The organism is Bacteroidota bacterium (assembly GCA_040388375.1).
Taxonomy (GTDB): Bacteria; Bacteroidota; Bacteroidia; order UKL13-3; family UKL13-3; genus JAAFJM01.
In genome coordinates this window covers 1-57671 of record JAZKBU010000003.1, presented here as the reverse complement: position 1 = coordinate 57671, position 57671 = coordinate 1, and the positions used below count along the sequence as shown (strand labels likewise).

Genomic DNA, 57671 nt, shown 5'->3' with positions numbered 1-57671 from the left:
CTTAAAGATGCCAACAAGCGCACATCGCCTTTTTGTAAATACTTAACTTTTAACAAAGCAGTTACCAACCCATCCAACAACTACAAAGTATTAACCGCTGCCAAGTTAAGGGAACAAAGAACTACTGCCTGCCTGGTTAACACTGCAGATACCAGCCTTTGGATAGCCTACGTAGATGGTTTGTACCGTTACCATAAAGGAAAGGTTAATTTGGTATTGGATAAAAACAAACAACCTATTAATGCCACCGACATTATTTTGGCACCTGATGGTAAGGTATGGATAAGCACTATGCAACAGGGTATTATTAGTTATTACAAAAATAAAGTGGTTGATCAGTTTACTACCGGCAATGGTTTGCTTTCTAATTTTAACCGCTGTATTGCAGCCAATCAATATGCCATTTGGTTTGCGGGCGAAAAGGGTGTGCAGGCTTATTTACTGCAACAAAAAAAGATTATTCATTTTACCAAGGAAGAGGGCTTGGCCAGCAACGATGTATTGGATATACATTTAAAAAATAACTTTATTTACCTGGCTACCTCCAAAGGTTTTCAATGGTTTGAACAAAACAAAATAACTACGTCTGCAAGCAAACCCGGTATCGATATTATAGCCTTATCCGTTAACAACAATGTGGTGAATACTAAAACCGATGTTAAGGTAGCCTATAACGAAAACAATATTGATTTTTATTACATAGGTATAGCACAACGTAGCCGGGGTAAATTACGTTATGCTTACCGCTTAATGGGTATTGATACTAACTGGACTTACGTATCTTACAAGGAGCGTGTGGCCAAGTATAATTTATTGCCTCCGGGCTCTTACCGGTTTCAGGTAAAGGTTATTAATAAAGATGGCGTTGAAAGTGCCATAGCCCAATCAAACCTTATTACCATTGCAGCGCCCTATTGGCAAACCTGGTGGTTTGTAAGTTTGGCAGCCATGGCTTTAATATTGGTGGTGAGTTTGCTTTTTTTATACCGCATAAAAATAATAAGCAACCGCAATAAACTGGAAAGGGAAAGAGCCAAGCTGGCTATTGATTTAAGGGCCTCGCAACTATCGGCACTTAAAATACAAATGAACCCGCATTTTATATTCAATGCACTTAACTCTATACAGGAATATATTTTAACCAACGAGAAAAAACTGGCCAATAGTTACCTTGGTAAGTTTAGCGATTTGATGCGTTTGTATTTAGACATGAGCAACAAAAAAAGCATATCGCTGGATGAAGAAATAAAAGCCATGCAATTGTATTTGGAGTTGGAAGCCATGCGCTTTGAAGAGAAGTTTAACTACAGCTTACAGGTAGCCTACGACCTGCAGATAGAACATATTATGATTCCGCCCATGATTATACAGCCTTATGTAGAGAATGCTTTTAAACATGGTTTGTTACACAAAAGAAGCGACAGAAAAATTGAAGTAACATTTAAGCAAGGTGCATTACCCAACACTTTGGTTTGCGAAGTATTCGACAATGGCATAGGCCGCCAACAATCGATGGAGTTGAATAAAATACGTCATCGGAAACATGCTTCTTTTTCTACGGGTGCTGTACAAAAAAGATTAGAGTTATTAAATGCAGAACGCAACCAACAAATAGGTGTGGTATATGAAGACCTATACCATAGCGATGGAACCCCTGCGGGTACTAAAGTAACCATAACGGTTCCGTTTGATTGATGATTTTTTGATGTATGATTTATGAAATAATAAGTATGTTTGAATGTATAAATCTTACAGGCTAAATAAGTTGTTGGTGAAGAACACCAACAACGGCTGGAATATAAACTATGGAGATTATACTTATATTAATTCTTGCAGTAGCTGCATTTGTAATTAAAACTTTGGATTTTGAAGTGGGTCGTCAGAATAGACGTGATTATTACAGAAACGACTATCTTAAATCAGACGCTTGGCAACGAAAGCGTTACGTAGTAATGAAAAGAGATAACTGGCGCTGTGTATATTGTGGTGCTCGTGCTACTCAGGTTCATCATAAGAGATACGCTAAAAAAAATATTGGAAAAGAACCAATTGATTGGCTTGTTTCTATATGCAAACCTTGTCATAATGCACAACACAATTAATATACCTATAAATGATTGGCACATTAAGTATTTCCCGCCCTTGTTGGTGTTCTTCACCAACAAGCTTACTACCCACGGTTGGTGTTCTCACCAATCGCTAAACCTATGGTTGGCGAGGACAAAGCCTATATACAGGTTTAAATATCCATATAAAACCCAATAACGGGTATAAATAACTGTTTTTATAAACAGGCATTTATCCTCTTATACAGCCCTTTATCTTACTGCAAATTTGTACCCATAAAACTTTTAAAAAAGTGGAGCAGAACCCACTTTCATCCTGAGCACTGAGCTTGTCGAAGTATTGAAGGATTAAAAAACGGACTGGCTGTAACAGTTTAAAAACAGGGCGGTATCTGAAAAGCCTTATGAGTAGGGAAATTTTTATACTATGGATAATATCATTGCAATTTATACCCGTTCGGGGTATCCTTCTTCAAATGTTACAAAATACATTTCAGACTATGCAGGTACTCCTGTTAATACGTTAATTATAAGTGGACCGAATGGTTACAATGGAGGCATTGTATACAACGATCCCCCATATCCCATGTTTAACTCAAGCGGTGATTATACCGGTGATACAAATTGGGCATCCAGTTTAACCCAACTGAAGAATAACACGAACATCACCAATATATTCTTCTCTATCGGGAACAGTGCAATCAGTGCGCTGGCCGCAATGGGTTCGAGTAATTTGAACAATGTATTGGTAAGCCTAAAGAATAGTGGAATTACTGGTGTTGATATTGATGCCGAAAATTGGGGCCAACCTGGTGGTTTGGATCCAATGGATCCTGCAGTTCAAAAGGTTACACTTGCAGTTATTCAAGTTGGTTTAGCGCTAACAGCTTCCCCGTATAATAATCTTTCTGGTTGGCAGTCATGGCAAACCTTTGTGAATAACAATGGTGGAAGCATTTCATGGTTTAATGTACAATGTTATGCAGGTGGTACAGGTAATGACCCTGTTCAGGATTGGTACACTCAGTTTACACCATCAGTTCCTATTGTGGCAGGATTTGAGACCACTAATTCAGGATCAGATGGAGGACAATTGACTCCAATGCAAGCACTGCAACAGTTACAATCATGGCAAAGTGAATTGCCTCAAAACAGCCTTGCTGGGGCATTCGTTTGGGAATTTAGCCTTATTCTGGAGGGGGGAAACACAGTATCTGAGTATGCAACTGCCATGAAAGAAGGCTTGAATACGTACTATGCAACTTACACCTTAACTCCCGAAGGAGCATTAGTTCCTGATGCGATTCGCGTTGCCTCAAATCTAAACGTAAACATCTGTATCAATAATAGCCGGACGGATTCTGTTATTGGGCAGTTTGCAGGAACTCCAGAGGTAACCTGTCCTGCCGGAAACACTACGTTATTATACTCCATGAATGGCGGCAACTTGGGATTGATTGACTATATCAATGTTACTTCTCTCGGTTTGTCATCGTCTCTGATTTGGGAGTAATCATGAGACATCTCTAAAACCTACCAATTGAAGCGGATAAACCTTTTCCACCCTTGTTGGTGTTCTTTACCAACAAGCTTACTGTCCGCGGTTGGTGTCCCCACCAATCGCGGACAATTAGTAAGCAATTGTAAAATTTATTAATTAGCAGACCGTTCATTTTTTATTCAGAAAAAAGTGTAGAACTATGCACTCAATAAATTACCGAAGCATTTTATATGTACAACCTGCCCAATCACAAAGAAAACAATCCGCAAATTATTAAGGAGTTTATAGCTAAATACCCGTTTGCATTTTTAACAGGGTGCGATGCTGAAAACAAACCTATCGCTACCCAAATACCGCTGTTTATTGAAGAAGAAAACGGTAAGCGTTTTTTAAGAGGTCATATTATGAAAGATACTGACCACCATAAAACATTTTTACACAACAGTAATATTCTGGCCGTTTTCACCGGGCATCACACCTATGTAAGTGGTACTTGGTATAGCAACCCATACATCCCTTCTACCTGGAATTATATGAGTGTGCATGTAAAGGGTACTATCAAATTTTTAGATGATAACGCTCTGGCAAATGTATTGAGAAAGGTGAGTCTTCATTTTGAAAACTATAATGAAGCATCGACCACCATTTACGATAATTTACCTGCTGAGTTTATACAAAGAGCAACTCCTTACATAGTGGCTTTTGAAATTGAAATAACAGAAATAGATACGGTTTTTAAACTGAGCCAGGACAGGGATTATGAAAGTTATAAAAACATTATAGCCAAACTGCAACAACAGGATGAAGCAGGACGGGTTATTGCTGCCGAAATGGAAAACAGAATACATCAGGTGTTTCCTGATTGATGATTTTTGATTTAGGAATTATGAATTAATGGATATGTTTAAATAGATAATTTGCTGTCCATGGTTGATGTCCTCACCAATCGCTACACGTAAATGGAAAACAGAATTCAACAGCTATTTCATGATAAAACAGATTGATGATTTTTGATTTAAGATGTATGAAATAATGGGTATGTTTGAATAGATAAACATTTTATATAAACCAATAGCGGTAATGCCATGAAACGACCATTAGAAATAATATTTGCTTTGATAGTTTTAGCATCGGCTCCATCATGCGGGAACAAGGACTGCCGGGAAATGTCAAAGGACAATGTTTCCGTTTTAATTGTAAATGAAAGCGGGCATAGCCTTTCTTCGTTGGTTTTGAAATATGAAAAGGGAATCAAAAATATAGGGGCGTTAGCCGATAGCGCACAAACCTGTATTTCATTCCATAGTCCCGGGGAAAGCTCCTATACTTTAACAGCAACACTGGAAAACGGAGATACATTAATCTCTTCACAATATACCGAAGGAGGTTATGCATTAACGGAAACCATTATGGCCGATAGTATTCAAACCAAACATCAGCAGGCTGACTATTAAGTGAAGTTTTTCGCCCATGTTGGTATTCTTTACCAACAAGTTTTCAATAAACGTTAACAATCATTTTAAAGGATGACTATACTAAAAGCAAATACAGACGACCATGAGATTTTGACAGACATAACCAAAAAGTCGAAAGCTTATTGGGGATACACGCAGGAACAAATAGACATGTGGTCGGAGTTATTGACTATAACAAAAAGTTATATTGAAAGTAACCATGTATTTAAATTGGTCATTAACAATACTACCCTTGCTTATTACTCATACTGCTATTTAGACAATGATACTGTTAAGCTTGACAACCTGTTTGTGCTTCCGGCATATATTGGCAGTGGGTTTGGTAAACTACTGATGCATGATTTTATTGATACGATAAAAAAGACTGAAACAAAAAAAATAGTGCTTGATTCGGAACCTAATGCCCAGGCATTTTATGAAAAGTTTGGCTTTATTAAAGTAGGGCAAATGAAAACGAGCATTAAGGACCGTTATTTACCCATTATGGAACTGACAATAGTTATCGGCATGTAGTTACACAAAGCCTTCTGAGTTGTTGGTGAAGAACACCAACAACGGCTGAAAAATGCAGTGCTACTCTCTATGCCCGTCCACGGTTGGTGTCCTCACCAATCGCCATTTATATGGTTTAAGCACACCAAACATAGATAAAAACCCTCCCTAAACCTTCATTAGCAATTATAATAGGCATTACTATGTAAATAAGGTGTACCCTTGTACGGTAATAGCTAAACATAAATGAAAATTATATTTCTTGCTGATGACGATGCTGATGATCGCATGTTCTTTGAAGATGCACTACAAAAAGTAAGCATTCCAGCGCAACTTACAACTGCAAACGATGGTTTAGAATTAATGAATAATCTTGAATCGGTAATACCACCACCACCTGATGTTATTTTCCTTGACCTTAATATGCCCCTAAAAAACGGGCTTCAATGTTTGGAAGAGATAAGGAGTACGGCTATATTAAAAAGCATTCCCGTTGTTATATTCTCCACCACTGCCAGCGATGAGGAAGTAAGTAAAACATACCAACACGGAGCCAATCATTACATATGCAAACCACGTTCGTTTGGGCTTTTAGTAAAAGCCATTGAAACGGTATTGACGCTTGATATGTGGATGAAACCTCAACCTAATAAAGAAGAATTTGTGTTAACGATTACCTGATAAATATGGAAATGATAGAAGATAAATTAGCTACTGCCATTAAAGAGCTTGCTTTTCAGAATGGAGAAAAAGGAAAACGAGCAGCGGAATTAATTGTTGCCAATAAAGAACTTGTTTTCCAGAATGGAGAAAAAGAAAAGCGGGCAGGCGAGCTAATCATTGCCAATAAAGAACTTTTTTTTCAGAACGGAGAAAAAGAAAAACGGGCACAGGAGCTAAACATTGCCAACATAGAACTTCTTTTTCAGAATGGAGAAAAAGAAAAACGAGCAGCAGAATTAATCGTTGCCAATAAAGAACTTCTTTTCCAGAATGGAGAAAAAGAAAAGCGGGCGGCAGAGCTAAACATTGCTAACATAGAACTTCTTTTTCAGAATGGAGAAAAAGAAAAACGAGCGGCAGAGTTAAACATTGCTAACATAGAACTTCTTTTTCAGAACGGAGAAAAGGAAAAGCGCGCAGGCGAGCTAATTATTGCCAATAAAGAACTTCTTTTTCAAAACGGAGAAAAAGAGAAACGGGCAGAAGAGCTAATCGTTGCCAATAAAGAATTAGAATCATTCACCTATATATCAAGCCACGATTTACAAGAACCACTACGTAAAATTCAAACCTTTGCTACACGCCTTATTGATGATGAATCAGAAAATTTATCAACCAAGGGCAAAGAATATTTGCGAAAAATGCACGATGCAGCCAACCGTATGCAATCACTGATTAATGATTTGCTGGCCTACTCACGCACCACCACCCTGGAAAGAAAATTTGAGACTACTGACCTCAATGCCATCATAGAAGCAGTAATAAATGATTTTGAAGAAACCATTGCCGAGAAAAAAGCCACTGTTGAAGTGGGCAAAATAGGCAACGCCCATATCATTCCTTTTCAGTTTCACCAACTCCTGTACAACCTCATTGGTAATGCACTTAAGTTTTCAAACGCAGGCAGACCACCGCATATATTAATAAAAGGCCGCAATATACAAGGCAGTGAAGTAAACGACCAAAACCTTTTACCCGACAAAGTCTATTGCCACCTTACCATTAGCGACAACGGAATTGGCTTTTCGCCCGAATACAAGGACCACATTTTTGAAATATTTAAACGCCTACACGATAAGGACACCATATCCGGAACGGGTATAGGGCTTACCATCGTAAAAAAAATTGTACAGAACCACAACGGAGTTATTACAGCCACAGGCGAAGTAAGCAAAGGAGCATCCTTTGATATTTATATTCCTTTAACTTAATAAAGATACCCATATTGGACAATGAGTTGTTGGTGAAGAACACCAACAACGGCTGTCGCTTACAACCATGCACAAACAAAGCCCCGACCAGTAACTGGTCGGGGCTTTTGCATAGGCTTAAGGTTTATTTATTGTTCCCTTGTTCCGCCCTTCCTTGCCCTTGTTGGTGTTCTTCACCAACAAGTTTTTAAGAAAAATGCTACTTTCCCCAAATGGAAATTATAGAATATTATCCTGAGTTTTTCACAGCAACAATACTCGAATGGAAGCACCTTTTAAAACAAGATACATACAAAGATATAATAGTAAATAGCCTTGAATTTTTGGTACAACAAAAACGGATAGTTGTATATGGCTTTGTGCTTATGAACAATCATATTCATATTATTTGGCAAGTACAGGCTAATAACAAGCCAAAAGAAATTCAATTGTCATTTATGAAATACACTGCACAAATGATTATTAAAGATTTAAGAAATAACCACCAGCAAGTATTAGTACATTTTAGAGTAGATAATAAAGATAGAAAACACCAAATTTGGGAGCGTAACCCACTGAATATAGAACTAAGAAGCAGAGAAGTATTGGAGCAAAAATTAAATTATATACATCAAAATCCGGTGAAAGCCAATTTGTGTTTATTGCCGGAAGAGTATGTTTTTTCATCTGCGGCTTATTATTATTGTATAGATAAAAACAAATGGAATTTTATTACGCATTATAATCAGTAATAAGTTGTTGGTGAAGAACACCAACAACGGCTGAAAAGTTGTTGATTTTACATTTATAAAATAATAGGTATGTTTGAATAGTATCCTACGACAACAAATGACAAAAACTAAAAAGATATTACTTGGACTTTTATGCGGATTTTTTTTATTGTTCGCAGCACAAGAAATCTTTAGGCGATGTATTGGTGGCTTTGCTGGTAGCTATCCTTTCGTAGCCTATTGGGACTTGAACATAAACGAAGCAGACCTAATTGAAATAATAAAAGAAATTAAAACAGAAGACCCAAGCCTTCAACCACCTAACCAAAAAACATTGGCATATGGCAGGGACAGCGGATACGTTAAGGAATCAATGCAGATGGAAATATACAGAGACGAGTTGAAAAAAGACTCGACAGCAAAACTTCCAAACCACGACCAAAGTAATTCTTATGGTAATGAAGAAAATGGTTGGACAGACTATTGGTATTACATTGACTTTTATTATCCAGACACCAAAGAAATTGTTCATACATGGACAAGACCAGATCGGAATAAATCTGTTACAACATTTGCACTTATCAGTTTTAGCCCTCTTAATGACACAGCAAGTTTCAAACTTATTAATCGTGACTTTTGGTATTTAGCAAACAGGCAACAAATTAGTAAATTTGAGAAAATTATCCTTGACAGAATCCAACAGAAAATCAATGACAGAAAGAAAAGGGGCATATAAAAACGCATTTGCATTGATAGAATAATAAGTATGTTTGAATGTACAAACTTTTTTTAAATTAGTTGTTGGTGAAGAACACCAACAATGGCTGAAACCAAACCAACAAGTAATTGAAAAGCAAAATAAAAATAATACTACTAAGTTTATTGCTACTATTGGCAGTAGGACTCATTGCTTTTACCACAACTACAAACGCTGTTGATGAACAGATTTTGGCTTACACGGTTGACACAAAGACACAAGATTTAAAACTATACTGGAAGGACGACAAAGGGGAACTTATTAAAAGCATTCAAAGTTTAAAGACCTATGTGGAGAGCAAAAACCTTACCCTCACCTTTGCCATGAATGGTGGAATGTTCAATAACGACTTTTCACCTCAAGGACTTTTTATTCAAAACAAAAATACCCTTGCCCCTTTAGACACAGCAGATGGAAACGGCAACTTCTATTTAAAGCCCAACGGCATTTTTTATATTACCACAAACAATACTCCTTTTGTATGTAAAACGGCTGACTTTACCAACAACGGTAAAATTAAATACGCAACACAATCTGGTCCTATGTTGGTTATTGACGGACAAATTCATGATGCATTTAAAGAAGGCTCTACCAATTTGAATATAAGAAATGGGGTTGGCATTATGCCCGACAACAAAGTAGTATTTGCCATGTCAAAAACAGCCATTAACTTTTATGACTTTGCTAAATACTTTCAAAGCTTAGGGTGTAAAAATGCTTTGTATCTTGACGGTTTTGTTTCCAGAACATACTTACCAGAAAAACAATGGACACAAACTGACGGAAATTTTGGAGTTATAATTGGTGTAACAAACAAGGCAAAATAATAAGTATGTTTGAATGTAAACTCAAACCTATACAAGTTAGTAATAATTACAAATGGCAACATTAGAGGAAATACAATATCGGTTTGATAAAGTTTGTTTCACTTTATTGGAAAGTGATATTCTTGAAATTAATAAACAAGATCCTGGAGCTGGCGTAAATAATGTAATTTCAAAAATAAATCGTCATTGTTTTGGTGTGAGAGTATATGAAGGTAAAGACAGATATGAAATTGAAATGTTTTATATTACTAATTTTGAAAAATTAAAAGGCGATATAATTTGCTTACCACTTAAAGATCCTAATTATTTTGATTTATTGCTTCATTTCTGTTTATCATTAACTGACTGGTATCCTGAATTAGATGCTATTAACTGTTTTAATACATTCCAAACTAAAGTCCGGTCTTGTTTAGAAAAATTTGGCTTTTTCACAACAACTACCATAGAACTTGAGCCATTTCAGGGAAAGAATGGTGTGATGATTTCAAATTCTCAAAAAGGAATTATTAATGTTGACATGATAAACAGAACGGATTTTTATCGAAATTTTTTTAACAAGAATTTTGAAATTAAAATTCTCAATGATCAAGAGTATGTTTACCTTATGGTAAACGATGAAACCGCTTTAATAAAAATTGGAACTAGTAAGAATCCACGTTTTAGAGAAAAAACTCTTCATTCAAGTGAGCCAAGAGTTTTCTTAATTGCTTTATGGAGGTGCAAAAAAGGTTTTGAAAAAGAACTGCATCAAAAATTTGCTACAAAAAGGATTAGAGGAGAATGGTTTCGTCTTAGTTTTAGAGATTTGGGAGAAATAGAACTTTTCATGAAGAATTATTAGCGCTTGGTTAACGCCCAATTATTAATCAGCAGATATCAACTTTCTAAGATAAACTTTAATATCACTACTATGATATACATCGAACTTATTTATTTTTTTTCTTATCATCATTAACCTATTTAAATTTAAGTTAACAATAAGGAAAATTGAGCTTTTCATACGCTTTTTACTATCTTCATCTTGAGTAAAATATTTAATATCAATAAATAGTTCTTCATAATTCATATACAACGCTAATAAATAAAGAAATGGTATATGTAAAACCATTAAGATAGGTGGAAGTAAAAATGAAAATGCTGTGTTCAATGAAAGAACCGTTTGATAATCTTTGAATATTTTATAAACTGCTATTGCTATAAGTAATAAACTAATAAGTATAACTAATTTATTGAGCAGTTTATTTACTTGTTCATATTTGGGGACTGATTCTGAAAATGTAATCAAGGCTGAACTTAAAACGAGAATAGGTACTAAAATTATTTCAGTAACTAAACTAAATGTATACAAATTCACTAAAAACTCAACCATAATTGACCACTTAAAACTTTCTTTTACAGTCTCCTTAAAAAAATTATTGCCCTTTGCTTTATCTATTTGAACAGATAAAATTACGCCAACAAAAACAAACCAAAAAACAGTATCTTTAATAAAAGATGAATTCCACATTTCAATTTTATAAAGCACTAAAAGAATACAGAAAGTGTAACATGCGTGTAGTAAAATAACGGAACCTATTTTCTTACCGAAAAGTAATTTAAATATAATAAATAATTCTTCTCTAATACTAGCATTAAATAACATTACCATTAATGCTAATGTTGCCCATATAAATAAAGAAATTTCCCGAGTTGAAAATATTTGAAATAAAACCTGCATAATTATTTAATCTTAAGGCTTGCTTAAACTTAAACTCAAACATAAAAAGTAAATCTATAACTACCTAACACCTCCCATACACCTCCGTCACCTGCTTACCAAGGCATCTATAAACTTATATATAGGTAGGGAAGCTGCTGACCAGCCATAATGAAACTTACCTATACCATAGGAAGCAGGTAACCAGGGCATAGGTAAACTTACCTACAGCTTGGGAAGCTGCTGACGTGGCATAATCAAACTTACCTATGCCCAGGGAAGCAGAAAACCAGCCTACCTGTAAGTTGCTAAAATATTTTTTATAAAAAAATATACGCTACACATACTTTTTTAAAACAGGTTCCGTTATACTATTATAATAATTTTTATGATGGAAAGATCAGATAACAACGTTCCTGAACCTCTGGATGATGTTCCCGAACAACCAACACCCACCAAAAAACATGTTAAAAGCAATGTAGCCAAAAAGGATACTGATTTTAGCACACTAGCCACTACCGTTTCCGATGTTTGGTTAAGCAGACCTAACATTACGCTGGTTTGGAAAACGGCTGAAGATTTTAGTGAAGAGGTAGAAGCCTTTACCCTTTTATTAAACAACAAAAGCAATACGGATAAGGACAGGCCCCGTATTACCCACGACTTGCAGCAGTGCAACGATGCTTTGGATGAAGGCGTAGCCGCACTGAAAAGAGCCATTGATGCCGATGCAAAATCTATGCAGGAAGCCCGCGCCACCTATGCACGCTTTGGTATTGTTCTCGAACACCACACTTACCGATTACCTGCTGAACGCAACAACCGTTTGTTTGCTTTAAAGCTATTATTACCTGCTTTGGTCACTGCCGGTTACGACAAGAAAACATCTATAGGCACGGCTTACTTTACGCCACTTATAGCTCAGTATACTACCCTTACTGGTTTAGCTACCAATACCGATAAAGATGTAAGCGGTATTATAGGTAATAAAAATGTGCAGAAGCAAAACATAAAAAAAGTACTTATTGCTTTGTTAAGAGTACTGGAAGGCAACTATCCTGATACGTATAAAAACGAATTACGTGCATGGGGCTTTCAAAGAGAAAAGTTTTAAGTAAGTTTTAAGTAAGCTAACTTTTGCCAGTTAGTGCGCGGGGTTCCGACCGGGTACTTATAAAAACAAAAGCCCTAACCATAACGGTTAGGGCTTTTTATATAAATGAAACGATTTACTTTGCATTTATATATAATTGGTAAGTTTGAATAGATAAACATTCTTACAGGTTAAATGGGTTATTGATAAAGAACAAAAACTGTGTGTAAGTAACCCTATATATGACGAATAAACTTTTAGTAACAATTTAAAACAGAACAAAATGAAAAAAATTTTCCTACTAACATTTATTGCATTTGTGTTAAATGCAAAAGCACAAATCACATTGGAGCACACCTATGATAGTGCATCTACCTGGAACTTTTGTAAAAGTGCTCAAAGCCAGCTAATGATTGTAAAGTTTGAGGTTTCGGGCGAACGTTATGTTAGAATAAACAGATGCGGGCCAGGCTCCATAAACATTTACGACATGAATCATTCGCTTGTTAAAACCATTTCTTTTACCAATATAGCCCGTAGCGTATCAGGCGATATTGGTCATGTTTTATATTTATCAGAAAACTTATTTAATACAGACTCTAAAATCGAATTCATGTATGTAACTGATTCTACTGTTTTTTCTACAACCAAAATTTATAATGAAGATGGCACTTTGCTTTTTAATGAAAATGGCTCTCCGATTACTTTACCTAACAACCATTTACAACAATATCCAATATACAATACGGCTACCGGAACAAAAATGATACTTAGTTACGAAAACGGACAGGCAAAAGTATTTGGTTTGGCGGGAACACTTACTACAGCAATACAGTCAGCAAGTCAGGATATAATAAAAGAACAAAACTTAATTTCAAATCCATATCCAAATCCAACCAAGCAATCTACCAGCATTGATTATAAATTACCCGATGGTATTAATCAAGGCGAAATTGTTTTCTATGGTTTACAAGGGTCAGAAATAAAGCGCTTCAAAGTGGACAGAACCTTTGACACATTAGTTATTTCTACTGACGAACTTGCTAGCGGAACCTATTATTATCAATTACAAACCAGCAAAGGAATAAGCGGAGGTAAGAAATTATTAGTGATAAAATAGAAGGTGTAAGCATAAAATATTTACTATTCTCAATAAAAGTAAAAGCCTTAACCATTTATTGGTTAAGGCTTTTTCATATACATACAAATCACGAAGTGATTTAACATGCATGTATAAAATAATTGGTATGTTTGAATTCTAAACCTTACTCCCTGCAACATCTATTACACGCATCAATTAAAGAGGGTTTTGGATATTAAAATAACAACATGAACAGAAAAAAACATTGGGAAGATATTTACCTGACAAAAAACCTGAACGAGGTAAGTTGGTACCAGCCTACACCAACAACATCGCTAGAGTTTATAAAACAGTTTAATATTCCAACTACAGCTAAAATTATTGACATTGGTGGAGGCGATAGCTTTTTAGTAGATAACTTACTTGACTTAAACTATCAGGACATAACAGTTCTTGATATTTCAGAAGCCGCACTTAACAGGGCAAAACAACGGCTTGGAAACCGTGCTGGTAAAGTAAAATGGATAGTGGCAGATGTAACATCTTTCAGGCCTACAGAACAATATGACTTCTGGCACGACAGAGCAGCCTTTCATTTTTTAACTGACGATAAGGAGGTTGACAATTATGTTGAAACCACTCAGCAAAATATTGCAGCAAAAGGCATTTTAGTAATTGGCACCTTTTCCGAAAACGGACCCAAAAAGTGTAGCGGAATAGAAATTAAACAATACTCTGAAACATCAATGACCGATAAGCTGAAAAGCTTTTTTGAAAAGATACAGTGCATTACTATTGATCATACAACACCGTTTGATACCGTTCAGAATTTTATTTTTTGCAGCTTCCGCAAACGAACAGAAGCAGCCTGACAAATGCACTACTATAGTTGTTGGTGAAGAACACCAACAACGGCCGTGACCTCCTACATAACAAAAAGCCCCGACAAATAATTGGTCGGGGCTTTTTCATAAGCTTAAGGTTTGCTTATTGTTTCACTATTTTCCGCCCTTGTTGGTGTTCTTCACCAACAAGTTTTATCAAGCTTTTATTGTTTAATTACTTTTAAAGTAATGCTTTCGTTTTGGTTGTTGGTGGCTTTTACTACATATACCCCAGCGGCTAAATCTGCTACATCTAATGCCGTTGATTGGTTAAAGCTGATGCTTTTATAAAGTACACCGGTAACCGAATACAGCTCCACTACCCAATCCGTTGCTTTGCCTGTTGTAGCTATGTTTAAAACAGACTGAAAAGGATTTGGATATACCGTTATACCATTTGTTTTTAATACTACATCAGCTACACTTACATAGGTAAAATTATAGTCGGCTGAAGTAGCATTACAACTACCATTGTTAACGCTTACTGCATAGGTACCACTTTCTGTAGCCGTGTATGATTGACTTTGTGCACCGGCTATGTTTATACCATTTTTTTTCCATTGGTAAGTAGTAAATGTTTGGGTACTCATGGTATTACCGTTTTGGGTAATGGTAGGTGTTGGCCCTGCTGTTACACTCACTACCGAAGCAACGGAAGTAATATTGCCACAGGTACTTGTTATATCGCAGGTATAAGAACCATTATCGGCAGTACTTGCATTGTTGAGCAACAAGCTATCGTTAGTGGCATTGTTTATAGTTATTCCATTTTTTTTCCATTGGTAAGTAGCTGCACTGTTGTTTACCTGCACAAACAATACGCCATTGTTATTGGTACAAATATTTACTGCAGCGGGTGATTGTACTACAATAGCTATACCGCTTGACATACTTAAATTAGCAGGTGCAGAGAAATACTGTACATTACATACATCAGTAAATGTAAGTGAGTAGTTGCCGACATCGCTACCGTTTACATTTGTTATAACCAGCGAGTCGCTGTTAATGCCACTATACCTTGGGTTGGTTGGCAGGTTTGTACCATTGCGTAACCATTGGTAACTGTTAATGCCATCGCTTGTAATGTTTACTTTAAACACGGCTGTTGACCCCGCACATACCGAAGCTGAAACAGGCTCGTTTATAATTTGCGAACTGGCATAATATGATACTTCACTAACATTAGATGTTAAAGTATCGCAAGCGCCATATACTTTACAAGTATAATTACCTGCACCTACCGAATTAATAGCTACTGATAAATTACTACTGGTAGCACCTGTTATAACATTGGTTTGGTTGTTTAACGGATTACCATTTCTAAACCATTGGTAAGCCAATACACTACCCGTTGCCGCTACATTTAAATTAACGTATGAGTTGGCATTGCCACACACTTTAACAGGTGTTACAGGTTGATTGGTAATAGCAATTGGAATGCTTAACGATAAAGTGGCATTGGCTGAAACAACGGGTGTACCACAGCTACCTGTAACTACACATGAGTAAACGCCTGTATCGGCTAAAGCAAAATTAGCAATGCTGTAATTGGCATCTGTTGCATTGCTAATATCCGTTCCGTTTTTACGCCATTGGTATTGTAAATTACTTCCATTGGCTACTATTACAAATTGAACTGACCTACCCACACAGGCTACTTTATTAGTTGGTTGTGTAACAATAGCTGTTGCCACACTAATAGTTAACCTTGCTTGGTTTGATGTTACTGTTGGACAGGTAGCGCTTGATACATCAACGGTATAAATACCTGAATCGCCTGCAATGGTTACATTATTCCTGAACAAGGTATCGTTATTACTGGCGGCAACAGCTACCCCATTGCGTTTCCATAAGTAGGTAATATTATTACCTATGGCACTTACCCATAGTATGGCATTGTTGCCAGTGCATTTGTTTTGCAAAGCCAATGGTTGTGTTTGTATTTGGTTAGCCTGGTTTACGTTAAGTCTGGCTGTATTGGAAACTATATTAGCACAGGCACTTGTAACCAAACAAGTATAGTTACCACTATCGCTTACCTGCACACTGTTTATATTTAATATACTGTTGGTAGCACCATTTATATCTACTCCATTTTTGCGCCATTGGTATGTAAGGTTTACACCATCGGCTGTTATGTTTAATGTTACATTGTTTCCACTACACACTGTTGTATTGCCAACAGGTTGTGCTGTAATGGTGGTAGCTTTGTTTACGCTTAGCTTTACATTGGCACTGGAGTCTATACCGCATAAGCTATTTACTACTACGCTATACTGTCCGCTATCGCTTAAAAGTGTATTGGTAAAAAACAAGGTATCGTTATTGCTGCTTGCTATTACATTGCCATTTTTCTTCCAGGTATAAGTGGCTCCTAAATCGGAAGCACGCACAAATAAATAACTGCTTTGGTTTTGGCAAGCTACGGTGGCTACGGGCAACTGCAATAATTGCAATCCACTATTTAATGATAAACGAACGGCTATGCTCGAATCTATATTGCAACTGTTATTTATTACGCAATAATACAAACCCGTATCGCTTGCGCTTACATTGCTTAAAGTAAGTGTTTGGCTTTGTGCCCCTGCTATAGTAGTGCCATTATTTACCAGTGCAACACCTGCTTTTTTCCATTGGTAAACCGGACTGCTTGCCTGTATGCCTACTGTTAAAGCAGCTACACCGCCATTACAGGTACTGGTATTTTGTGGTTGGCTGGTAATAACAACGGGGGTTATTATATTTACCCTTACTGTATCTGATACCAGCGTTAAACAATTATTGGCTATTTCAACCGTATAACGCCCTGAATCGCTAACGTTGATTGAATTAAATACCAATGCTGTACTATCTGTTCCGCTTAGGTTACTGCTATTGCTTAACAGCACCCCGTTTTTGCGCCAGCGGTAAGCTATACCTGTACCCACTGCGTTTGACTCGATTACAGCACCTGTGTTTTTACATACGTTCATTTGGGTATTGCCTGCATTGGCAAAACCATGTGTATTGTATAAGCGTGCTATTTCTTCGGCTGATAAGGCATTGTTATAAAACCTTGTTTCATCTATAGCGCCTTGAAAATAATACCAACCTGTTAAAGCACTTGGCCAACCGGTAGCAAAAGCAGTTCCTATGGTAAAATTGTTTTGTATGGCCGGTGTAGCTGCTGATAGGGTACTTACCAAAACACCATCTAAAAACAAACTTTGTACACCGCCATTTAAAGTAATGGCTACATGGTGCCAAACATTATCGTTTACCATAGCGCTTGACGACATAGGGGTGGCACTGCCATTGTTAAATTTACCTTTTAACTTGTTATCAGTACCTACATAAATAACTGGATGGAAAGTGGAAGGATTAGTGCTTGGTAATGTACTGCTGTTACCTACTATACCACCAAAGGCGCTTGTTTTAAACCAGGTAGCAATGGTTATTCGGGTGGTGCCTGTTGGCACTATGCCGGTACTGCTTACAAAGGTATTGCTGCCATTACAGTTAAGGGCTGCATTGCTGGCCGTTTTTAAACCGGTGGTATAGGTTACATTGTTAGCTGTACTGTTTACGTTGCGTCCGCTGTAATCAGCTACGGAGCCATTAAACTTATAGTATAGTCTTAAACTATCCGCCATTAAACTGGCTGTATTTATTATTATATTGGCCACATTGCTTTCCCATTTCAAACATGGTACGTAAGCTGAGGTAAGCTCTAATGTATAATTTCCGGTATCGGCAAACGTGGTATTGTTTACCCATAAACTATCGTCATTTACACCGCTATATTTTACGCCATTGCTCAATGCTACTCCATTTTTTTTCCATTGGTACTGGTATTGTGTTTCGTGGGGGTTTTCTACGCCTCCAATTAATTTTATATTGCTAAAACCATTACAGGCTACAGTACTAACAGGTTGCTTATTAAATTCAAAGTGCCTGTACAGTCCATATACATCGGCTTGTGTTAGCTCTTTGCTATATATTCTTACATCGTCCAGCAAACCTGATGCTTTATCTGTATTGCTTGGACCAAAACCAAATATGGACAATGCATTTACTGCATTGTTATTGGAGAAGGAGTTATTGCTGTTTAAAACCAGTATTCCGTTTACATATATTTTTTGGTTTAAACCTACTTTGGTTATTACTATATGTGTCCAGGTAGCAGCACTTAATTTGGCTTTTGAAGGCACAAAAACACCTGTTCCGTTTACAAAGCCTATTACATCGTCAGTACCTACTTTTAAATGGCGGGCATTGCCTGAAGCAGGGCTTAAAAGCACTCTGTTTACCGCAGTGCTTGCACCGTTAAACCATAATGAAACGGAAATGGTATCTCTGTTTACACCTGTTATAGGCACTGAGTTACCCATGTTGGTTAAATTAAGCCCAGCTCCCACATTAATAGCAAACCTGTTACCTACTGCATATATGCCGGTACCTACTGCATGGTTAGTACCTACCCTATCCAATAAATTACTGTTAAAATTATATGCATGTAATAACCCGGTACTAATAGCAGGTGTGCCTGCTTCAAAATAAATGCTATCGGTTTGGTTATTGATACAGGCATATACTCCCGGGTTGGCTGCTACTACATAGTAGTTTCCGCTATCGGCAATAACGCCATTGCTAATAAATAAGGAGTCAGTATTTACCCCTGTAAACTTAGCCCCGTTGCTTAATGGTTGTGCATTTTTATACCACTGGTAGTTTAAATTAGTACCGGAAAAACTGGCTTCCATACGGGCTCCGCTACCAAGGCAGGCAAAAGGGTCGGCAGCTACACTCAGTAGCTCTATGTTTTTGTATATGGTTTGTATTTCTAAATCGTTTAACTCGCGTGTATATACTTTTATCTGGTCGTATATTCCCAAAGCACCTCCCGATGTTCCATCACCAAACAACCTGCTTATAGTAGCCGCTGTAGTAGCTATAGCGGTGTTGGTTTCGTACACTACGGCACCATTTACATAAAACTTACTATTGGTTCCTTTTTTTACTAATACTATATGGTGCCAGTTGCCGGCAGCTAAAATGGTATTGCTTGGATAAAAGGTATTGGTACCTGCCCTATACCAACCCAATGTATAATCGTTTCTCATAGCCATGTGCATGTGGCCTGATGAATTACTATGTACAAGGGCACCATAAGTAATACCTGCTTGTAGGGCTTGTGGCTTGTACCAGAAACTTACTGAAACTTCATTAGCATTATAAACAGTTGGCAAACTAAATGAGTTAAAACCACTGGTTAAAGCTATAGCTGAACTGCTTATATTGTTTCTGTTGGCAGTATAGCCACCGTAGTTTAATACGCTGACTAAATTTTGTTGGTTCACGCTATTCACAAAAGTGCTATTGTTAATAGGTAAATCGTACAATAAAGCATTTGATAAGTTTGTACCGGTATAGTTTAGTTTAAAAGTATCGCTTACAAAAGCACCGCATATGGCATTGTTTATTTGCAATACGTATTTACCTGTATCTGCCGCAGCATAGTTATTAATAATTAAAGTATCGTCCTGCGCACCTCCATACTTGGTGTTGTTACTTAAGCTTAAGCCATTGTTATACCATTGGTAAGTATAATTGTCCGCACCTAATACAGGGTTTAAATGTAAGGTGCTTCCCATACATGCGCCTGTACTGCCAACGGGGGCTATCAATTTAGGGCACTCGGTACTGTACTTTACTAAAAACGCATCGCTTATTGTATTAGATTGGGTAGAGAAAACCTGACCATTGCCACCTAAAACATTAAAGTTTACTGCACCAATATAAGTTCCTGTTAGGTATAAGTTTCTTTGCTTATCAAGGGCAATACCTGTTATGGCATCGTTATTGGCAGCAGCACCTATTTTATAGCACCATTTAACGGTACCCGATGAGTCTAACATGGAAAAGAAACCATCGCTTAGCGTATTTAAAGTGCCACTATTGTTTAAAGTATTGCTACCATAAGTTAAAGTAGCTGAACTAAACTTACCGCCTACATATATGTTTGCCGAGTTATCTAAAGTTATATCGCTTATTTCATCAGCACCCATGCCTCCAAAGTCGCGTACCCATATAAAGTTTCCGCTATTGCTTACCTTTAAAACAAAAGCATCGTTACTGGTATTAACTGACGATAAAGTATAAGTAGCAGCGCTTGCATCAAAATCAATAACCTGTGAGTAACTACCTACTATATACATATTGCCTGCAGCATCCAGTGTTAAATCGGTCATGCTGTTAACACCCGTTATTAGTTGAAAGGCTGTAATAAAATTACCTGCAGTATCAAACTTAGCTACAAAAAAATCTTTAGCAGTACCTGTTGCACCTGTTAAAGTAAATACACCTGCATCGGGGTTAAAATCAACCGCCCCTTGAAACTCACCGGCTACGTATATAAACTGACCACCATCGTATGCCAGTGCTTTTACTACTTCTGTTCCCGTGCCTCCAAATCGTTTAGCCCATCTGTGGGTTCCGGTGGCTGTATAACTTACTAAATAAGCATCGGTAGCCCCGGCAGAAACTAAGTTAATAGCTGGCGAAACCTGATATACATGCGTACCTGAAAAAGCTCCTGCACCAAAAACATTTCTGTTAGCATCTTCTATAATGCCTCCGGGTATTTGCGAGCCACCTGTTGTTCCGTCTAATGACCTGCGCCAAGTTAAAGTACCGGTGGTGCTGTACTTGGCAAAATAATGTTGCGCACTGTTGTTATGTAAACCTGTGGTATAATTAATACCATCGGCAGCGGTGTGTATGTGCGTGCCTGTTTCGGTTAAGTTATAATGGTATGGTGTAAGCCATTGGTAGGCCGCATCCTTACTATACTTCATTACATAGGCATCGTTACTATAATTACTTAATGATATACCAGAAGCAAATTGCGGAGTAGTACTAGGCAAATCAGGATAATACAAATAACTTGATGACGTGATGAATGTTCCTGTAGTATAAGCATTGCCCAAAGAGTCGGTACTTACCCTGCCTGTATTTTCATTAGCACTCTCAGAGCCCATTCGTTTTTGCCACACAAACTGCGGCTGTTGGGCCACTGCTTTAAAAGCAAACAGCACAAACAGTAAATTGATAATAATTTTAGTTTTCATAAAATAAACAGATTTCATGAGCCAAAATTCAACTCCTGCTATAAGCTTTGCTTGCTGCAATTCATGAACAGCAGCTATTAATTTATAAGTGAAGCTTTTTTACCATTCATGTATGGAAAGGTGCGTCTGTTTAGGTTTATGAACTGAAACCTACCTTTGGTAGAAAGCAACCTGTATATTTATTTAATTGCTATAACCTTGCAGGTAATTAGCAAAAACATTGAGTAATAACGAAGAATATTTAACTTGCGCTGACGACATGGCAACAAAAAAGTATAGCGCTATCATTATTGATGACGAGGCAAAGGCAAGACGTATTATGGAAACGCTTATTGCTGAACATTGCCCGGAAATAGAAGTGCTTGAGTCGGCCGAAGATGTGCTGAGTGGTATAAAAGCCATTAATAAACACAAGCCCGAAATTGTTTTTTTAGATATTGAAATGCCCGGCTATACAGGTTTTCAGCTACTCGATTTTTTTGACGATATTCAGTTCTCGGTTATATTTACCACTGCTTATAGTGAGTATGCTTTGCAAGCTTTTCAGGTTTCGGCTATCGATTATTTATTAAAGCCTATACAAATTGAAAAGCTGATTGATGCGGTAAAAAAAGTAACCAAGTACAGGGGTAATTCGCAAATGACTCAAAAGGTGGAAACCTTAAAGGAGAACCTGGAGGAAAATCATGTTAAAAAAATTGCGTTGCCTATGTCGCACGGGTTGGTTTTTGTAGCCGTAAAGGATATTGTATACTTAAAGGCTGATGGTAGTTATACGCATATATTTATGCAGGACGGAACCAAGTATTTTATCAGCAAAAAGGTAAAAGACTTTGAACCTTCACTCACCCAAACAAATACTTTCTTCAGAACGCACCGCAGTTTCCTTATTAATATAGATTATATAAAGGAAGTGGTAAAACAAGATGGCGGGCATGTATTAATGGAAAATGGAGACATTGTGCATTTGGCTAGGGAACGTAAAGATGAATTCTACACCTTTATTGAGCGAGCTAAGATTTAAATTTAGCACCCACACTTTTAATCCAACAACATAGTATAAATAAAAAAACGAGGCTCCCTTGCGGGAGACCTCGTTTTAGCCTATGAAACAATTACACCTCTACCCCAAAGTGTAATATTGTATATTATAACGCATCATGTGTGTGTTTGTTTGCTCTTTTCGGAAAAAATCTTTTTTTGATTGATTCTGAGAGCAATAACATGACAGGTACTAATATTAAAGTTAAGAGCGTGGCGAACAATAATCCAAAAATCATTGTCCAAGATAATGGTCCCCAGAAGGCAACACTATCACCACCAAAGAAGATATGCGGATTGCCATGAGTAAATAAAGTCACGAAGTCAATATTTAAACCTACCGCTAACGGAATTAAACCTAACATAGTTGCTGATGCTGTTAGTATAACCGGAGTCATACGCGTTTTACCAGCTTCTATAATAGCTTCTTTTGTTTCCATTCCGTTTTCTATCAGTATTTCGGTAAACTCTACCAAGAGTATTCCATTCCGCACCACAATACCCGCCAGCGCCACAATACCAATACCAGTCATTAGAATAGACATATCCATTTTAAAGATTGAGAATCCTAATAACACTCCAATAATACTAAAAATTATTTCACTTAGTATAATAACCGGTTTTGAAATTGAATTAAATTGAGTAACCAAAATCAAGAAAATCAATCCTAATGAAACCATCATGGCATTTACTAAGAACGAACCAGTTTCCGCTTGTTGTTCTTGCTCACCTGTCATATCCACCGTTACTGTAGCAGGTAAGTCGTATTTTGCTACCGCTTTTTTCACCATCGCTACTACCTCATTTGCATTAAATCCGGTCAATACATTTGAACCTAAAGTAACCATACGTTTTTGATTTTTACGTTTAATACCACCATAAGTTTGACTGTATTTTAACTTAGCAACCGATGATAATGGAACCGAACGTAACTGTCCACCCATATTCATATCGCGGTAAGTAATTTTTAAGTTCATCAAAGCATCAATATTGTTACGTTGGCTTTCGTTATAGCGCACCTGAATAGGGTAATCATCGTTTGCATCTTTAAATTTCGATACTTCGATACCAAAGATAGCACCACGTAAAGCCTGACCAATTTGCGCTGAAGTAATGCCTTCGCGGTTAGCACGCTCTCTGTCTATTTCAATTAAAATTTCAGGCTTGTTGGTAATCAAATCTGATTTCAACTCCTCTACTCCCGGAATTTGCAACGAATCTAAGTAACGTTTCAAACTTTTAGAAACACCGGTTAACTCATTAAAGTCATCACCAATAATTTCTATATTAACGGCTTTACCTGTTGGAGGTCCACCTTGTTCTTGCTCTACCGTTATTTGAGCACCCGGAATATTTTTCACTGCATTCCTTATTCTATCTAAATAATCCAATGTTTCCACTCCATCACGTTTTCCAAACTCCACAAAAGCAACAGTTACTTTACCTAAGTGCGATTGAGCTCCTGCTTCAAACTGACTTGGATCGCCTGCACCAATAGCTACGTTAGAAATAACTGACTCTACTATTTTATTGCTATCGCCTATTTCTTTGTAAATTCTTTCTTCTACTAATTTAGTAATCGAATCTGTTTTTACTTGGTTAGTACCTATTGGCATTTGAATATAAGTATACACAAAATTAGGTGATGCCTGAGGGAAGAAAACTATTTTAGGTGTACGAACTGAAACCAAGAAGAAGCTAAAGAATAATAAACCAATAGTGCCTACTAAAATCCAAATCGGACGGCTTCCGGCCAAACACCAGGTAATTAATCTACGGTATTTTTCTTGTATAGCTGGCCATGTTTTGTTTTGGAATGTGCCAATGGTTTTGTACAACACAAAACGATTTAAGCAATACAAACCATAAAGAGTAAGTATAAAATTACCCATACCAAAGTTACCCGATAGGTAAGAAAGCAATACTATTACACCAAATACAACCGAAGTAATTTTAAAGCCTTTGGTATTTTTACGTTGTGCTTCTTCCTCTTCATGTGTTTTCATAAAACCAACCGCAAATACCGGGTTAATAATATAAGCTACCACTAACGAAGCCAATAAAGTTATAATTAAGGTTACCGGTAAAAAGAACATAAACTTACCAATTACGCCTTGCCAGAATGCCAAAGGAATAAATGGTGCTAAAGTAGTTAAGGTACCCGAAAGTACGGGCAGAAATACCTCGCCTGCGGCTAGCTTAGCCGCTTTTTTAATAGGGACCTTCCCATTTTCAAAAATACGATGCGTGTTTTCAATTACCACAATGGCATCATCCACCACAATACCCAACGCCAGTAAGAAAGCAAACAATACAATCATGTTTAAAGTAAACCCTAAACTAGGCAATACTAAAAACGCAACCGCCATTGATAAAGGTACTGACATAGCCACAAACAAGGCATTGGTAGCACCCATAAAAAACATTAAGATTACTGTTACCAATATAAAACCAATAACAATGGTATTAATCAAATCATGTAAAGTAACACGTGTTTTGTCTGACTGGTCACCGGTTATAGTAATTTTTAAACCATCAGGGAAATGACTTTCTTTTAACTCCTCAGTTAGTTTCCTTATTTTATCACTTGCGTCAATTAAGTTTTGACCACTCTTTTTAACAATGTTTAAGGTAATTACATTTTTATGCTCTAAACGGGCAAAACTTTCCTGCTCTTTAAAGCCATCTTTTACCTCAGCAATATCGCGTAAGTAAACAATAGCTCCGCTACCTGAACGAATAGTTATATCAGCTATTTTTTTAGCATCTGCATACTGACCTATTACGTTAATCTCACGCAATAAACCATCCATTTTAACCGTACCACCACTAATAGTTACGTTTTCGTTTCCTATGGCTTGCATTACATCGTACATAGTTACATCAGCCGATTGCATTTTGTACATATCAAGGTTAACCTGAACCTCTCTATCCAATGCACCAACTATATCAGCACGGGTAATTTCTTTTAAACCTTCAATCCTGTCTTGTAAATCTTCTGCATACGACTTTAACTTGTCTAAAGGATAATCGCCTGACAGATGCACAAACATAATAGGCATTTGCGATACGTCAATTTCCATTACCGAAGGCTCGCTGGTAAGCACCTGAGGTAAATCCTTACGTGCTTTATCCACCTGATCTTTTACCCTTTGCTTAGCTACAGGTATTTGCACATCAGTATTAAACTCAACAGTAATTAAACTAATATTCTGAATGGTATTACTTGTAATTTTTTTAACACCCGAAATAGATTTTAAACTCTTTTCTAAATGTTTGGTTACAATATTCTCCATGTCCTTAGGCGATGTTCCCGCCTGAACAGTACTTACTATAATTTGCGGAAATACTACCTCCGGAAATTGTTCTTTTGGCAAGCTATTATAACTCATTAAACCGGCTAAGGTTATAATAATGGTCATAATATAAATACTTGTCTTGTTATCTATAGCCCAGCTCGAGGGCTTAAATTCTTTTATTTTATCTAGCATATTTTTTGCTTTTAGCTTTCAATAAATTGTCTTACAAAAGATACTTACATCAAGCAGTTGTGATAATTTATACTCTAAATTCTACTAACTAAAATTTAATTAACTCGCCATCGTTTAAGTCGCTATAACCTTCGGTAATTAATTGCTCACCTTTTGCTAAACCACCAATTATCTCCGCTTTATCGTTGTATGTTACACCCACTTTTACAGCACGTTTTTTAGCAATGGTTCTGTCGCCTTCTTTTACAGCCACAAATACGTGGTTTTCACCCTCTGCGTTTTGAATACAATTAACCGGAATTACAATTACATCGCTTTTTGCATAATCAATAATTTTTACTACAGCAATCATGTTTGGCAAATAGCTTTCATCGCTAGGCAATGCCACTTCAACACTAAAAGTTCTGTTTAAAGCACTAATGCCTTTTCCGCTATAGGTAATTTTAGCATTGATACTTTTATCAATATCAGGGAAAGTAATTTGAACATCATTTCCTTCTTTAATTTTGTTAGCATAACTTTCAGCCACATCAGCTTTTACTTTTAATTTGTTAAAGTTAACAATGGTAAAATAAGGTTGTCCGGGTGCAGCAGTTTGTCCTACTTTTAAGTTTACAATATCAATAGTTCCATTAACCGGTGATGTAATTTTGTACATAGCCAATTGTTCGCGTACCGATGCAATTTGTTGCTCCATTGATTCTTTATTGGCTTTAGCTTGTTTGTACTGCATTTCAGAACCTACTTGTTTTTCCCATAAAGTTTTTTGTTTGTTGTACAAATCAGTTACTAAAGTTAAGTTAGTTTCCATTGATTGCATTTGTTTGCGAGTAGCATTTCCGTCTAACTCAGCCAAAACCTGACCGGCTTTAACCACTGAACCCGGTTTAACCAATACGTTTAATACCAATCCCGGTACTTTAGCACTAATAGTAGTATTTTCATCACCATCTACTCTACCTTGTACATCAATAAAATGTTTAAAGTTTGTAGTTGCAACATTGCTCACTGCTACGTTTACTATTTTTTCACGTTTTTCAATTTTAGCTCCACTTGATTTTATTTCGTCTTCCAATGTTTTAATATTGGTAGCTAAAGTAGCTTGTTCTGCTTTTAATTTTTCAAGCTTCGCTTGTTTTGCTTCAATCGTATCTGCACCTCCGCATGAGGTTAGGGCTATCGTTATGATTGTTAAAATAGCAATTATTACTTTTACGTTTTTCATTTGTATATTATTATTATATTTTTTCTGTTTGTTTTTATTTTAGTTTCCTAGTTGTCCAAGTGCCTTTTTTAAATCTACCTGCGCACTTAATAAATCAAATATGGATGACAGGTAATTGGTTTGCGCGTTTTTCATATCATTTTCAGCACTCGAAAGTTCTAAATTTGAACCTACACCATTCGTAAATTTAACATTGGCCTGGTTATAGATATCTTCAGCTAACTCTACATTTTTCTTTTGTACGCTCAATTGCTCTACTGCTCTTACATACTTTAATCTGGCTTGCTCTACATCATTTTCAATAGTGCTTTCCAAATTCTTTTTGCTGTTTTCAAACTTGGCTTTGTTAATTTTAGTTTGTTGTATTTGAGCTGATTTACGTAGTCCGTCAAAAATAGGAACGTTTAAGTTTAAAGCCCAGAAAGTTCCGTTATACCATGGTGAACCCAGTTGGCTAAATTCCTCTCCAAAAGTATTTTGCTGGTGAGAGAACATAGCTGATAAAGAAGGAGCATAACCTAATAAATAACGTTTTCTATCGTAGTCCTGCAATTTAATTTGCTGATCTACCATTTGGTAATCCGGTCTGTTTAAAAAGTTTATTTTATTTTCTACCACTAAGGTTTTTTGTTCACCGTATAATTTTTCTAAGTTATCGCTTAGTGCAATGCTATCGGTTACTTTTAAACCTAACTGCATTTTTAAAACCATGTACGAAAGGGTTAATTGGTCTCTCAATTTATCCAACTGAATGTTCGTATTTGAATATGACAATTGCATTCTGTCTACATCAATTTTTTCTCTCAATCCTGCTTTGTAAACTTCTTTTAAATCATTCAAAGTTTTACCCATTAATTCAAGGTTGCGTTCCATCATTTTAATACCTGCATCACTTATTAAAGCAGCAAAGTAAAGTTTGTTTATAGCCGCTTCTATTTCGGTATTGCTTAACTTAACACCTATTTTAGCTAAGTTTACATATTCCTTAGCTGCTTTTACACCTAAAAAAAAGCCTCCGTCAAAAAGTAATTGGGTAGCTGTAATGGAACCGGTAACCGTGTAAGGCTGACCAAATTTAATAATGGTTGTTTGCCCGCCAAAATTGATGGCATTTGATGAGATAACAAGGTTGTTTGTAAAGTTACCACTTGCATTAATTTGAGGTAAGCCGTTTGATAGTATTTCATTTACTTTCTTTTCGGCTGCTAACTGATCTAATTTTACGTTACGCACCGTATAGTTATTCGTTTTTGCCATTTCCACGGCTTCGCGCAAACTGAGTTTTTTTACTTCCACGGTTTGCTGAGCCAAAAGCACATTTATGCTGAAGAATGCTGCCAGTATCAGCATATAAATTCTAGTAATCATAGTTCTATTTTGTGTTGTTATTTTGGGTTTCGGTTATTTTATTTAATTTTTTCAATCCTTTATCAGTACAAATACCGCGTAAGTGATATTTTAAAGACTCCAGGTGTATGTAATGAAAATCGGTTGATATATCCTGGTACAATTCAGGGGTCATTACAAATTCAATATTGTGTACATATAATTTGGCTATCAGTACTTCATTAATATCTGTTCGGTATAAACCCAACTCCTGCCCTTTTGAAATATTGCTAAGTATGTTTTTTAAAATATACTCTAAGCGGAATTTCTCCATTTTATCCCAAGCAGACTTAAAGTATTTGCGTAAATCAAAAAGAACTGCCACATTTACTTTACGTTGATTTTTAGTAATAGACTTGCTCATTTCAAACATAAACTCAATAGGGTCATAACCCTCTTCAATTATTCTATTACATACAACAGCATCATTGTCAATATGAGCCTGAATGGTTTGATTAACCAAATCATTCTTATCTTCAAAGTATTGATACAATGTTTTTTTTGAAATGCCTAATTCGCGAGCAATATCATCCATGGTAATGCTTTTAAAGCCATATTTCATAAACAGGCTTTCAGCTCCTTCTAATATTTTGTTTTTGCTTTCCAATTTCGGTACGTTTAATTCGGATGCAAATATGAAAAACTTTTTTTATACCGGAAACTTTTTTTATAAAAAAAGTTTCCGGTAGTTTTTAAGTTTACGGAGTATTTTATTTATCAGCACTTTATAAAAATTGCACCTGTTTTTGTTTGACTAATCTCATGTAAGCAATAAAGCTATCAGGTATTAAACAGTAAAGTTTATTAGCTAAAACTTACCAATAGATTATGCTTGTTATGCCTGCTGAGATTAAAAAACATAATTCCCTAATAATTAAGGAGTCAAGAATTAAAAAAAATAATTTAATTTACGCTTGTATAAATTATACCACCATTTACATAAAATTAGTTATTTTGCTCACTGATTTAGTGAAACAAAATTTTCATGGTCGGTTTTTGTAAATAATGAAAAATATAAGAGCAGTTTTAGTTGACGATGTAGAAATGATGCGCATTACTTTGAAAAAAGTATTGGAACAGTTTCCGCATATTGAATTAGTTGGAGAGGCTTCTACTTTTGATGAAGCCAAAAATGTAATCAATGAGCTTCAACCTGATTTATTATTATTAGACATTGATTTAAACGGGCTCACCTCCATTGATTTGATGGGAGAAATTAACTGTACTCCCAAAATTATATTTATAACCTCTCACGAAAACTTTGCTGTAAAAGCATTTGAATTAAATGCTGTTGATTATATTTTAAAACCAATAAGTGCTTCTCGTATCAGCAAAGCCATTGAACGTATTACCGCATCGACTATTGCCGAAGAAACTGAAATAGACCAGGACTCTGATGAGAAATTCCAATCTGATCAGATTATATTGTTGAATTTTGATAATAAAATGAACTTTATCAAAATAAAAGACATCAACTATATTGAGGCATATGGTAACTATACCAAAGTATTTATGACCGATGGTAAATTGAGCATTACATACAACTCTATCAAAAACTGGGATGCTAAATTACCTTCTGATGTATTTATTCAAATTCACCGCTCTACTATAGTTAACTTACTAAATGTATTAAAAATAGAAAAGTGGACTAACGATACAGGAAGATTGTATTTAAAAGGCATTGAAAAACCATTTGAAATAAGCAGAAGTTACTTCTTCCAGATTAAGAAAAAATACAAAATGTAGGCACGTCCTTACTACTTAGTATTATCCTCTCTTGCATTCTATCTAATAATTAATTATTTCACCTTCTTTTAATAAGCTACATGTATTAAACATGTGACTTATGTAACTATTAGTTTGCCTAATGTAAAAGCTAACACTTTTAATAGTCCATGTTTGCATACTGAATATCTGTTCAGTCTATGTGCTAATCGCGCAACTGCAAATCCGAAACTAAATGATTATTAAAAAAACAATTACAATGCTGGCATGTATTGCTTCCATTGCTTTTACTGCCTGTCAAAAAGATAAAGGTACAACACCTACTACCTTATCTGATTCTCTTTCAATAGTATCAAGAAGCCCGATAGTGAATGCCACAAATATGCCTATTAATAAAGCCATTACAGTAAGCTTTAGCGAACCGATGGACGCAAACACTATTAACAATACCACCTTTACTTTAAAACAAGGGAACAATACAATTGTGGGAGTGGTTACTTATACTAATTTAACCGCTGCCTTTAAACCCGCTTCACCTTTAAAACAGAATACAGTATACACAGCTACCATTAGTACCGGAGTTAAAACATTACTGAGCGTTGCGCTAAAAACAAGTGTTTCATGGAATTTTATAACAGGTGATGATTCTGTTGGCCTAATACCCGTTTATCTGGGTGCAGCCGAGAATTATGTTATCCTAGCTAAAACAGCTATTAACAATAGCCCTACTTCAGCTATAACTGGCGACTTAGGATTAAGCCCTGCTGCTACCTCTTACATAACTGGTTTTTCATTAGTAGATGCCACGGGCTACGCCACTTCATCACAGGTTACTGGAAAAGTATTTGCAGCTGATATGGCCGTTCCAACTTCAAATATTTTAACTGGAGCCGTTAATGATATGATCACGGCTTACAACAATGCTGCAGGCCGCTCCATACCTGATTACCTTGAATTAGGAACAGGTAATATTGGAGGTAAAACATTGGTTCCCGGCTTGTACAAATGGACAAACACCGTTACTGTACCAACAAACCTTGTTATATCAGGCAGCGCAACTGATGTATGGATATTTCAAATTGCCGGTGACCTTGATGTAAGTGCAGGGGTAAATATTACCTTAAGTGGTGGTGCTAAACCTGAAAATATTTTTTGGCAAGTGGCTGGCGAAGTAGTAATAGGTACAACTGCTCATTTTAAAGGAGTAGTATTATCACAGACCGGCATTACGCTAAAAACAGGTGCTACATTTAGTGGGCGTGCGCTAGCGCAAACAGCCGTTATTATAGATGCAAGTATTGTTACAAAACCATAAACTGACAACGCCTTTAAATAAAAAAATCCGAAGTGTTAGCTTCGGATTTTTTTATTTAAATATTTACAGAATAACTATAAGAATTTATAACAAACTATATCTGCCCACAATACCTAAAGGCAACTGAATGCCCGATTTTCCCTGCAGAAATAGTTCGCCAAAATTCAAATCTTTATTTTGTTTAAAATTGTTTTCTATCAAATTCTGAACCACCAAAGCACTCAATCCGAGAGAGTATACATTCAGAATTAAAAAGTGATTATTTGGCTCCAGTATTTTAGCTACATCGCCCAACAACTCATTAATACTATTTTCCAACTGCCAGCGCTCGCCATTAGCTCCTATACCATAAGCCGGTGGATCTAATATAATGCCGTGGTATGTTTTACCTCTTTTAACTTCTCTTTTCACAAACTTCATCGCATCCTCTACTACCCAACGTATATCTGTTAGGTTAGATGATTCCATATTTTCTTTGCTCCATGTTATTACTTGCTTAACACTATCAACATGGGTTACATCTGCTCCTGCAGCCTTAGCAGCTATGCTTGCTCCACCCGTATATGCAAACAAATTTAAAAACCTGGGTTGCTCGCCTTTTACTTTCTTCAAGTTTTCAAAAATATAATCCCAGTTAGCGGCCTGCTCCGGAAAAATACCCACGTGTTTAAACGAGGTAAGCGATAAATTAAAGTTTAAGTTTAAGTCTTTAAAAGCGTAGTTTAGTTTCCATTTATCGGGCAGGGTCTTTTGCTTTTTAATCCAATCGCCATTGTGACTTGTTTTAGATTTAAAGGTAATATCGGCTAGTTTATTCCACTCCTGCTCACTCCATTTTTTACTCCACAAAGCCTGTGGTTCCGGCCTGCGTAATGTTAAGGTGCCAAATCTTTCTAGTTTTTCAAAATCGCCACAATCTAATAACTCATACTGTTGCCAATGCTTGGGTGTAAATGTTTGCATAAATAAAATAGTGGGGCAAATATAGGTATTTCATTTTGCAGTTAATACCCTGGCTGGTTACTCCATTACAAAAGTGCGTCCTTCATCAGCTATTTCTGTATTGCTAAACTGGCCTCTTGCTTCTTCTAATAAAGGTTGTAAATCATCGTATCGGGCGCTAAAATGGCCTATAATTAATTTTTTAACACTGGCCTTGCTAGCCACTATACCGGCTTGTTTTGCAGTTGTATGCATGGTATCAACTGCTCGTTGGAGCTTATCATGCAAAAAGGTTGATTCATGGTAAAGTATATCGGCCTGACTAACGGATTCAATCACTCTTTCATCGTAAACAGTATCGCTACAATAAGCATACGTTATGGGACTACCCGGGTCAAAACTTAGCAAATCGTTTTTAATATGTGTTTTTCCATCCGGGCTTAAATAATCTTTTCCTCTTTTTATATCGTTAAAATGGGTAAATGGCACTTTATATTTTTCGCAAGCCTCTGTATTCAGTTTTCGCAATTTGCTTCGTTCCTGAAATAAAAAACCGGCTGTTGGTATTCTATGAAACAACGGAAATGAAATTACTTTGTAATAAATGTTCTCAAACAATACTTCCGTTTTATTCGGGTCAATAGTATGGTAGTGTAATTCGTAATAAAACTTGGTTTCACTATACTTAAAAAACACATTCAATATTTCGAATAATTCTTTAGGCCCGTATATATGCAATGGCGTTTCCCTTTGTAGTAAATTCATACTTAACAATAAACCGGGTAAGCCTAAAATATGGTCGCCATGCACATGGCTTATAAATATTTGGTTAATGCGTGACTTTTTGATTTTATATTTTTGTAACTGCATTTGCGTTCCCTCACCACAGTCAACCAGAATATGATGATCGAGTATGTTTAAATACTGCCCGCTAGGATGCCTGTTGGGAGTTGGCGATGCACTGCTGTTACCTAATATTGTTACTTCGAAAGCCATAATGCAATGCTACAAATTTTACAGCTAAAAACTACTATTTCAATTTAATAGTTGCACTAACCATTTTATGATCGCTGAAGCTTAATTCAAAAGGTTTGTAGTTGATAATTTCAAAACTCTTATCGGCCAATATATAATCTATACGGAAGGATGGCATTTTGCCTGTGTAAGTAGAACTAAACCCTGAACCACTTTCTACAAAAGCATCTTTCATATCGCCTCTTATTAAATTATAAGCATAACTTGCCGGAGAGTCATTAAAATCGCCTGTTACAATTACTTTATGTGGCGATTCATCAATAAATTTACGAATGGCTTCTGCTTGTTTTGATCTGGCTATAAATGCTTTTTTAAGCTTATAGGCTATATGCTTTACATTAAACAAACTAATATCCCTATCAGGTTCTTTTAAACCCTCTACGGCTTGGTAATCCTGTTTTTCAAAAGCTATTGATTTAAGATGTGTATTGAGAATTCTTATGGTATCTCCACCCTTTGCTATGTCAACAAAAATAGTACAATTTCCACCACTGTTCATGCGCTCTACAAAACCTGATTTAACAATAGGAAATCGGCTCATAATACTAAGACTATAACCTGTATAGGGTTTGGTTTTTGCATTTAAATTAAACATATAAAAACTACTATACTCAGTAAACAACCGTTCAAACATTTTTTGGTCTTTTTTGGTGTTATAGGAAACAAATTCCTGAAAGCAAAAAACATCCGGTTTAATATGGTCTAATTGGTCAAAATAAATAGCAGGGTCATATTCCAAATCATCCAGCGCACCAAAAGCCCTGGTGTTAAAATCAACTATATTAATGGAATTGGGTACATCCTGTTCCTTTACAGTACCAAACTGAATAAATCTTTGAATGGTGGTAATACCTATTAAAATGGCAATAAATGAATATAAAAACTTGAAGCTGAAAGTAACAGCCCAGTAGATAATAAAAAGAAAATTTATAATTAAAATGATAGGAAAACTTAGACCTAAAAATGCTATAAACCAAAACTGATTCGGGCTGATATAAGCTGCGGAATAGGCACCAAATAAGGCCAATACAGCAACTATATTTAAAATTAAAACCAACCAGGAAAATATTTTCATTTTATTTTTAAAGGCTTATAGTAAAAGTGAGGCAAACAAACTTTTTTAAATGTGAATTACAACATTTTGATTAAAAATTTTAATCAGCTCATTAGCTAATTGTTTCCTAATTGTAAATAATACTTCTGAAAGCAAAATTTAACAAAAAACATCGTTCCAAACCTTATATTTGCTTAACATAAAAAGGCAAGGTAATCAATTTGAAACTATCAATAGTAATAGTAAATTATAATGTAAAGTATTTCTTAGAACAGGCTATACACTCGGTTAAAAAAGCGTGTGTTGGCATTGACTCTGAAATATTGGTAGTTGACAACCATTCCGTTGATGGTAGCTGCGAAATGATTAAACGGAAATTTGCCAATGACGTAATTTTTATTGAAAACAAAGAAAATGTTGGTTTTAGCAAGGCAAATAACCAAGCCATTAAAATTGCTAAAGGCGAATTTATTTTATTACTAAACCCTGATACTGTAGTTGAGGAGCAATGTTTCCATAAAGTTATTCAGTTTATGGAACAAACACCCGATGCCGGTGCGGTTGGCGTTAAAATGATAGATGGCTCGGGGAAATATTTACCTGAAAGCAAAAGGGGTTTACCCACACCTGACGTAGCTTTTTATAAAATATTTGGTTTGGCGGCTTTATTTCCAAAATCGAAAAAATTTGGTAAATATCATTTAGGCTACTTAAACAAAAACCAAACTCATAAGGTTGATGTACTGGCAGGTGCATTCATGATGCTTCGTAAAACTGTTTTAGATAAAATAGGATTGTTGGATGAAGATTATTTTATGTATGGTGAAGATATAGATTTAAGTTACCGGGTTACTAAAAGCGGTTCTTATAACTACTATTTCCATGATGCTACTATTATTCACTATAAAGGGGAAAGCACAAAAAAAACAAGTGTAAACTTTGTATTTACCTTTTACAAGGCCATGATCATTTTTGCGCAAAAGCATTATTCGCAAAAACATGCTCAAACCTTTGGCTTACTCATAAACTTTGCTATTTATATTAGAGCAGCTGCAGCTATCATTACGCGTGTGGCAAAAGCTACTTACTTACCTTTAATTGATATGCTTTTAATTATTGGTAGTGTGTTTACATTAAGCAGGGTTTACTCATTATACAAATTTAATATACCAACAGCTTACAGCTTTAATACGGTACTCATTAACAGTATAGTTTATGCTATATTGTGGATGTCGGGACTTTATTTAGCAGGTGCTTATAACAAACGAAAAACTTTTTTAAGTGTAAGCAAAGGGGTTTTAGTCGGCTCCTTAGCCATAGCTGTTTTTTATGCCTTTTTAAACGATACTTATCGCTTTAGCCGTGCTATTATAGTACTTGGAACCATCAGCACTATTATAACAAGTTACTTTGACCGTTTCGTCATGTTTTGGATTAAAAATGGCAAACTAAGTTTTAGCTTTAGTAACAGATTAAGAACGGCTATTGTTGGAAACTACAATGAAGTAAGCAGAGTACAGGATTTATTGGTTAAATCAAAAGCAAAGGCTGATTATTTTGGCTTTATAGCTATTGACGACAATAACACTTCGGACAACCAATATTTAGGCAATGTATCGCAACTACACGAGGTTGTTGATTTATTAAAGATTGAAGAAATTATTTTTTGCTCTAAAGATTTGGCGGCTTCGCAAATTATAGAGTGGATGGGTAGAATGAAGCAGCAGGAAATTTTATTCAAAATTGTACCTGAAGAAAGCTTGTTTATAATAGGTAGTAACAATAAAAATACACCTGGCGATTTCTATACCATTGAGTTAAACTTATCGCTCAGCAAAGCATGGGAGCTACAAAAGAAAAGAGCTTTTGATGTATTGTTTGCTATTTTTGTTTTACCATTTATTCCATTGTTTACATTAATAATAAAAAACAAAATGCAGTTTATTAAAAACTGGACGCAGGTTTTATTAGGAGAAAAAACATGGGTTGGTTATGCGCAAGCTGACAATATTAAATTATTGCCTAAGCTAAGAGAAGGTGTATTAAACCCAATAAGGGACTTGAGTGGCAAAAGCTATAACCAAATAACTATTCAAAAATTAAACTTCTTGTATGCTAAAGATTATTCCGTAGAGAAAGACTTCTTAATATTGATTCGTTCTATCAGAAGTTGGGGTAATTAAATACTTCTTACTATTATAAATAAAAAAGGGGCTTTGAAATTTCAAAACCCCTTTTTTGTTTTATCTTATATTAGTTTCACTTATCCAATATAATTCACTGTTTTTAACTCCCCATTCAACTCAACTTTGGTTAAACCGTGTGCAGCTAAACCTTTCATGGCTTTATCCCATTGCTTGCCACTTAAACTAGCTACTGCTTGTTTTAAATCGGGTAATGACATGCTCATATTTGGTTTCAATATTTCTAAAATTTGTTTTTCCTCAGCGGTTAACTCTAATTGTTTTTTCTCAGGGCGCATTTGCGGGAAAAACAACACATCCTGAATAGAATGTTGGTTGGTTAATAACATCGCTAATCTATCTATACCTATTCCAATACCCGCTGTTGGCGGCATACCATATTCTAATGCACGTAAAAAATCATGGTCAATAAACATGGCCTCATCATCGCCACGTTCCATTAATGCCACTTGGTCTTCAAAACGTTCGCGTTGGTCTATCGGGTCATTTAACTCTGAATAGGCATTGGCTATTTCTTTACCATTTACCATCAATTCAAAACGCTCTACCAAACCTTCTTTAGTTCTGTGTTTTTTAGTTAACGGGCTTAATTCTACAGGATAATCTGTTATAAACGTTGGTTCTATAAAATTGCCTTCGCATTTTGCGCCAAAAATTTCATCTACTAATTTTCCTTTACCCATACTTGGCGTAGTTGGAATATTTAGTTGCTTACATGCTTCACGTAATTGTGTTTCATTCATACTGCTTACATCTATTCCTGTAAACTGCTGGATGGCATCGTATATTGGTAAACGTTTAAATGGTGCTTTAAAATTAATGGTTTTATCGCCTACGGTTACTTCTGTGGTTCCATGCATTTCTAAAGCAATTTTTTCTAATAATTGCTCTGTAAAATCCATCATCCAGTTATAATCTTTATAAGCCACATAAAACTCTAATACGGTAAATTCCGGATTGTGTGTTCTATCCATTCCTTCATTACGGAAGTTGCGGCTAAATTCATATACAAAATCAAAACCGCCCACTATTAAACGTTTTAAATAAAGCTCGTTTGCTATACGCAAATAAAAAGGCACATCTAAAGCGTTATGATGGGTTGTAAATGGCCTTGCAGCTGCACCACCTGGAATATTTTGTAATACAGGAGTATCTACTTCCAAAGCTCCATTGTCGTTCAAAAAATCGCGGATGGTTTTAATCATTACACTGCGTTTTTGAAAAGTCTCTTTTACATGTGGGTTTATAATTAAATCAGCATAACGTTGGCGGTAACGAAATTCAGGATCGGTAACGGCATCAAATGTTTCTCCATCTTTTTCTTTTACAATAGGAAGTGGTTTGATTGATTTACTCAATACTTGCATTGTTTTGGCATGTAGCGAGATTTCGCCTGTTTTGGTGGTAAACATATAACCTGTTATACCAATTATATCACCTATATCAATTAGTTTTTTGAAAACGGTATCGTATAAAGTTTTGTCTTCATCTGGGCAAATATCATCTCTACGCACATATACCTGCAATTTGCCCGCACTATCCTGTAATACAGCAAAACAAGCTTTACCCATATCGCGAACGCTCATAATACGGCCTGCAAAAGTTACCTGCTTCATTTCTTCACTTTCGTTATTGGCGCTATACTTTTCAGTAGCCTCCACTGATAAATGAGAAATGGGAAACAATGCAGCCGGAAATGGGTCAATACCCAACTGGCGCATATCTTGTAATTTTTGTCTGCGTAATAATTCTTGTTCGCTTAGTTGATTGCTCATAAATACTTAAAAAAATAGAGGGGCAAAAATAGTATTTCTACACTTATAAACTTGACTTTTATTTGTACCTCGTTAATACTTAAAAAAATAGCTGGTTTCTCATGAAGAAACCAGCTATCATTATATAAAAAATGTTACTCTTTGTTAGTTTCTTGAATAGTTTGGCGCTTCTTTGGTAATACGTACATCATGCGCATGGCTTTCCTTAACACCTGCTGAAGTAATTTTTACAAATTTTGCTTTTTGCAAGTCGGTAATAGTTGCTGCACCACAGTAACCCATACCTGCTCTCAAGCCTCCTACAAACTGATACACTACTTCTTTTAAGGTGCCTTTAAACGGAACTATACCAACAATACCTTCTGGAACTAATTTAGCAATTTCATCTTCTGCATCCTGGAAATAACGGTCTTTGCTACCTTCTTTCATGGCTTCAATACTGCCCATTCCACGGTACGATTTAAACTTACGTCCTTCGTAAATAATGGTTTCTCCAGGGCTTTCTTCTACTCCTGCAAATAGTGAGCCTGACATAACTGAACTAGCACCGGCTGCAATGGCTTTTACTATATCTCCACTGTATCTTATTCCACCATCGGCAATAATGGGTACTCCACTGCCTTCAATGGCTTTTGCACTTTCGTAAACGGCTGTTAATTGGGGAACACCTATACCTGCAATAATACGTGTAGTACAAATGGAACCGGGACCAACACCTACTTTTACGGCATCAACTCCGGCATCAACTAAAGCTTTTGCTCCACTGCCTGTGGCTACATTACCAGCTATAATATCAATGTTTGAAAATAATTTCTTAATACGTGCTACTTCATTTAAAACACCACGTGAATGTCCGTGTGCGGTATCAACAATTACTACATCAACTCCGGCTTTTACCAATGCATGTATTCTTTCTTCTGTATCGGCTGTTACACCAACGGCCGCTCCTGCTAATAAACGCCCGTGTTTATCTTTACAAGCAAACGGGTGGTCTTTTACTTTTAAAATATCTTTATAGGTAATTAGCCCTTTTAATACATTACTGTTATCAACTACCGGAAGTTTTTCTATTTTATACTTTTGTAAAATTAATTCGGCTTGTTTTAAGTCGGTACCTTCTGGTGCGGTAATTAATTTATCTTTGGTCATTATCTGGCTAACAGATTTATTCATATCTGTTTCAAAACGCAAATCGCGGTTTGTTAAAATGCCAACCAGTTTGCCATTATCGTTTATAATCGGAATACCACCAATTTTATTCTCCGTCATCAATTTATGCGCATCGCGTAAGGTGGCGCTATCGTGTAAAGTAACCGGATCTAAAATTAAACCACTTTCACTTCTTTTTACTTTACGAACCTGATCTGCCTGGCGGTCGATGCTCATGTTTTTGTGCATAACACCAATGCCTCCTTCTTGCGCAATGGCAATAGCTAAACGGCTTTCCGTAACGGTATCCATAGCGGCTGACACTATTGGTACTTTTATTTGAATATTGCGAGAAAGTTGTGTGGTAGTGTTTACGTCACGCGGCAATATTTCCGAGTAAGCTGGTAAAACTAATACATCATCGTAGGTTAAACCCTCGGTGTAAAATTTTTCAGAATGATTAAGCATAGCAAATAATGGATTGGGTTTATTATTTGCGGTGCAAGTTTAAGCTTATACTTTTAATATTTTAAATTTATTTTCAAAAAAATACAACTTTCAACTGTTTACTGCATTCTACAGCTTTTGTAAACTCGAGAAATTATAAATGGCTCTTAGCATTTTTTCTTTTAGCTCATCCGGATTAAACGGTTTTAAAACATAATCGTTCATGCCTGCCTGGTATGCTGCATTGCGTAACATACTTTCATTGGCTGCGGTAATGGCTATAATTGGTAGTTGCTTGTAGTATGGCTTATCCATTAACCTTATGGCTTTGGTACACTCTATTCCATCCATTTCGGGCATTTGAATATCCATTAATACAATATCGTATCTATTGTCTTTTATTTTCTGTATACCGCTTATTCCATTATCGGCCACATCAAAATTGCATTTCCATTTTTTCAAAAACTGTTTCAATATCATTACATTGATAGTGGTATCTTCTACAACCAACACATTACAATTCTCTAATGAAACATTGATAGGGTCAACCTTTTGAATTTCCAGTACATTATTGCTTTGCACCACTTCAAAATCCAGGTCGAAATAAAAGCGGCTGCCTTTTCCTACCTCTGACTCCACGTGTAGCTGGCTACCAAATGCTTCAATTATTTTCTGGCAAATGGAAAGCCCTAAACCTGCTCCTTCTACTCTTCTGGTGCTTGAATTATCTATTTGTAAAAATGCTTCAAAAATATCGCGTTGTTTATTGGCAGGTATACCAACTCCGGTATCTATTACTTCAAAACGATAGGTTGTTTTAAAGTTTCCTTTTTGTAATGGATAAGCTACTAATTTAATATAGCCTGTTGAAGTAAACTTAACAGCATTACTTAGTAAATTACCTAAAACTTGTGTTAGTCTTAATGAGTCTGATTTGTATATGGCATTTTCTGTAAAGTCATAATCGAGTATTAGCTCTATCTTTTTATCGTTGGTTTTAACAACAAATAAATCAACCAATCCTTTCAAAATTTGGTTAAGTCTAAACTCTGTCAGGTTAAACTCTGAGTTACCATTTTCTAAACGGCTAAAATCTAAAATATCATTTATTAAGCGAATCAATTTATCGCTTGATATTTTCATTAGATTAATATTTTCAATATGCTCGGGGCTAATATCGCTATTTAACAACAGCTCACAAACACCATTGATTGCGTTAAGCGGGGTTCTTACTTCGTGGCTAATGGTACTGGTAAAATCTGATTTTACTTTAAGCGCTTGTTGTGCTTGTAACTGGCTTTTTAATATTTGCTCATTTTGCGCATGTAGCGCATTATTTTTAGAGGCTAGTTGTTTTTGGCTTGCTAATAATAATCTATTCTGATTTCTTATTTTAAGGAACGAAAAGGTTAAGAATATAAAACCAACTATGAGTACTATGCTTATAATAATTAAAAAAGTACTTACCAATGACTGGTTTTCTTTTTTAGCGGTGGCTACTTCTTTTTCGGCAGCCTTTTGCCTCATTAAACTTTCTGTTTGTAAATCCTTTAATTTTATCTGACCCTCTGCATCACTAATTTCTTGTAAAATGGCATCTTTTAACTCTGTATAATTTAACGCTTGCTTTAAATTATTTTGTGTTTTATAGCACTCAATGTATTTATCGTATATACTAACAATGCCTTTTTTGTTTTTTGTTTTTTGGGCTATATAAAGGGCTTTCTCTAATAAAATCAAAGCTTCATTGTAATGACCATTTTGTATGTTTAAATCTGCTAAATCAACAAATGAATTGCGTAGCCCATTTTCATCATTTATTTTTTCTCTTATCTCAAAACCTTTACTTAAAAAAGCTTCTGCTGATTTTAAATCATTTAAACCCAAGTAACAAGCTCCTATATTGTTATAACATTCGGCTATATTTTTTTGGTTACCTGACTGTAAATCATCAACCAATACTTTTTTATATTTTTCAAGGGCTAAAGCAAATTTTTTCTGTGCTAAATACAATGTAGCTAAATTATATTCCATTAAGCTCAGTTCGCTTCTAATTGAAATGGCCAATTTATAAGCCATTAGTAAAAACTTTTCTGCCAGTTTATAATTATCCATAGCATAATAAACCAAGCCTATATTATTAACTGATTTTAAGATATAGGTTGAATCGCCTATTGCGCTGGCTGCATTATATGACTGGTAGTAGTAATATAATGCTTTGGTATAATTGGTTCTATACTCGTATGCTATACCTAAATAATTATTGGCTCTAATTGTATTTTTAGGTGTAGTTTTATATTGCTGAAAATGTATGAGTGCTTTATTCAGGTATATAATTGCTGAATCATAGTTGGAACTTTCGCAAAAACCTATACCTAAATAGAGGTAAGCTTCGTTCAGTCCTTTTTCGTAAGTGGAGTTATTAGCCAGTTCAATGGCTTTTAATGAATTTTGAATGACCATTTCTGGCATATCAAGCGAAAGGGAAGATATTTGGTTGTATAAATCGACTCTTGTTTCTAACTTATTTTCACTACTCAGCTTAGCCAATAAACTATCTCTCTGTTTTGCATTGTCAGCAAATACAGCCACCCCCCAAATAAAACTAAGTATTAAAAAAAATCCTCTTCCCACTTCTTAATAAATCAGGATGTGAAATTAAAGAAAAAAGCATTATAATAAAGCTTAACATTACAAGTAGCCTTTAAAAAGCTAGTTATGTGAGAAATATTTATGCTAGCTGAATTTGACTATTGCTAATTGTTATTAATTTCTGTCTATACAGTATTCCAATGGCTTTCTTAAACGTTTTCTTGCTCATATTAAGCTGTTTTTGTATCTCATCAGGCGTGCTGTTATCGTGCAAATTAAGTGTACCTCCCTGTTGGGTTAAAACACCTAAAATATACTTGCTGTTTGCATCTATATTTTCGAAGCCTATTTTTTGTAAACTTACATCTATTAAGTTACCCTCTTTTATTTGTTTTACGTAACCTGTTAAAGCATCGCCAACGGCTACTTTGGTATATATTTCGTTTTTATAAATTAATCCTTTATGTTTTAAATTAATAATTACAAAATAACCAAACTCTACTTCTTCAAAAACTACTAAATCAACTTCCTCATTAAACTTTAACTCGTGTTCTTCGTTACTTAAAAACGAATTTATTTTTGAACTGGCTATTAAACGCTGGCTGCTATTATCAAGGGTAATATACACTACATAGTATTTACCTAGCACCATTGTTTTGGCTTGCTCTTTAATGGGCACCAGTAAATCTTTATCTAATCCCCAATCTAAAAAAGCGCCAAACTTTGCAATATCAACTACTTTAAGAAATGCAAAACTATTAACTATGGCAATGGGTGTTTGTGTTGTTGCTATGGGTCTATCTTCGGAATCGGTATAAATAAACACTTCCATTGTATCACCAATATTTAATGGCTTGGGAGTATATTTAATGGGTAATAAAACCTCTTCTCCCAATTCATCTACCAGGAAAAAACCCAGTGCGCTACCTCTACCTACTTTTAATGTATTATACTCCCCTATTTGAATCATTATGCATTTATATTATGCGTCAAAATTATTTAAATTTTATAAACCTCGTTCAATTTATTTTTTTTGTAAGATTGTGGGCAGAATAATTGAACTTTTACTTTGACTAAACTTAGCGTTAATATAAACAAGTTTGCTACTATAAGAAATGCCCGTGGAGGCAACAATCCCAATCTTATTCAAATAGCTACCGACTGTGAAAAATTTGGAGCGGATGGCATTACTGTTCATCCCAGACCTGATGAAAGACATATTAGATATGCGGATGTAATGGATTTAAAAAATGTAATTACTACTGAGTTTAATATTGAAGGCAATCCCTTTGAAGACAAATTTGTGGAGTTGGTATTGGCAACAAAACCTACACAAGTAACTTTAGTACCTGACAATACTAATCAAATAACGAGTGACCACGGTTGGGATACGGTAACTAACTTATCTTTTTTACAAGCTATTATTAAAACTTTTAAAGGGGCTGGTATCAGAACTTCTGTTTTTGTTGATCCTGTTATGGATATGATTGAGGGAGCTAAGCTTTGTGGCGCTGATAGAATTGAACTATATACTGAAAGTTACGCCCATCAATTTGAAAATAATAAGGAGCAAATTATTGTTCCTTTCAAAAAGGCTGCTATTCGTGCACACGAACTGGGCTTAGCTATTAATGCAGGGCACGATTTAAGTTTACAAAATTTACAATTTTTCAAACAAAATATTCCTCATTTAGCGGAGGTTTCTATTGGCCATGCTTTGGTCTGCGATGCCCTTTATTTGGGGCTTCACAACACTATTCAGCTATACAAAAACAAATTAGTTTAACTCATTTACTCTTAAATCTTAAATTTTTCTTTATAAAAAATTGATTTTAAGAAAATATTTACTTAATTTAGCACTACAAACAACTAACAAATACATATAAAAACTGTCTTAGAAATTATTTTTAAGGCAGTTTTTGTTTTATAGCAAAGCCTATTATTTATATTTATAGAAAACTATATTTAATAAAAAAAGCCCATCAATATTATATTGATGGGCTTTTTTTATTAAATGTGCTATTGCGCTATAATGCTTATGGCGGTTCCTCCACCCGGTGCTAGCTTCAACATTAGTTTTGATTTTGAAGTAACTGTTATTTTTTCTATAACGTATGCTTCGGGATTGTTATTCCAACTGGCATCATCTGCATCGTGGTAAATGGTAGCTGTATATTTCTTTCCTTTATCTAAAAAGCTAAAATCCATGGCTAACTGGCGTGCATTTTCATCGGTTATGCTACCTAAAAACCAATTGTTGGTTCCTTTGGCTTTACGGGCTATGGTCAGGTATTCGCCCGGCTCGGCATGTATTACTTTGGTATCATCCCAATCAACGGCTACATCTTTTATGAACTGAAATGCATCGGGTTTGGCTTCGTAATTTTCGGGTAAATCGGTTGCCATTTGCACGGGGCTGTATAGGGTTAGGTATAAAGCTAATTGCTTGGTTAAAGTAGTATGAACCTGCTCTTTTGCATCGGGGTAATAGCTGCTCTTTTTAATTTTAAATATACCCGGGGTGTAATCCATAGGGCCTCCCATTAAGCGGGTAAATGGTAAAATGGTTTCGTGTTCGGGTGGATTGCCTTCACTCCAAAAATTAAACTCTTGCCCGCGTGCTGCTTCTGCTGCCATAAAATTTGGATAGGTGCGGTGTAAACCCGTGGGACGTACGGGCTCATGGGCCACTACCATTATATTGTAGTCGGCTGCTTTTTTGATAGCGCGTAAGTAGTGGTTTACCATCCACTGTCCATCATGAAACTCACCACGTGGTATAATACGGCCTACGTAACCTGATTTTAAAGCATGACTACCCACACTGGCCATTAAACGATAAGCGGTATCCATATAACGCTCGTAATTGGTTACGCTTCCACTTGTTTCGTGGTGGGTAATCATTCCTACTCCTTTGCTTTGTGCATATTCATTCAGTCCTTTAAAATCGTAATCGGGGTAAGGGGTTACAAAATCAAACACATCTTCTTTCCATTTACCAAACCAGTCTTCCCAACCTGTATTCCAACCTTCAACCAATACGCCACCAAAACCATTTTTAGCCGCAAAGTCTATATACTTTTTGGTGTTTGCGGTAGTGGCTCCATGTTTGGTTTTTACTTTTTGTTTGCCATCTGAACCTGCATCGCTGGCTGCTTGTGTACCTGCATAATCCCATGTTGAAAGACCAAGGTGCATTTCTAACCAAACGCCTACATATTTCATTGGTTTAATATAACCGGTATTGGTAAGTTGCGAGGGTTCGTTTAAATTTAAAATGGTTTTTGATGTAATGATGTCTCTTGCATCATCGCTTATAATAATAGTACGCCAAGGTGTTTGGCAAGGTGCACGCATATAGGCTTTATTGCCTACTGCATCATTTGCTATTTTAGTGGTTGCTTCAAATGTGTTTAAATCAAACTGCAAATCCATAGCTGGGTAATTGATTAAAGCTGCTTCGTGTATATTGATGTACACGTTGTCTTTGGTTTTAATCATTAAAGGGGTTTGTACAAATGCGCCTTTAATGGGTGTAGCTGTAAATATGGCTCCATCGCGTTTCTTGGCTAGTTTTTCTATCTCTGATATTTGGGAGGTATTGTAGGTATATTCATTGGTATCGAAATCGCCCGGCATCCACCATATTTTATGGTCGCCTGTTAAGTTAAATGTGGTTAACTCATCGGCTACTACAAAATGGAATAAATTGGGTTGTTCTGGAAATATATATCTAAAGCCTACTCCATCATTAAATACTCTAAAAACCAATTGCATGATTCTTGGCTTATCTGTTTTTTCTTTTAGGGTAATGGCTATTTCTTTGTAGTTATTAACGATGGTTTTGGTTTCGCCCCAAACAGGTTGCCATGTTTCATTAAAGGTGCTTGAGTCAACTCTTAATACACTAAAATTGTTTAGTAAGTCGGCTTGTTCATTTATTTTAAAACCCAGCTTTGATGTTTCAACAACTGGTTTGTTTTTATAACTGACTTCATAAACCAAAGCTCCTTCGTTGGTTAGATTTATTGAAAGGGCTATCTTTTTGTTGGGCGAGCTTACCATAAAACTTTGGGCGAATGCTCCGGCTGAACTGAGCATTACTAACAGACAATACCATTTTTTTATATTCATACTTGTTTTCTTTGTAAACGAAAGTAATAAAAAACGATAATAAATTAACACTGCTATTGGTATGAAATAGCTAATGCGTTCCTTTTATTTAAATTAGTATTATGCTTTGATAGCCCAGCGTAATTTGGCAGAGCGTGCTCTTGGGTTACTGCCTACTTCTTGTGGTGTAGGGCGAATAATATCCTGTGCTATCTGGCTAAATATTCCCTGACGGTAAAAGCTCTGGAATGCTTTTTTTACGCGCCTGTCTTCGCCTGAGTGGAATGATAATATGGCTACGCGACCATCTTGTGCCAATGCATCGGGAAGCTTGTTTAAAAACGCCTCTAATACTTCAAATTCGTTATTTACTTCTATACGCAGGGCTTGGAAACATCTTTGATTGGCTTTTTTGATGCGCTCTGTTTTTTCGTTTGATGTAATATAGTCTAGTGCTTCTTTGATAATGTCTTTTAACTGTGTAGTGGTTTCTAATACTGCTTCTTTTTGTATATGGCTTACAATGGCTTCTGCTATTATATCTGCATCGGGTTCGTCTGCATTCTCCATCAGTATGGCTTCCAGCTCGTCTTGCGATACTGTTTTTAAAAACTGACTGGCGGGTATACCTGCATTGGGGTTTAACCTTAAATCTAACGGGCCATCCATTTTTAATGAAAAACCTCTGTCGGGATTATCTATTTGCATAGAAGAAACACCTAAATCGGCCAGCACAAAATTGAGTGGGCCTGCTTCTTCGGCTATAGCATCTATATTGGCAAAATTGGTATTGCGGGGGAAAAACACTTCGGGACCAAAACCTAAATTTAACAAACGGTTGGTGGTTTTGGGTAGTTCTATTGCATCTACATCGGTAGCAAATAGTTTGCCATTGGGAATTAAATTTTTTAGTATTTCTGCACTGTGTCCGCCATAACCTAAAGTAGCATCTAAACCCACCTGCCCGGGTTGTACTTGTAAAAAATCCATTATTTCGTTTACACAAATGGAACGGTGCATACCTGCGGGTGTATTACCTTTCAGTATTATTTTTTCTACATCATCGGCATACTTTTCGGGTTGCAGTTCTTTGTACTTTTCTTTGAATGCTTTTGGATAGGTACCTTTATACCTGACTCTGCGTGGTGGTTTTGAACCCTCATTTTCCATCGGGTAAAATTAACAATTATCTTATAAACGTATATAGAAATTTTGCGGTACTCTATACATGCTATTTCCATACTTTAACGATTTATATCAAATTCGTTTTTAAAAGTATAACTTTACTTTTGGTGCATTAATTATTTACCACTCAAAAAACAAAACTATGGAAGTAAGGGACAGCAACGGAACATTATTGGCAGAAGGTGATTCTGTGAATGTAATTAAGGATTTAAAAGTAAAGGGTTCTTCATCGGTTATTAAGAGGGGAACTATTGTGAAAAACATTCGCTTAACAGATAGTGAAGAGGAAATAGAAGGCAGGGTGGAGAAAACTACGATGGTTTTGAAAACTTGCTTTTTAAAGAAGTCGTAATAAGGTTAAATGATAACACGAGCGGACGCTCGCGCTAGCCAAGGAGTGTGAGAAATAAATGTGGTTGGTGAAGACACACAACCACGGACAGGGCAAAGAGAGCCAATGTGGTTAATTTTAGTTGGCTAATAACATATAAAATGTTTTTTTGTGCCTTAAATTTTTAAAATAAAATGACTACGCAAGTTGCTATTGCCGAAGATTGGAAAGAGGTATTAAAAGATGAGTTTGACATGCCTTATTTCAATAATCTTGTTGCTTTTTTGAAACAGGAAAAACAGGCCGGTAAAATAATATACCCACCGGGACTGCAGATATTCGGTGCTTTTGACCTTACTGCATTTAAGGATGTACGTGTGGTAATTATCGGGCAAGACCCTTACCACGGAGTGGGACAGGCGCATGGTTTGTGTTTTAGTGTCAATAAAGGTGTAGCGATACCTCCTTCTTTGCAAAATATTTTTAAAGAGTTAAAGGCAGATATTCCGGAGTTTATGATACCTGACCATGGCAACTTAAGTGAATGGGCTAAACAGGGCGTATTGTTATTGAATGCCACCTTAACTGTTGAAAAGGATAAAGCGGGCTCGCACCAGGGAAAAGGATGGGAACAGTTTACGGATAAAGTAATTAAACGTATTTCTGAAGAGAAAAAGCACGTGGTATTTATTTTATGGGGTAAGTTTGCGCAAAGTAAATCGGCACTGATTGACGAGGCAAAACATTTGGTGTTGAAAGCCGCTCATCCCTCTCCTTTTTCTGCCTATAATGGTTTTTTCGGTTGCAAGCATTTCAGTAAAACAAATAATTATTTAATACACCAGCACTTGAAACCGATAAACTGGTAGATGGTTGTTATATGCTCACTCGCGACACGCGAGCGAGTGCTGGGAGTTGTTACAAACTCTCTTTTTCATTTTATATCAAAAATTAACGAAAATAAACCAACAAATTTCCTCTATCCAAATTCATTAATGTCAATGTTTTTTCTGACACGCTGACTATTTCATATTCAAACGTAATATCATCCTTTATATCTTTTGATATAATGTAACAAGAGGGGTTCTTATTAGCTTTATCCGAATCTAATTTATCTGTGAGCGCATATTCTAGTGAATCAATGCTCAATTTTTCATATTTATAAATCAGGAAATTCCTATTGATAGTTAATTCTGATTTCTCATCTTCCTGGGCTCTCCACTCACCTAATATTTTACTTGATTCGCAGAGAGTAAATGATGTCTTTTTTTGATCATTACTCTCATTTATAGTATTTGATGCAATACTGCTAGGGTTTTTATTGTTGTTAACATTATTAGTTTTTGAATCAGTACACCCAACTGTCAATAAGAAAAGATATATTAAAGCAAACTGTATTTTCATATTTTTTATTGATTGGCATATTTTACATTTAGCTGGTTACTTGACAAACTCATTTTTTAATACTTGGGGCGGCTTGACTTATATTTATTTGCATATATACAAAATGTTTTGCTTCTCTTTTACTTTCTTTTTGTATATGTTATTTACACCTTGAATCCTTCTTTATAAGGATAAAAACCAAGCGAAGCAGAGCGAACGGAGAGCGAACGAATGACGAAGGGTAAACATGAGGGGTTTTTGATACTTTTTCTGAAAAATAGTTTTCTGTAGTATTATTTTTTTGATGATTGCGTTATAGGTATCAATATATTAAAATCCTAAAATTATGGCTATTGTAAACAAAAACCTTATCACTAAAGGTTTGAGTGGAATGCTTGGCGGGACGCTGGTATTTCGCAGTGTGGGAGACAAAACAGTTGTAGCAACTGCTCCATCAACAAGTAAAGTGCCTACTGTGGCACAAAAGAATCAACGGGAAAGGTTTCAGCAGGCTGTTTTGTATGCGAAGTCGCAAATGGCTGACCCTATTATTAAGGCGGAGTATGAAACGCATGCTAAAGGTAGCGGTGCTCCTAATGCTTATAATATTGCGGTGGCTGATTTTTTTAATGCTCCTGATATTACGGAGATTGATTTAAGTAAATATCTGGGTAAAAAAGGTGATACTATACGAATAAGGGTAACGGATGATTTTAAAGTGGAATCTGTTAGTGTGGAGATAACTAATGACAAGGGCACTGAAAAGGGTAATGCTGTGATGCAGGCTAATAAACTGGATTGGCTCTATACCGTTATTGATGACAATACAAGTACAGTAGGTAATAAAATCGTTATTAAGGCTTATGATATGCCGGGTAATGAAACTAAGGAGGAACAGGTTTTATAAGTGTTTTCTTATTTTAACCAAAAAGGCTTCGCTATATATAGCGAAGCCTTTTTGGTTTTTATTAATTATGAGTTGCTAGTTACTACCTAGGAAAGTAAATTAAATTTCCAAGCACTTCATCTGAAATTTCCTCAAATTTTATTTCTCCATTATCTGATTGTTCATATCTAATATAAACATTAAAAGACTTATAAAATTTATCATCAACTCTTAATTCTAAAGCACTACTTTTTTCATTAGAATTAGGAGTAAAAACATCAACACAAATAATAACAGTTGTATATGTTAAGTTTCTATCACTATGTCTAAGCGCTTTTTCGAGAAGAGTTATTTCTTTTTCTACACTCAAAACTTCTTCTCCTTCATATGCAGCAACAGGTATTATTTCGTGCTTTTTATCTAAAGCAAAGGCGAAGGGATAAAACTCCCCAAACTCTATCAACAGTTCTTTAGCCATTTGTTTGCAGCTTTCTATTAAAATACCAATATTATCTTTCATAACTTACTTTATATTTAAAAATATTTCGCACACTCCTGACAATTTGGATAGTTTATTTTCATGTTTTACTAGCTACTAAATGAAATATTATTTACAAAAACAATCAACTATTTTCTGATTTGCTTCTTCTTCCATTTTTACTTCCATTTTATAAAGTAATTTTATCTGTTTTTGGTAATAAATCAAATCCTTTTTATAAGGAAAAAGGGATACTATTTGAGTAAGCTTTTCAATCTCATTTTCTCCTAATACTTTTCTAAACTTTGATCGTTCTTCTAAATAAGTTCTTATTATATAGTTTTGAAAAAACTGCCTTTGTTGATCAAAAGAAGACAGTTTTATTATATTCATAATAAAACTGTAATAACACAAATTATTTTCTTTAAATTTAGTGTCATTTCCTAAATAGAGTTTAATAAAGTAAAATAAAACTTTGTCCTTTTCATAATTATCAAAGTATGTTTTATTCGAACTTCTAATACAATTTGAATCTATCCTTTTAGAATCTGAATTCATGAATAATGCAAAGTCCGAGATATAATCATTAAGCATAATTATTCTTTCTCTTTTGTTCAGTTTTTCTTTTTCCCATTTAATCAAAAATTTATTTTGACCAATTGAACTTATATTTAGTAAAATAAATAAACTAAATACGAATAAACCTCTTTTTCTAATCTTCATTACTTCCGGATACATCTATAGTTTAGTTCTTCTGTTACTTAATTTCTTTTCTTTTGGTTTCTTTCCCCTTTATAATATGGGCTTTCATAACTCAGGTGCTAAATGGTACACTACCCACTTCATGGCTTTTCAGGTGATAAATGGTACACTAAGAAAATACAAACCTAGTAATAATGCTCCCTAACGCATTTATAAAATAAAAGAGAGGAATATTAACTCCTCTCTTTTATGGATACCTTATTCCACTTTATTTTGTTTTTCAGTTATTTAGAATGTTTACACTATCAATCATTGCCTACTTTACAAAAGTTCTCTTTTAAAATTTACGCATTCAAACTTTATATTAATACTTGGTTCCCCTGCATCAATTAATAAAATAAATTCAATTTCTTTTTTGCCATTCTTATCTTTATAATCGAAAGTATAAATTTCCAACTCTTCTAAGACATTTAAAATATTTCATTTATTTTATAATTACTTACCTCATAAAAAGTTAAACAAATTGAATAATAATCTTGCGTTTCATTACTATAAATCGAAACGACTACTGAAATAATCTGTTTTTCAAAATCAATTCTTATACTTTGAATTGAACTATCATGTAATTCTTCTAAATACTCCATTATCTTAATTTATATAATAAACCTGTTAGGCAGTACAATACTCCTAACTTGAATAACATTCTATAAAAAAATCATATGAATTATAATCATATACTTTTAAGTTTGTGATATATTTTAACAAAATTTCATACAAATTGATAGTATCAATTTTATATGGGGCTTGTATGAATTGGTTATTTACACCAAACTCATTTGCGATTAGTTTACTAATAGATGTGATGTCAAACTCTTCAACAAGTGACTCTCCATCTCTTTCATAGACATTTAAAAAAAAGATTATATTTTTCATATTAAGATCCTGGATGTGGTTTAGAATAGTCTGGATTCGTTATTTTAGGGTCAATAATAATAGGTGTAATAACTCTCAAAGAACGTTCAGCAGATCTTAAAATTATATATCCCATTGTAACTGGAACTATTATAAATGGTGCTACCCAAGGGCTTAAATCTGGAATTCTCAGCATTGGTTCTATCTTTCTTCCAGGAACTGCATCCCCAATTCTATCACCTTCAGGAGAATAAACCCCTTTATGCTTACCTTTTGGATTATATCGTTCTAGTTCTCCATGTTGCCCATCCCATTCTAAAAGATCGCCATCTGGTAAGCGCCATCTCGTTCTAAAGTTTTTTGGCTTAACTTTTTGTGAATCAGGAAAGCCTGGTAAAGATCTAGGTGGTGCATTATATCCTGCTTCATCTTTATCATTATCGGTTGATTTTTTTTCAGTTTTTTCATTTGTCTCAACCTCTCCTGGAATATTAATTGTTTCACCAGCATAGACCCAATCTTGTTTTTTCCCTGTACGGTTCTTACTATTCCAGTCTATTTGTTTGTTGGCACTTTTTAAGTCTTCTATTTTTATATTGTTCTTTTTAGCAATCGCACTAAGTGTTTCTCCCTTTTTTACCTTATGAGTAGATGGTTTAGATGCCATTCCGTTCGGATCAGTATTTGTAATAGGGTTGTTATCAAAAGCGACATAAGGACTTTGCCAAGGAAAGTTTCTAAACAAAGGGTCAATACTCATCCACCTACCTAATCTTGAATCAAACTGCCTACACTCTGTAGAATACTCATTTCCAATGCCATATGCTTCATCCGTTTTTTCCATACCGTTGAAGCCGAAGCGATAGCTATCACTAATATGGAGGCGTTATTTTTACATCTTTAATGTGTAATATACAATTTCCCTTTTTATCATACTCAAAATATTCACCAAATAACTTATCATCTTTCATAGTTCCTTTATATCTGATTTTGCCATTATCGTAAAATGCGGTGTAATCACCATCTCTAAGACCATTAACATAATTATACATAACTATAATATTACCATCATTATTATAAACATTAAATATTCCATCTAAAATACCATTTTTATAATTGGCTTCAAATTTTAGATTATGATTATCATAATTGTAATACTTGGTTATTCCATGTCTTGACCCTGCCAAATAATATCCTACGATATAGTACTCTGAATATCCAGGTACATTAAAAAAACTTGCAAACATAACCTCATGCCAAATACCTGTTTTATTATTTGATGGGTCAGTTAGATTAATTTTATCCGATTTAATCTTAGAAGAATCAATCTCATATCTAAGTTTAGATAATGATGGATTAAATTTTATTCCATTGACCGTTTTAACTTTACCTTCTCTCTTATTATCTGTATAAAATTCCTTTGAAAGAATAATTCTATTCTCTTTATAATAAACAAGTTCTTTTAATTTACCTACTTTATTATAAAAGTAGGCTTTACCATCTTTATTATTATCATGATAATAAATTCTGGACTTAATTTTTTTACAACCGACATCATAAAAATCAATCCACTCTCCTTGTTTCCTATTAAGCGAATCTTTTATATTTAATATTTCCTGTGATTTTATCTTAGCTATAAAACAATTAAACACTAAAACTAAAATCAAAAATTTACTCTTATTCATCTTTCTTAAATTTAATTACTTATTGTACCTACAGAAACTTTAGCGGCAGTTAATCTTGGTGCATAACCTCTATAATGAATTTTAGAACCAACATTAGTATAAGTTGCTTTAAATGTTATTACAACAATTTGTGGGCTACTACTACCTGTATTTATGGCAATTGATTTATACTCCACAAGTTTAGGGTGACTAATATCTTGATCCGTATATTTCTTTTCATCCCAAGCAGGTTGAGGAGCTTCTGAAAAATTGTACGTAGATTGACCATTTACTAGTACTTCTACTTGCAATCCTGCAGTTGTCGCTGAACTTAAAAAAACTTTCTGTCCATCTGTTACTTTAACCTCAAATGAAACCTCTCCGGCAACTTCACCTGGTGCAACATAATTTGGTCGGGCCAATGGGTCTAATCCACCCATAATCTTTTCACTTTGGTATGTTGCTTTTGTATTATCAAATTGTAATGCAAAATCACGGTTAATAGATCCAGTGCTTCCACTCGACACTTGAGGCGAACTATGCTTTTGATGAAATACTAAAGAAGATCCATAACGCCTCCTGCTTCCAATTCTAGCCAATTCACTATTATATTTATCACTTCCTTCACCATATTTGTCCGCTAATTTTGCTTTCAACTTTTCAAATCTTTTAGTTTGGCGTTTCATTTTTTTATCAGGGTCAGCATTACTGCTTTCCCCAGCCAAGCCTTTGGGATCTTTTATTAAAATAGGATTATTATCAAACGCAGCATAAGGGCTTTGCCAAGGGAAATAACTAGACATTGGATCAATACTCATCCATCTACCTAACCTAGCATCATATTGTCTAAATTCTGTAGAGTATTCACTCCCATCACCATACATCTCATCCGTCTTTTCCATACCGTTAAAGCCGAACCTATACCCATTTTCCGCATCAACTTCTTCTAAAGTGAAACTAGCTAATTGCACACTACCGCTTGGGTTACCTGCTTCGTGGAATATTATATTGGTTTCAAAGCCGGTAGCAGTGAAAATATAACTGTAATCACCAGGGGTCATGAAATCTGTTATGCTTATTAAGTTTGTGGTACTCGCGACATCTTTTACGTACATGTATGGCCAGCCACGTAGGTTTACTTTAAACATGATGCGGTAGGTTTTGCCTGCCTCGGTACTAAAGGTTTTTTGCATACCTGCATTTAAGGCTGTTACGGTTGCACGTATGTTACCGTATACATTGCTTAAGGTTGCATTGCTGGTTGCTACCCACCCGTCAACACCGCTTGAAAACGAACTTTCGCTCACGGTTTTTGTCACTAACACACTGCTTACCTGTTTGTTACGAGTAGCCATTGGAGCCCCGAACGAATGGTAATATAATGGGTATTTAGTTAGCATTTTATAAACTCAATAATATAAAAAAGGAATTGCTTTTAATATGAATTGATTAAATAAATTTTAACTACTACTAACTAAGCAAATTCCTTTACAGTATTGACAATTCATGGTTTTTTAAGTGATAAATGGTACACCAAGAAAATACAAACCTAGTAATAATGCTCCCTAACACGTTTTTAAAATAAAAGAGAGGAAAATTAACTACTCTCTTTTATTGGATACTTAACTCCACTTTATTTTGTTTTTCAGCTATTTATAAAATCACAATATTCAAAAGTGACAAATGGTACACTACCATGGTACACTACCACAAGTTTATTTTTTCTTTGGTTTTAAAAACTGCTGTTTAGGTTCCTCAACATAGTTATCAATTACTAATCTATAACACAAATTAATATTTGCAGCTTTTAAACCTTCTATGTCATAGAGAGTATTATTTAACAAAATCATCGTTTCTAAAATATTTTCTGATGAAGGGTCTACAAAAACAGATTTTTTATCTGTTCTATTATAAAAGAGTATAATATCAAATCCTATATGAGTAGAGCCTTCCCCAAAATAAAATATATCAATATTACTTTTTTCTTTAGCAGCTGATTGAATAAACTTTATGAAATATTGTTTTGATTTTACTAGCTCTAATCCACTTTCTTTTTGCAATAGATATTTCTCAACAATATTAACTATTGATGTATCTATAGTATTTTGAGTAAAACCTATTTTCATAAAAAATATGCAGAAACAAGTGATACTAAATTTTTTAATATTCTCCTTTGTCAAGTATTCTATCTTTTTTTTCATTTTTATCTAGTTCTCTAAAATGTTCTAATTGTTTTTGTTTTGGTAAGTCCTCTATATTTTTTGGATTGGTAGTAGTATGACTATTTGAACTTGGATCGGTAGTATGTGTTCCTTCATGAACAAATGTCCCTCCCATCAAATCCTCAGATTTAAATTGTGGTACTTGAACATAACTCTCACCAAAAGAATTTACTAAATCCGGGTTATTACTATTTGCATCTCTTTCAAATGATTTTTTATATACAGTAATTGTAACATCGGGTAGTGTACCATCTTTAGGACGCGTATCTGTGCTTGTTTTTCCGTATTTTGTAAATGTATTTTCATTTGTTTCTTCTACGAACTTTTTTTCTTTATTATCCCAAATACCAGAGGTCTTAGTATCAATAACTATCTTAATATTGTTACAACTTGTTATCATTTGTTCTGCAATTTTAGTTCCGACATCCGTTTTTGTCATTAAACTAATAGTAGTTTTTATATCTTCAGTTGCATATTTTGTGAACTCAGGTTTACCTGCATTATTAATAAACACGGCAATATTTCCAGCAGCATCAACAATAACATTTCCGTCAATATCTTGATATCTAATCGGACTATTAATTGAATAGCTGTATGCAGAATGGCTTGGGTATTTAGCTTCCAAAGGATCTAAACTCAGCCACTTACCTAATCTCGCATCATACATCCTAGCCCCAAAGTCGTAGCTATTACCATCACCTTTTAGCTCATCGTCTTTTTCCTTACCATTGAAGCCAAAGCGATACCCATTCTCCGCCTCTACTTCTTCTAAAGTGAAACTAGCTAGTT

The 57671-nt window shown here is 35.2% G+C and carries 48 protein-coding genes (1 of these 48 running past the window's edge); 23 read left to right on the top strand and 25 right to left on the bottom strand.

Features of this window, described 5'->3' with window-relative positions; all coding sequences use genetic code 11:
• The 12 genes from V4538_03325 to V4538_03270 form a co-directional block, all read left to right on the top strand.
• On the top strand, positions 1 to 1695 hold the 3' portion of the coding sequence (locus V4538_03325) for a histidine kinase (GenBank protein ID MES2380045.1). It extends 1302 nt beyond the left edge of the window; 1695 of the gene's 2997 nt are visible here — the last part of the coding sequence; its start codon lies beyond the left edge, outside the window; it ends in the stop codon at positions 1693 to 1695.
• A 110-nt stretch (positions 1696 to 1805) separates the two neighbouring features.
• A complete protein-coding gene (locus V4538_03320) occupies positions 1806 to 2102 on the top strand; it encodes an HNH endonuclease (protein ID MES2380044.1) in 297 nt (98 codons plus the stop codon).
• A gap of 682 nt (positions 2103 to 2784) precedes the next feature.
• The gene (locus V4538_03315) at positions 2785 to 3579 is read left to right on the top strand and encodes a hypothetical protein (GenBank protein ID MES2380043.1); all 795 of its coding nucleotides are present in this window, start codon (positions 2785 to 2787) and stop codon (positions 3577 to 3579) included.
• 218 nt (positions 3580 to 3797) lie between these two features.
• Positions 3798 to 4433, top strand: coding sequence for an FMN-binding negative transcriptional regulator (locus V4538_03310; protein ID MES2380042.1), 636 nt, complete (start codon positions 3798 to 3800; stop codon positions 4431 to 4433).
• A gap of 219 nt (positions 4434 to 4652) precedes the next feature.
• Positions 4653 to 5021, top strand: a complete 369-nt coding sequence (locus V4538_03305) for a hypothetical protein (protein MES2380041.1) — start codon at positions 4653 to 4655, stop codon at positions 5019 to 5021.
• 72 nt (positions 5022 to 5093) lie between these two features.
• On the top strand, positions 5094 to 5555 hold the full coding sequence (locus tag V4538_03300; GenBank protein MES2380040.1) for a GNAT family N-acetyltransferase: 462 nt from the start codon (positions 5094 to 5096) through the stop codon (positions 5553 to 5555).
• Between the two features lie 225 nt (positions 5556 to 5780).
• Positions 5781 to 6215 carry a response regulator gene (locus tag V4538_03295; protein MES2380039.1) on the top strand — a complete coding sequence of 145 codons (435 nt, stop codon included), beginning with the start codon at positions 5781 to 5783 and terminating at the stop codon, positions 6213 to 6215.
• 5 nt (positions 6216 to 6220) lie between these two features.
• Positions 6221 to 7468, top strand: a complete 1248-nt coding sequence (locus V4538_03290; GenBank protein MES2380038.1) for an ATP-binding protein — start codon at positions 6221 to 6223, stop codon at positions 7466 to 7468.
• A gap of 212 nt (positions 7469 to 7680) precedes the next feature.
• A complete protein-coding gene (locus V4538_03285; protein ID MES2380037.1) occupies positions 7681 to 8199 on the top strand; it encodes a transposase in 519 nt (172 codons plus the stop codon).
• A gap of 97 nt (positions 8200 to 8296) precedes the next feature.
• Entirely contained in the window at positions 8297 to 8914 is a 618-nt protein-coding gene (locus tag V4538_03280) for a hypothetical protein (protein ID MES2380036.1), read from the top strand.
• A gap of 110 nt (positions 8915 to 9024) precedes the next feature.
• Positions 9025 to 9762: a phosphodiester glycosidase family protein gene (locus V4538_03275; GenBank protein ID MES2380035.1), complete on the top strand. Its 738-nt coding sequence runs from the start codon at positions 9025 to 9027 to the stop codon at positions 9760 to 9762.
• A 52-nt stretch (positions 9763 to 9814) separates the two neighbouring features.
• Positions 9815 to 10603, top strand: coding sequence for a GIY-YIG nuclease family protein (locus V4538_03270; GenBank protein MES2380034.1), 789 nt, complete (start codon positions 9815 to 9817; stop codon positions 10601 to 10603).
• Positions 10604 to 10624: 21 nt separating this feature from the next.
• On the opposite strand, the gene V4538_03265 is transcribed toward V4538_03270, so the two are convergent.
• Positions 10625 to 11479 (bottom strand): hypothetical protein, encoded by an 855-nt coding sequence (locus V4538_03265; GenBank protein ID MES2380033.1) that lies wholly within the window; start codon positions 11477 to 11479, stop codon positions 10625 to 10627.
• 367 nt (positions 11480 to 11846) lie between these two features.
• On the opposite strand from V4538_03265, the gene V4538_03260 reads away from it, so the two are divergent.
• The 3 genes from V4538_03260 to V4538_03250 all read left to right on the top strand — a co-directional run bounded on the left by V4538_03260 (position 11847) and on the right by V4538_03250 (position 14504).
• Entirely contained in the window at positions 11847 to 12572 is a 726-nt protein-coding gene (locus V4538_03260; GenBank protein MES2380032.1) for a hypothetical protein, read from the top strand.
• Between the two features lie 262 nt (positions 12573 to 12834).
• On the top strand, positions 12835 to 13671 hold the full coding sequence (locus tag V4538_03255) for a T9SS type A sorting domain-containing protein (protein ID MES2380031.1): 837 nt from the start codon (positions 12835 to 12837) through the stop codon (positions 13669 to 13671).
• A 209-nt stretch (positions 13672 to 13880) separates the two neighbouring features.
• Positions 13881 to 14504 carry a class I SAM-dependent methyltransferase gene (locus V4538_03250; GenBank protein MES2380030.1) on the top strand — a complete coding sequence of 208 codons (624 nt, stop codon included), beginning with the start codon at positions 13881 to 13883 and terminating at the stop codon, positions 14502 to 14504.
• A gap of 176 nt (positions 14505 to 14680) precedes the next feature.
• Here V4538_03250 and V4538_03245 read toward each other — a convergent pair whose 3' ends face one another.
• Positions 14681 to 21625, bottom strand: a complete 6945-nt coding sequence (locus V4538_03245) for an immunoglobulin domain-containing protein (protein MES2380029.1) — start codon at positions 21623 to 21625, stop codon at positions 14681 to 14683.
• A 220-nt stretch (positions 21626 to 21845) separates the two neighbouring features.
• On the opposite strand from V4538_03245, the gene V4538_03240 reads away from it, so the two are divergent.
• A complete protein-coding gene (locus tag V4538_03240) occupies positions 21846 to 22649 on the top strand; it encodes a LytTR family DNA-binding domain-containing protein (GenBank protein MES2380028.1) in 804 nt (267 codons plus the stop codon).
• A 124-nt stretch (positions 22650 to 22773) separates the two neighbouring features.
• Here the strand turns inward: V4538_03240 and V4538_03235 are convergent, their stop codons facing one another.
• From V4538_03235 to V4538_03220, 4 genes are all read right to left on the bottom strand, one after another.
• On the bottom strand, positions 22774 to 26157 hold the full coding sequence (locus V4538_03235; GenBank protein MES2380027.1) for an efflux RND transporter permease subunit: 3384 nt from the start codon (positions 26155 to 26157) through the stop codon (positions 22774 to 22776).
• A gap of 88 nt (positions 26158 to 26245) precedes the next feature.
• Positions 26246 to 27382, bottom strand: coding sequence for an efflux RND transporter periplasmic adaptor subunit (locus V4538_03230; GenBank protein MES2380026.1), 1137 nt, complete (start codon positions 27380 to 27382; stop codon positions 26246 to 26248).
• A gap of 39 nt (positions 27383 to 27421) precedes the next feature.
• The gene (locus V4538_03225; protein MES2380025.1) at positions 27422 to 28750 is read right to left on the bottom strand and encodes a TolC family protein; all 1329 of its coding nucleotides are present in this window, start codon (positions 28748 to 28750) and stop codon (positions 27422 to 27424) included.
• A 4-nt stretch (positions 28751 to 28754) separates the two neighbouring features.
• Positions 28755 to 29375 carry a TetR/AcrR family transcriptional regulator gene (locus V4538_03220; protein MES2380024.1) on the bottom strand — a complete coding sequence of 207 codons (621 nt, stop codon included), beginning with the start codon at positions 29373 to 29375 and terminating at the stop codon, positions 28755 to 28757.
• Positions 29376 to 29773: 398 nt separating this feature from the next.
• Between V4538_03220 and V4538_03215 the strand changes: the two genes are divergently transcribed.
• Together V4538_03215 and V4538_03210 are read left to right on the top strand one after the other, a co-directional pair.
• A complete protein-coding gene (locus tag V4538_03215; protein MES2380023.1) occupies positions 29774 to 30514 on the top strand; it encodes a LytTR family DNA-binding domain-containing protein in 741 nt (246 codons plus the stop codon).
• 214 nt (positions 30515 to 30728) lie between these two features.
• Positions 30729 to 31808 carry an ice-binding family protein gene (locus V4538_03210; protein MES2380022.1) on the top strand — a complete coding sequence of 360 codons (1080 nt, stop codon included), beginning with the start codon at positions 30729 to 30731 and terminating at the stop codon, positions 31806 to 31808.
• 84 nt (positions 31809 to 31892) lie between these two features.
• Here the strand turns inward: V4538_03210 and V4538_03205 are convergent, their stop codons facing one another.
• From V4538_03205 to V4538_03195, 3 genes are read right to left on the bottom strand one after another with little or no spacing between them, the layout of a single operon-like run.
• Positions 31893 to 32771: a class I SAM-dependent methyltransferase gene (locus V4538_03205; protein ID MES2380021.1), complete on the bottom strand. Its 879-nt coding sequence runs from the start codon at positions 32769 to 32771 to the stop codon at positions 31893 to 31895.
• 57 nt (positions 32772 to 32828) lie between these two features.
• Positions 32829 to 33746, bottom strand: a complete 918-nt coding sequence (locus V4538_03200; protein ID MES2380020.1) for a ribonuclease Z — start codon at positions 33744 to 33746, stop codon at positions 32829 to 32831.
• Positions 33747 to 33780: 34 nt separating this feature from the next.
• Positions 33781 to 34860 carry an endonuclease/exonuclease/phosphatase family protein gene (locus tag V4538_03195; GenBank protein MES2380019.1) on the bottom strand — a complete coding sequence of 360 codons (1080 nt, stop codon included), beginning with the start codon at positions 34858 to 34860 and terminating at the stop codon, positions 33781 to 33783.
• A gap of 200 nt (positions 34861 to 35060) precedes the next feature.
• On the opposite strand from V4538_03195, the gene V4538_03190 reads away from it, so the two are divergent.
• Positions 35061 to 37022, top strand: a complete 1962-nt coding sequence (locus V4538_03190; protein ID MES2380018.1) for a glycosyltransferase — start codon at positions 35061 to 35063, stop codon at positions 37020 to 37022.
• Positions 37023 to 37102: 80 nt separating this feature from the next.
• Here the strand turns inward: V4538_03190 and lysS are convergent, their stop codons facing one another.
• The 4 genes from lysS to V4538_03170 form a co-directional block, all read right to left on the bottom strand.
• Positions 37103 to 38818 (bottom strand): lysine--tRNA ligase, encoded by a 1716-nt coding sequence (lysS, locus tag V4538_03185; protein MES2380017.1) that lies wholly within the window; start codon positions 38816 to 38818, stop codon positions 37103 to 37105.
• A 144-nt stretch (positions 38819 to 38962) separates the two neighbouring features.
• Positions 38963 to 40435 (bottom strand): IMP dehydrogenase, encoded by a 1473-nt coding sequence (gene guaB / locus V4538_03180; GenBank protein MES2380016.1) that lies wholly within the window; start codon positions 40433 to 40435, stop codon positions 38963 to 38965.
• A 108-nt stretch (positions 40436 to 40543) separates the two neighbouring features.
• Positions 40544 to 43048: a response regulator gene (locus V4538_03175; GenBank protein MES2380015.1), complete on the bottom strand. Its 2505-nt coding sequence runs from the start codon at positions 43046 to 43048 to the stop codon at positions 40544 to 40546.
• A gap of 97 nt (positions 43049 to 43145) precedes the next feature.
• The gene (locus tag V4538_03170; GenBank protein MES2380014.1) at positions 43146 to 43976 is read right to left on the bottom strand and encodes a S1-like domain-containing RNA-binding protein; all 831 of its coding nucleotides are present in this window, start codon (positions 43974 to 43976) and stop codon (positions 43146 to 43148) included.
• A 99-nt stretch (positions 43977 to 44075) separates the two neighbouring features.
• Between V4538_03170 and V4538_03165 the strand changes: the two genes are divergently transcribed.
• Positions 44076 to 44792: a pyridoxine 5'-phosphate synthase gene (locus tag V4538_03165; GenBank protein ID MES2380013.1), complete on the top strand. Its 717-nt coding sequence runs from the start codon at positions 44076 to 44078 to the stop codon at positions 44790 to 44792.
• A 233-nt stretch (positions 44793 to 45025) separates the two neighbouring features.
• Here the strand turns inward: V4538_03165 and V4538_03160 are convergent, their stop codons facing one another.
• Both V4538_03160 and rsmH read right to left on the bottom strand, forming a co-directional pair.
• Positions 45026 to 47140, bottom strand: a complete 2115-nt coding sequence (locus V4538_03160) for a glycoside hydrolase family 97 protein (GenBank protein ID MES2380012.1) — start codon at positions 47138 to 47140, stop codon at positions 45026 to 45028.
• Positions 47141 to 47239: 99 nt separating this feature from the next.
• A complete protein-coding gene (gene rsmH, locus V4538_03155) occupies positions 47240 to 48289 on the bottom strand; it encodes a 16S rRNA (cytosine(1402)-N(4))-methyltransferase RsmH (GenBank protein MES2380011.1) in 1050 nt (349 codons plus the stop codon).
• Between the two features lie 157 nt (positions 48290 to 48446).
• Between rsmH and V4538_03150 the strand changes: the two genes are divergently transcribed.
• A complete protein-coding gene (locus tag V4538_03150; protein ID MES2380010.1) occupies positions 48447 to 48656 on the top strand; it encodes an alkylphosphonate utilization protein in 210 nt (69 codons plus the stop codon).
• A 173-nt stretch (positions 48657 to 48829) separates the two neighbouring features.
• Positions 48830 to 49504, top strand: a complete 675-nt coding sequence (ung, locus tag V4538_03145; protein MES2380009.1) for a uracil-DNA glycosylase — start codon at positions 48830 to 48832, stop codon at positions 49502 to 49504.
• A gap of 82 nt (positions 49505 to 49586) precedes the next feature.
• Here ung and V4538_03140 read toward each other — a convergent pair whose 3' ends face one another.
• Positions 49587 to 50039 carry a hypothetical protein gene (locus tag V4538_03140; protein MES2380008.1) on the bottom strand — a complete coding sequence of 151 codons (453 nt, stop codon included), beginning with the start codon at positions 50037 to 50039 and terminating at the stop codon, positions 49587 to 49589.
• A gap of 325 nt (positions 50040 to 50364) precedes the next feature.
• Between V4538_03140 and V4538_03135 the strand changes: the two genes are divergently transcribed.
• A complete protein-coding gene (locus tag V4538_03135) occupies positions 50365 to 50925 on the top strand; it encodes a hypothetical protein (protein ID MES2380007.1) in 561 nt (186 codons plus the stop codon).
• Positions 50926 to 51007: 82 nt separating this feature from the next.
• Here V4538_03135 and V4538_03130 read toward each other — a convergent pair whose 3' ends face one another.
• The 9 genes from V4538_03130 to V4538_03090 form a co-directional block, all read right to left on the bottom strand.
• Complete coding sequence (locus V4538_03130; protein MES2380006.1) at positions 51008 to 51424, bottom strand: hypothetical protein; 417 nt, start codon at positions 51422 to 51424, stop codon at positions 51008 to 51010.
• Positions 51425 to 51511: 87 nt separating this feature from the next.
• Complete coding sequence (locus V4538_03125) at positions 51512 to 52105, bottom strand: hypothetical protein (GenBank protein ID MES2380005.1); 594 nt, start codon at positions 52103 to 52105, stop codon at positions 51512 to 51514.
• A 449-nt stretch (positions 52106 to 52554) separates the two neighbouring features.
• The gene (locus V4538_03120; protein MES2380004.1) at positions 52555 to 52728 is read right to left on the bottom strand and encodes a hypothetical protein; all 174 of its coding nucleotides are present in this window, start codon (positions 52726 to 52728) and stop codon (positions 52555 to 52557) included.
• A 43-nt stretch (positions 52729 to 52771) separates the two neighbouring features.
• Complete coding sequence (locus V4538_03115; GenBank protein MES2380003.1) at positions 52772 to 53017, bottom strand: hypothetical protein; 246 nt, start codon at positions 53015 to 53017, stop codon at positions 52772 to 52774.
• A gap of 1 nt (position 53018) precedes the next feature.
• Positions 53019 to 53873, bottom strand: a complete 855-nt coding sequence (locus V4538_03110) for a colicin E3/pyocin S6 family cytotoxin (GenBank protein MES2380002.1) — start codon at positions 53871 to 53873, stop codon at positions 53019 to 53021.
• Positions 53869 to 54681, bottom strand: a complete 813-nt coding sequence (locus V4538_03105) for a hypothetical protein (GenBank protein ID MES2380001.1) — start codon at positions 54679 to 54681, stop codon at positions 53869 to 53871. Before V4538_03105 ends, V4538_03110 begins: the two co-directional genes overlap by 5 nt.
• An 11-nt stretch (positions 54682 to 54692) precedes the next feature.
• Complete coding sequence (locus V4538_03100; protein MES2380000.1) at positions 54693 to 56060, bottom strand: RHS repeat-associated core domain-containing protein; 1368 nt, start codon at positions 56058 to 56060, stop codon at positions 54693 to 54695.
• A 315-nt stretch (positions 56061 to 56375) separates the two neighbouring features.
• Positions 56376 to 56786, bottom strand: coding sequence for a hypothetical protein (locus tag V4538_03095; GenBank protein ID MES2379999.1), 411 nt, complete (start codon positions 56784 to 56786; stop codon positions 56376 to 56378).
• Between the two features lie 34 nt (positions 56787 to 56820).
• Positions 56821 to 57671: RHS repeat-associated core domain-containing protein (locus V4538_03090; GenBank protein ID MES2379998.1), on the bottom strand; the 851-nt coding region annotated here is incomplete at its 5' end.

What these genes read in the sequence shown, in the direction of transcription:
- V4538_03320 (MES2380044.1), top strand. Translation starts at nt 1,806, where the DNA reads ATGGAGATTATACTTATATTAATTCTTGCAGTAGCTGCATTTGTAATT.
- V4538_03315 (MES2380043.1), top strand. Translation starts at nt 2,785, where the DNA reads ATGGGTTCGAGTAATTTGAACAATGTATTGGTAAGCCTAAAGAATAGT.
- V4538_03310 (MES2380042.1), top strand. Translation starts at nt 3,798, where the DNA reads ATGTACAACCTGCCCAATCACAAAGAAAACAATCCGCAAATTATTAAG.
- V4538_03305 (MES2380041.1), top strand. Translation starts at nt 4,653, where the DNA reads ATGAAACGACCATTAGAAATAATATTTGCTTTGATAGTTTTAGCATCG.
- V4538_03300 (MES2380040.1), top strand. Translation starts at nt 5,094, where the DNA reads ATGACTATACTAAAAGCAAATACAGACGACCATGAGATTTTGACAGAC.
- V4538_03295 (MES2380039.1), top strand. Translation starts at nt 5,781, where the DNA reads ATGAAAATTATATTTCTTGCTGATGACGATGCTGATGATCGCATGTTC.
- V4538_03290 (MES2380038.1), top strand. Translation starts at nt 6,221, where the DNA reads ATGGAAATGATAGAAGATAAATTAGCTACTGCCATTAAAGAGCTTGCT.
- V4538_03285 (MES2380037.1), top strand. Translation starts at nt 7,681, where the DNA reads ATGGAAATTATAGAATATTATCCTGAGTTTTTCACAGCAACAATACTC.
- V4538_03280 (MES2380036.1), top strand. Translation starts at nt 8,297, where the DNA reads ATGACAAAAACTAAAAAGATATTACTTGGACTTTTATGCGGATTTTTT.
- V4538_03270 (MES2380034.1), top strand. Translation starts at nt 9,815, where the DNA reads ATGGCAACATTAGAGGAAATACAATATCGGTTTGATAAAGTTTGTTTC.
- V4538_03265 (MES2380033.1), bottom strand. Translation starts at nt 11,479, where the DNA reads ATGCAGGTTTTATTTCAAATATTTTCAACTCGGGAAATTTCTTTATTT.
- V4538_03260 (MES2380032.1), top strand. Translation starts at nt 11,847, where the DNA reads ATGATGGAAAGATCAGATAACAACGTTCCTGAACCTCTGGATGATGTT.
- V4538_03255 (MES2380031.1), top strand. Translation starts at nt 12,835, where the DNA reads ATGAAAAAAATTTTCCTACTAACATTTATTGCATTTGTGTTAAATGCA.
- V4538_03250 (MES2380030.1), top strand. Translation starts at nt 13,881, where the DNA reads ATGAACAGAAAAAAACATTGGGAAGATATTTACCTGACAAAAAACCTG.
- V4538_03245 (MES2380029.1), bottom strand. Translation starts at nt 21,625, where the DNA reads ATGAAAACTAAAATTATTATCAATTTACTGTTTGTGCTGTTTGCTTTT.
- V4538_03235 (MES2380027.1), bottom strand. Translation starts at nt 26,157, where the DNA reads ATGCTAGATAAAATAAAAGAATTTAAGCCCTCGAGCTGGGCTATAGAT.
- V4538_03230 (MES2380026.1), bottom strand. Translation starts at nt 27,382, where the DNA reads ATGAAAAACGTAAAAGTAATAATTGCTATTTTAACAATCATAACGATA.
- V4538_03225 (MES2380025.1), bottom strand. Translation starts at nt 28,750, where the DNA reads ATGATTACTAGAATTTATATGCTGATACTGGCAGCATTCTTCAGCATA.
- V4538_03215 (MES2380023.1), top strand. Translation starts at nt 29,774, where the DNA reads ATGAAAAATATAAGAGCAGTTTTAGTTGACGATGTAGAAATGATGCGC.
- V4538_03210 (MES2380022.1), top strand. Translation starts at nt 30,729, where the DNA reads ATGATTATTAAAAAAACAATTACAATGCTGGCATGTATTGCTTCCATT.
- V4538_03205 (MES2380021.1), bottom strand. Translation starts at nt 32,771, where the DNA reads ATGCAAACATTTACACCCAAGCATTGGCAACAGTATGAGTTATTAGAT.
- V4538_03200 (MES2380020.1), bottom strand. Translation starts at nt 33,746, where the DNA reads ATGGCTTTCGAAGTAACAATATTAGGTAACAGCAGTGCATCGCCAACT.
- V4538_03195 (MES2380019.1), bottom strand. Translation starts at nt 34,860, where the DNA reads ATGAAAATATTTTCCTGGTTGGTTTTAATTTTAAATATAGTTGCTGTA.
- lysS (MES2380017.1), bottom strand. Translation starts at nt 38,818, where the DNA reads ATGAGCAATCAACTAAGCGAACAAGAATTATTACGCAGACAAAAATTA.
- guaB (MES2380016.1), bottom strand. Translation starts at nt 40,435, where the DNA reads ATGCTTAATCATTCTGAAAAATTTTACACCGAGGGTTTAACCTACGAT.
- V4538_03170 (MES2380014.1), bottom strand. Translation starts at nt 43,976, where the DNA reads ATGATTCAAATAGGGGAGTATAATACATTAAAAGTAGGTAGAGGTAGC.
- V4538_03160 (MES2380012.1), bottom strand. Translation starts at nt 47,140, where the DNA reads ATGAATATAAAAAAATGGTATTGTCTGTTAGTAATGCTCAGTTCAGCC.
- rsmH (MES2380011.1), bottom strand. Translation starts at nt 48,289, where the DNA reads ATGGAAAATGAGGGTTCAAAACCACCACGCAGAGTCAGGTATAAAGGT.
- V4538_03150 (MES2380010.1), top strand. Translation starts at nt 48,447, where the DNA reads ATGGAAGTAAGGGACAGCAACGGAACATTATTGGCAGAAGGTGATTCT.
- ung (MES2380009.1), top strand. Translation starts at nt 48,830, where the DNA reads ATGACTACGCAAGTTGCTATTGCCGAAGATTGGAAAGAGGTATTAAAA.
- V4538_03140 (MES2380008.1), bottom strand. Translation starts at nt 50,039, where the DNA reads ATGAAAATACAGTTTGCTTTAATATATCTTTTCTTATTGACAGTTGGG.
- V4538_03135 (MES2380007.1), top strand. Translation starts at nt 50,365, where the DNA reads ATGGCTATTGTAAACAAAAACCTTATCACTAAAGGTTTGAGTGGAATG.
- V4538_03130 (MES2380006.1), bottom strand. Translation starts at nt 51,424, where the DNA reads ATGAAAGATAATATTGGTATTTTAATAGAAAGCTGCAAACAAATGGCT.
- V4538_03125 (MES2380005.1), bottom strand. Translation starts at nt 52,105, where the DNA reads ATGAAGATTAGAAAAAGAGGTTTATTCGTATTTAGTTTATTTATTTTA.
- V4538_03120 (MES2380004.1), bottom strand. Translation starts at nt 52,728, where the DNA reads ATGGAGTATTTAGAAGAATTACATGATAGTTCAATTCAAAGTATAAGA.
- V4538_03115 (MES2380003.1), bottom strand. Translation starts at nt 53,017, where the DNA reads ATGAAAAATATAATCTTTTTTTTAAATGTCTATGAAAGAGATGGAGAG.
- V4538_03105 (MES2380001.1), bottom strand. Translation starts at nt 54,681, where the DNA reads ATGAATAAGAGTAAATTTTTGATTTTAGTTTTAGTGTTTAATTGTTTT.
- V4538_03100 (MES2380000.1), bottom strand. Translation starts at nt 56,060, where the DNA reads ATGCTAACTAAATACCCATTATATTACCATTCGTTCGGGGCTCCAATG.
- V4538_03095 (MES2379999.1), bottom strand. Translation starts at nt 56,786, where the DNA reads ATGAAAATAGGTTTTACTCAAAATACTATAGATACATCAATAGTTAAT.